Genomic DNA, 56815 nt, shown 5'->3' on the forward strand with positions numbered 1-56815 from the left:
TTCAAACCCAACTCGACCATTGCCGCGCTGAACGATGGCAGCGTGCTTCAGGGCGACCTGCAGCCGGAGCAATCCAAGGCCTGGGAGCTGGGGACCAAGCTCGACATACCGGGGCGCATCACCGCCAGCGCGGCGCTGTTCGATATCACCAAGCGCAACGTGCTGGTGTCCGTCGGCTCCGGTGTCGACACGGTCTACAGCGTGGCCGGCGAAGTGCGCTCCCGTGGCCTGGAACTGGATGCCAGCGGCCAGCTCAGCGAGCGCTGGAGCCTGATCGGCAGCTATGCCTATACCGATGCCGAAGTCACCAAAGACCCGGCGCTGCAAGGCAAGCGCCTGCAGAACGTGGCCAAGCACACCGGTTCGTTGTCGGCGGTGTATGACGTCGGCAGCTTGATCGGCGGGGATGATCTGCGCGTCGGTGCTGGCGCGCGTTACGTCGGCCAGCGCGAAGGCGATGCGAATAACAGCTTCAATCTGCCGGGTTATACCGTGGCCGATGTGTTCGCCTCCTACAACACCAAAATCGACGGGCAGAAGGTCAAGTTCCAGCTCAACGTGAAGAACCTGTTCGATCGCACCTACTACACCTCGGCGGCCAGCCGGGTGTTTGTGTCGATGGGGGATGCGCGGCAGGTGTCGGTGTCCAGCACGCTGGAGTTTTGAGCCGGCGGCGAGGGCAGTGGTCGAGCCTGTCAGGGGCGCTTCGCCCCCCAGCGCGAGCACGCTCTCTCGCCACAAACGGCATGAGCTGTTAGCGTTGCCGCCACTGACGGCTTTGCGGAAAACGGTACTGATGCGGTTTGCACGAGGGTTACACACCAGCGCGATGCTGGTCGGCTTGAGCGTTTTATTGGGGGGCTGCGCCAGCGTTGCGCCGACCGCCGGCCCTTCAACCCTGGACCGCCTGTTGGCCGACCCGGCCCTCAATGGCGCCACGGTTTCACTCGTGGTGCGCGACGCCCGCAGCGGCAACACGCTCTATCAACACAACCCGCGCACGCGGCTGGTGCCGGCCTCCAACCTCAAGCTGCTGACCACCGCGGCGGCGATGGATGTACTGGGCCCGCAGTATCGGTTTTCCACCCAACTGCTGAGCGACGGCACGCAGCAAGGCGAGCGCCTGAACGGCAACCTGTACCTGCGCGGCCTGGGCGACCCGACCACGCAGTTCGCCGATTACCAGGCACTCGCCGCGCAACTGGCGAGCCAGGGCGTGCGTCAGGTGCAGGGCGATCTGGTGTTCGACGACAGCTGGTTCGATGCGCAGCGCCTCGGCGTGGATTGGGCTCAGGACGATGAAAGCACCTACTACGGCGCGCAGATTTCGGCGCTGACCGTGTCACCCAATTCTGATTTTGATGCGGGCACCTTGATGGTCACCGCCACCGCGCCCATGAGCCCCGGCCAGCCGGTCAGTGTGGCGATCAGCCCGGCCACCGATTACGTGCAACTGAGCAACCGTGCGGTGAGCGGCCCCGGCAACAGCTATGGGATCACGCGCCAGCACGGCACCAACCTGCTGCAACTCACGGGCGCGCTGGCGCCGGGCAAGCACAGCCGGCAATGGGTGAGTGTGTGGGAACCGACGCAACTGGTGGCCAATCTGTTTGAACAGGCATTGGCGCAGCAGGGCATCCAGGTGCTGGGCCGTCGAGTGATCGGGGGCGGCAGTCCGGCGACGGCGCGGCTGCTGGCGGAGCATCAATCGGCCCCGTTGCAGGAACTGATCACGCCGCTGCTCAAGCTCTCGAACAACAGCATGTCCGAAGCCTTGCTCAAGGCCATGGGCCGCCAGACCGCGAACGTCGGAACCGCGCAGGCGGGCGTGGCGGCGGTGGCGGCCTTCATGCGGCGCCAGGGGCTGGACCCGGCGAGCCTGAATCAGGTGGACGGTTCGGGGTTGTCGCGGCGCAATCTGGTGTCGGCGCAGACGCTCACCGACCTGCTGCTGGCGACGGCCAGGCAACCCTGGTTCGACGCGTGGTACAACGCCTTGCCGATTGCCGGCAACCCCGCGCGCATGAGCGGCGGCAGCCTGCGTTATCGCCTGCGCGGCACGCCGGCGCAAGACAACCTGCATGCCAAGACCGGCTCCATGGGCGGCGTGTCGTCATTGAGCGGTTACCTCACCGACGTCCACGGGCGGCGCCTGGTGTTTTCGATGATCAGCAACAACTACCTGAGCGACGCCGCACCGGTCCGCGCTCTGGAGAACCGCCTGGCGGTCGCCCTGACGCAATGGCACGATTGATTCAGGGCTGGTAGCCCATCCGCCAACTCACCGCCCGGGTCGCCGCCAGCAGGCGCTGCGCCGCCGGGCCGTCTTCATCGGCATGGAACAGCGAGGTGGGGCCGACCACGGTCATCACCGCCGCCACCTGGCCGACCGCGTTGAACACCGGCGCCGACAACGCATCCACACCCGGCATCAGCAGGCCATGCACAAAGTGCAAGCCACGCGCGCGGATCTGTTCGCAGGCGCTGGCGTAGGCCTGGTCGTCCGCCAGGGCGTGGGCGATGCCCGCCTGGATCTCGCGCTCGCGCAATTCGATGGTTTCCCGCGCTGGCAAAAAGGCGCTGAACACCAGCCCGGTGGATGAACTGAGCAGCGGCAACACCGAGCCCAGTTGCGTCACCACGGTGACCGCGCGCACCGCCGGTTCGATCTGCACCACGGTCGCGCCCTGGTTGCCCCACACCGCCAGGAAGCAGGTTTCATTCAACTCGTCGCGCAGCTCGGCCAGGGGCAGGGCGCCGACTTTGAGCACGTCCATGCTGCCCAGTGCGGCGAGGCCCACGCGCAATGCTTCGCGACCCAGGCCGTAATGGTTGGTGGCGCTGTTCTGCTCGGCGAAGCCCGACGCGATCAGGGCCTGGAGATAGCGGTGAACCTTGCTCGCCGGCATCTGCACATGCTCGGCCAGGCGCGACAGCGAGGTGGAGGGCGACAGTTCGGCCAGGGCCTTGAGGATGTCGGTGCCCACTTCGGCCGAGCGGACTTTCTGTTTACCGGTGTCGCGGGGCTTTTCCATGGGGCAACGGGAATCCGAGAGATGAGTGGGCGTCTTTATAGCTTGACGGTCGACAGTGATCAAATTACGTTATGCGTAACTGGATTACGATAAAAACAACTTCCGTCAGAGGATGATCCATGAACCTCGAATACCTCTCGGGCTTCGGCAATGAATTCGCCAGCGAAGCCCTGCCCGGCGCGCTGCCGGTCGGCCAGAACTCCCCGCAAAAAGCGCCTTACGGCCTGTACACCGAACTCTTCTCCGGCACGGCCTTCACCATGGTGCGCAGTGAAGCGCGCCGTACCTGGTTGTATCGCATCCAGCCGTCGGCCCATCATCCGGCGTTCGTCAAACTGGAGCGACAACTGGCCGGTGGGCCGCTGGGCGCGGTGACGCCGAATCGGCTGCGTTGGGACCCGTTGGCGATACCGAGCGAGCCGACCGACTTCATCGATGGCCTGGTCGGCATGGCGGCCAATGCCGGGGCGGAGCAACCGTCGGGCATCAGCATTTACCATTACGGCGCCAACCGTTCGATGCAGCGCGTGTTCTTCAACGCCGATGGCGAGCTGTTGATCGTGCCCGAGCAGGGCCGCTTGCGTATCGCCAGCGAACTCGGGGTGTTGGAGGTCGAGCCGTTGGAAATTGTCGTGCTGCCACGCGGCCTGAAATTCCGCGTCGAACTGCTGGATGCGCAGGCGCGCGGTTATGTCGCCGAAAACCACGGCGCCCCGCTGCGCCTGCCGGACCTCGGCCCGATCGGCAGCAACGGCCTGGCCAACCCGCGTGATTTTCTGACCCCGGTTGCCCACTACGAAGACCGCCAGCAGCCGACGACCCTGGTGCAGAAATTCCTCGGCGAACTGTGGGCCTGCGAACTCGACCATTCGCCCCTCGACGTCGTGGCCTGGCATGGCAACAACGTGCCGTACAAATACGACCTGCGTCGGTTCAATACGATCGGCACGGTGAGTTTCGATCATCCCGACCCGTCGATCTTCACCGTATTGACCTCGCCCACCAGCGTGCATGGCTTGGCCAACCTCGATTTCGTGATCTTCCCGCCGCGCTGGATGGTGGCCGAGAACACCTTCCGGCCGCCGTGGTTCCACCGCAACCTGATGAACGAATACATGGGCCTGATCCAGGGTGCCTACGACGCCAAGGCCGAAGGCTTCCTGCCCGGCGGCGCGTCGTTGCACAGCTGCATGAGCGCCCACGGCCCGGATGGCGAGACCTGCACCAAGGCGATCAATGTCGAGCTGGCCCCGCACAAGATCGATGACACCATGGCGTTCATGTTCGAGACCAGCCAAGTGCTGCGCCCGACGCGCTTCGCCCTGGACTGCCCGCAACTACAATCTGCTTATGATGCGTGCTGGGCCTCGCTGCCCGTCACCTTCGACCCGAACCGGAGATAACCCATGACGCAATCAACGCTCGCCCGCAGTTGGGTCACCAGCGCCAACGGTCATCGCGATTTTCCCCTGCAAAACCTGCCGCTGGGGGTGTTCAGCATCAACGGCGCGGCGCCGCGCAGTGGCGTGGCGATCGGCGACTGCATTCTCGACCTGCTGGCCGCCCGCGATGCGTTTGACGGTGAAGCGCTACGCGCCGTCGACGCCACTGCCGGCGGGCAGTTGAACGCCTTCTTCGAGCTCGGCCGTGGCCCGCGCGTGGCCCTGCGCGAGCGCCTGTTGGCATTGCTCGGGGAGGGCAGCCCGCTGCAAGCACGCGAGGCCGAAGTGCTGCACCGCGCCGCCGATTGCCAGATGCACCTGCCCGCCAAGATCAATGACTACACCGACTTCTACGTCGGCATCGAACACGCGCAGAACGTCGGCAAACTGTTCCGCCCCGACAACCCGCTGCTGCCCAACTACAAGTACGTGCCGATCGGTTATCACGGCCGTGCATCGACCATTCGCCCGTCCGGCACCGAGGTGCGCCGCCCCAAAGGCCAGACCCTGCCGGCCGGCCAGACCGAGCCGAGCTTCGGCCCCTGCGCGCGGCTGGACTACGAGTTGGAGCTGGGCATCTGGATCGGCCAGGGCAATGCCATGGGCGACTCGATTGCCATTGGCGAGGCGGCCGAGCACATTGCCGGTTTCTGCCTGCTCAACGACTGGTCGGCGCGGGATATCCAGGCCTGGGAGTACCAGCCGTTGGGGCCGTTCCTGTCGAAGAGTTTTATCACCAGCATCTCGCCGTGGGTGCTGACGGCCGAAGCGCTGGCGCCGTTCCGCCAGGCACAACCGGCACGTCCCGCAGGCGATCCGCAGCCGCTGCCGTACCTGCTGGATCAACGCGATCAGGCGGCGGGCGCGTTCAATATCGAGCTGGAGGTGCTGCTGACCACGGCGTCGATGCGTGAACAGAACCTGCCGGCCCAGCGCCTGACCCTGAGCAACACCCAGTACATGTACTGGACCGTGGCGCAAATGGTTGCGCACCACAGCGTCAATGGCTGCCAGTTGCAGGCCGGCGATCTGTTCGGTTCGGGCACCTTGTCCGGGCCGCAGCCGGGGCAGTTCGGCAGCCTGCTGGAGATCACCGAGGGTGGCAAGAAGCCGATTGAACTGGCGTCGGGCGAGGTGCGTAAATTTCTCGAAGACGGTGATGAAATCATCCTGCGCGGCCGTTGCAGCCGTGACGGTTTTGCCTCCATCGGCTTCGGCGAATGCCGTGGCACGGTGGTCGCGGCGCGCTGAGGGGCAGGGCGATGGAGCTTTACACTTACTATCGGTCCACTGCGTCGTACCGGGTACGGATCGCGCTGGCGCTCAAGGGCCTGGACTTCACCGCCGTGCCAGTCAACCTTGTGGCGCCGGCGGGCGGCGCCCATCGCCAGCCGGAGTACCTGGCGATCAACCCGCAAGGTCGCGTCCCGGCGCTGCGCACCGATGACGGCGAACTGTTGATCCAGTCGTCGGCGATCATCGAATACCTGGAGGAATGTTATCCACAGGTGCCGCTGCTGTCCCGGGACCTGGCAGCCCGCGCCCATGCGCGTGCGGTGGCGTCGATCATCGCCTGTGACATTCACCCGCTGCACAACTCCAGCACCCAGAGCCTGCTGCGCCAGTGGGGCCACGATGAAACCCAGGTGCTGGCCTGGATCGGTCATTGGATCAGCCAGGGCTTGGACGCGGTCGAGCAGTTGATTGGCGATCACGGGTTTTGCTTTGGCGAGCAGCCGGGGCTGGCGGATGCGTTTCTGATTCCGCAGCTGTATGCCGCCGAGCGCTTCAAGGTGGCGTTGGCGGGGTATCCGCGTATCGGGCGGGTGGCGGCTTTGGCGGCGCAGCATCCGGCGTTTATCCAGGCGCACCCTGCCAACCAGCGTGATACACCCTAGACGCGCTCGTTGTGTTCAGTGAATCACTGAGTTGGGCGGCAAGTGGCCCAGCCGCTGGGTCAGGCGCAGGCGCTGGATCGGGTCTTCGCTGAGCAGCAGCGCGTGCTCCAGGTCGAAACGCTCGGCGCTTGGGCAGTCCAGGCGTTGATACAGGCTGGCCCGCGCCAGGTAATCGGCGGCGCTGGCATGGCCCAGTTCCAGCACGCGCTCGGCGTCGACCAGGGCGGCCAGCGGGTCGTCATTGGAGAGGTACAACTGGCGCAGGTTGCGCGACAGCCGTTGCAGGATCGAGCGTGGGCTGGCGGTGCGCAGGTGGTCGGCCTGCAGCTTGAGGTCGGGGCCGTATTGGCGTTGCAACAGTTCGCGGCAATCGTTGGGGTACAGGCGTCGGCCGCCGCAAGGGTCGAGCAGGTGATCGGCACCGGGTACCCGCAGCAGGAAGTGGCCGGGGAAGTTGACGCCGACCATCGGGATATTCAGGCGTTGCGCCAGTTCCATCGCGATCAGCCCCATGGCCAGGGGTTGCCCGCGCTTGCGCTGCAACACCTTGTCCAGCAGCGCGGCGGCGGGGCGCAGCGGGGTGAAGTCATCCTGGGCGAACCCCAGGTCATTCAGGCGTCGCAGCAACGGCTGGCCGAGCTCATCCGCCGGCAACAGGGGCATGCCCAGGCTGACCTGCTGTTGCAGCACGTTGAGCTCCTGCAGGATCAACAGCGGTTGCACCGTTGGGTCATGCTCGGCCGCAATCCACAGCGCAGCTTCAAACAGCGCAGGGGGCGAACGTTCCAGGCAGGCGAAAAAGGCGTGACGGGGGTTCATTGCATTCTCCGGCGGATGCTCCCGTTTTAGCCTTGCTGAGAATTTTCGTCCAGTAGCTTGAGAGATATCCTACTTGCTTATGTCGCTGGCCCCGCAAAACCGGGTGGCTTATTCCCGCGCACTTCGGCAGTTTTCTGCCGCAGGCCTATACTTGGCGACACCAGAAGTGATTCGGGAGCTTGACGATGTTTGCTCTCATGCACAGCACCCGCCTTGAATCGCTGCACCTCAGCATCGACCCGACGACCGGGTTGAAGGCGATCATAGCCATCCACAACAGCCGCCTGGGGCCTGCCCTGGGTGGTTGCCGTTACCTCGCATATCCCGACGACGAAAGCGCGGTGGCCGACGCCGCACGCCTGGCCCAAGGCATGAGCTACAAGGCCGCCCTGGCGGGTTTGCCGGTGGGCGGTGGTTGCGCCGTGATCCTGCGCCCCGCCCATGTGGAAAGCCGCGCAGCCCTGTTTGAAGCCTTCGGGCGATGTGTCGAGCAACTTGATGGCCGCTATATCACCGCCATCGACAGCGGCACCTCGGTGGCCGACATGGATTGCATTGCCCAGCAAACCCGCTTCGTCACCAGCACCACCGCCGCCGGCGACCCTGCGCCCCATGCCGCCATGGGCGTATTCGCCGGTATCCGCACCACCGCGATGGCGCGCCTGGGCAGCGACAATCTCGAAGGCTTGCGCGTGGCGATCCAGGGCCTGGGCAACGTCGGTTACGCCCTCGCCGAACAACTGCATGCCGCCGGCGCCGAACTGCTGGTCAGCGACATCGACCAAGGCAAAGTGCAACTGGCCATGGAGCAACTCGGCGCACACCCGATCGCCAATGACGCCTTGCTCAGCACCCCCTGCGACATCCTCGCGCCCTGCGGTCTCGGCGCCGTGTTCAATCGCAACAGCGTCGGCCAACTGCGCTGCGCCGCCGTGGCCGGTTCCGCCAGTGCGCAACTGACCAACCTGCAAGTCGCCGACCAGTTGGAAGGGCGCGGCATCCTCTACGCCCCGGACTACGTGATCAACTCCGGTGGCCTGATCTACGTCGCCCTCAAGCACAGCGGCGCCGAACTGCCGACCATCACCGCGCACCTGTCGAATATCGGCACGCGCCTGACCGAAATCTTCGCCCACGCCCAGGCCGAAAAACGCTCCCCTGCACGGGTTGCCGATGAACTGGCCGAGCGCCTGCTTTACCGCTAGCCCACGCATTAAAAAGGCCCTGAATCATCGATTCAGGGCCTGTTCAATTCGGGCTTTATTCCGCTGGCGGGTTCAGCAACTCGGACAGCGCGTCCGGTTGGCTCCTGAACGCCTTGGCAAAGACATCGCGGTTTTTCGCCATGTAGATCCCGGCCTCTTCAACCTGCTGCTCGCTCAACGACGGCACAGCTTTTTGCAACACTTCTGCGAGCAACTCAGCGAGTTCAAGCATCTTGTCATGACGGTCAGCTTCGGCTTTATCCATGAACAAACGCTCCAGATCTCGGCTGCTGCGGTATACCACTTCGACGGCCATTCACCACCTCACATGCCTTCACGATAGTTGTCTTTTGCGACTACTGTATTTATATACAGCTAAAAGGGTAAGCCAAACCGTGGGGTTTGGGTAGCAGTTTTTTAATGTAGCCCGGAAATACAGGTTTGGAGTGTCCCATGTCACCCTGCCATCATCTTATCTCTGCCTCTGGCCTTTTTTCTGCATGCAGAACAACCGTCACGTCCAAGCCGCATTATCCGGTCGAGCCGACCTAAGGAAGCATCATCGTGAAAATCAACTGGGCCGAAAAGCTGCGTCAGAATGTCCACGGGCTGGCCGAGTCGCTGGGCAATCTATTTGTCGAGTCGTTCCATTACCTGGCGTTGTTCGCCATCGGTGCGGTGACCGCCTGGGCGGCGGTGATGGAATTTCTGGGGATGCTGGAGAACGGGCACATCAAGATCGATGACATCTTGCTGTTGTTCATCTACCTGGAATTGGGCGCCATGGTCGGGATTTACTTCAAAACGAACCTACCTGAATCTAACATTTTTTCTTATAGGCAAAAAAAGGGTGAAACCCCTATGATTTCTGGTCTTTGGCGCGCTTGAAGGCGGGCTAGGCTGTTTTTTTCTGTGATGGATGGTGTGAGCTATGAGTGAAATTCGTGGGATTGAGAAGCTGCGCAAAAGCTTGCACAGTGGCGCTGATTCGGTAGGAAATTTGGTGGTTGAGGCTTTCCACTACCTAGCTCTGTTCGGCATTGCGGCTATAACGGTATGGGCCGCTATCAGTGCCTTTATAGGTATGCTGGGGCAAGAGAAAATCAGCGTTGATGACATTCTATTGCTATTCATTTATTTAGAATTGTTAGCAATGAGCGGGATTTATTTTAAAACAAATCATATGCCCTTGCGATTTTTGCTGTACATCGGCGTGACTGCATTAATTCGGCTTTTGATTAGCGATGTTTCGCACCATAACGCGCCGAACCTTGGCATTATTTACGTGTGTGGCGGGGTGCTTCTTTTAGCCCTTTCGATTCTCGTTGTTAGGTTTTCGTCTTCTAAATTTCCATCAGTGAAAGAAAAAATAGAAAGCTGATGTGTGTTTGTTAGGGTTTGTAATTTTTTAGTAAGGACTTATGTCTTTCTTGTTGTTTGATTTGTTGATTTGTTAAGGTTTTTAAGGTGAGTTAAGTTTTAGTTTTTGTAAAAAAGGATTTTTAAGTGAAAAACAACAAGAGAAATTTCTCAAATAAATACTCTGATGTTCGTAATAGTATTTTGAAATACTCGCGTGATTCCGTTTTCACTCTCGCTATGAACTATTTGGCTATGGAGAATAGTTCTGGCGGAAAATCGTTTATGATTCAGGATGCCCAGTGGTTGATTTTTATGATGATTAAAATCTCATCATCAAGCACAGGTGTTTTAAAAATGAATGATACTGATTTTGTTAGGATCTGTAATAAGCTGTTTAGATTGCAAGACTATCTTATTGATGCTGACCCTGCAAATTTATTATTGAGATTCAGACCGTTGATTTATCAGCAGTCGCTGCTTCGCAAGGATGTACCGGAGTGTATGAGAAGTCTTGCAAGGCAATGCAAGATTCTAGGTGGTAACGAGTTTTACGAAAAAACTTTCCATGAGATTACTGGTGTCGGAGTCGCTAGCTATTTCACTATCTGGCTGAATATTTTAGTTCAGGCGACAGGCAAGAAAGGTAGTGGGTCTTTTGAACTAAATATCATAGACCTGTTATATCGTGTTCAAAAAGTCGTACCATTATATCAAGTGGTGAATTTTTTCGTTTTTTTCGGAGTTCGTTATAGTGATTTGCCAACTTTTTTCGCCAGATTTAGTGGTAGTGCTGGAACGGTTGACGATTATTATTATGATACGCCTTTAAAGAAAAAACCTTTTTTGGTGTCAGGTAAAAAAATCTATCTATTCTCGGAAAAGCTTTTGCTGTCATGCTTTCCATTACTTTTAATTCAGACAATCAAGGATGCAAGAGTTGAGGACGCAAAAGCCCAGCTAGGACTGGATGTCGAGGCATATATTGGCGGATTATTAAAAAAGACAGCTTTAAAGGTTTTTGATGAAAAGGCTTTGAAAACTATTTATCGAGAAAATAATATTCCCTCGCTGGGTTCTAAAGTCACTGATTTTGCAATAGATGGTGAGAGTGTTGTTTTGCTCGAAAGTAAGGCGATTGAGCAAACGGATTGGCTCAAAGTCAACACTGACCCGGTAGAGCTAAAAAAGAGGCTGGACCAAGACTTCATTAAGGCTGTTATACAAGCAGAAAAGTGCGCGATGTTTCTTTCTCAAACCGAAGAATTTCGGGGGCGAAACTTTAAGGCTGTTGTCGTGACTTATGATGATTTTGGGATTTCAACTGCTTCCAGTATCAAACAGCTAATAGGGGTGGATATAGAGGATGAAGTTAAGAAGCAGTGTAATGGTGAATGCCCTATATCTCTAGATGATATGGTTTTTATTGCTATCTCTGATTTCGAGGCGTTGACATTTGCTATAGAGAATGAAATGGTAAAACTAGACGAAATCATTGAGGAGTGTCTTGGTGAACAATCCTTTAATACTGGTATGTCTTTCCGGAAAGCCATAATGGATAGGTGTGAGTTTGATGTTTATAAACAGGCCGGTGATGTTCTTACGTCAGACGATAGTTTTATTCAGCAGCTTGTAAATTTTAGTAATAGTGGTCACGCATTAAATGTACAAAGGCCGCAGGAATTAATCGTTATGCACGACGAGGTGATGCGGTCTATAAATTTTAGTTTTTTATAGTTTGTTGTCGATGGTGCTTACGTGTTCGAGTATCGGCTTGCTTTGAATTAATGCAGGTATCCCCATTTTTGCATCGATGTGGCACAATGCTATGCGGTAGAGTCTAAAACTGTCATTTTCTGGAGTTGGTTATGAGTGATGGAATATCGAAGGAAGAGTTTGACGATCTGTTCAGTAAAGTTTACGAAGAGCGTAAGCCGAATTTTGATGAGCATGTCAATGTTGCTGTAGTTGGCAAGGTGAGCGCTGGTAAAAGCTCTTTGCTAAACGCTGTTCTTGGTTGCACTCGGAAAGACCCTCTCGCAAAAGTCGGTGCTAGCTCGGGCGTCACCACAAAAGTCACTGCTTATAAGCTTGATGAACAGGTTTTAATCATCGACTGTCCGGGACTCGATGATGTTCGTGAAGAGAATAGCGAAGAGACTGTAGAGTTCTTAAAAAATATTGATCTAGGTCTTTTTGTAGTCACGGGTTCGGCTGACGCCTCGCAGGCGGCGAATTTTGAGGATCTTAAGAAAAGCTCAAGTAAAGTATTCGTTGTTCTAAATAAAATTGATGAATGGGACGATCTGCAAGAGTCGGCTTATGAAGATGTTAAAGAACAGTGGTGTAAAATACTGGGCGTAGATAAGGTTTTCGGAACCTGCACCAAAGGGTTTGATCCGAAAATGCGTGAGTCAGCACCGATGGATATTCGAGGTGTTGATGAGTTAAGGACAGAAATTTTTGTCTTCTTGAACACCGAAGGCAAAGCTCTGCTCCTTGCGAGGCATCTTCGAAACAAGGAGAACTATGCAGTTGGAATTATTGGCGCTGCCATTGTTGCAGTTGCAGGCGAGGCGTTCATTCCTGGGAGTGCTGCATACATTACTGCTACGCAAGTGGTAGCTATTACCTCCCTCAATTATTTATACAAAGGCGAGGTTCTAAATAAATCTTCTGCGCTCGCCTTGTTGCCGACATTCGCTGGTGAAACGCTAGGTATGTCGGCATTCTTGATTGCTAAATCCTTCCTTCCTCCAACACTCATTCTTGATGCGGCGGCAGCCGCGATCGCAGTAGTTATTACGTTTGCTATGCTGGCTGCTGTCAAGTGGATGTTGGAGAATGATCACTCGTTGGATGAAAAGGATTTGCTGAAAAAAGTCTTTGGCGATTTCAAAGATATTGCCGGTGAGTTGAAAGCTACCAAGCCTAGTGATTTGAGAAACAAGGCTAATATTATTGCTTTGATAAGTAGATTGCTGAAAAAATCTATCTAATACTAGATTGGGGTTATTTTTATGGCCCCTTTTCTGATTGGTTATGCCTCCATCCGCTTAATAGTTTTTGAAAACTGATGTGAGCGAAAAATATTAAATCTTTTTTCAAAAATTTCCGGAAAATTCGTCAAGACCAACCACATGCCGGTGCGCTTCCTGATCTACGTGGCGATCACCGCGCTGACGCGTCTGCTGATCTCCAACGTGTCCCACCACAACCCGCCGGACATCGGCATCATCTACCTGTGCGGCGGGATTCTGTTGTTGGCGTTCTCGATTCTGGTGGTGCGCTACGCGTCGTCGGCGTTTCCCTCGGTGAAGGTGCAAGGCCCGCACCGCAAGGGCGAGAGCCCTGAAACAGAGAAAGGCGAGCTTTAAAGCCTGACGCTCAAGGGCAGGGCGCGGGTGGGCGGTCGCTGCAACAGCTTGTGACTGTCCCCGTCCGTCATCACCGCCAGGATCTCCATGGCGCTGTGGCCCTGCTCGATGGCAATGCCGAACTGAATGCTTTGCACCAGGCGCTTGAGCCGTTGCGGGTCGTTGCGTTGTGCGGCGCTGATCATGCGCTTGACCACTACGCCCTGCTCATTCGAGAGGGTCAGCATGATGCTGCCATCCAGGCGCTGGATGCTCAGGTTGACCCGGTATTGTGGGGTGAAGGTGTCGGTGATGATCTGAAAAGGATTGTCCATGGTGCGTTACCGCCTGATAAGAACATGCAGTCATTGACGACCGAGGTCTGGATTAGTTCGCGTTGCCTGACCACCGGCCACTCCGTCGCTGAGGGTTCACAACATCCGTTTGCCTCATCAGTTGTACAGCAAGGGCCGTGCCGTACAGCGACCTGTCTGACGCTGGAATCACCTGTAGGAGGGGGCTTGCCCGCGATTGCGGTGGATCAACTGATGAATCCTCGGCTGAGAGACGGCTATCGCGGGCGAGCCGGTTCCCACATGGGTTGGCGTCGTGCTTTGTTTCAGGGCAATAGCGAGAAAGCGGTGCATGATTGGTCGGCGGCGCAAGCAGGCACGCGCGGGGCAACGATGAAGATTGCGGGGCATAGGAAGATGTAACTAACTCCCCACCCTACCAGCGTTTTTGCTTGTAGTCAGGGTTAATTTGTAATGTGGGATTTATCTTTGCAAAGGGGTTGAATTGTTTCTCTGACTGCTCAATTGTGTAATCAAGAGGTCATGGTTTCACCACCCCGGTGTTGCAGTTTGTGACCTCTCGCGAGCTAGCTGAAATAAGGGAAGAACTATGCAAATCCAAGTCAATAGCGATAACCATATTGAAAGCAGCATCCGACTGGAGGAGTGGGTACGTAATACCATTGAAAGCACGCTCGAACGTTATGACGAAGACCTGACCCGCGTTGAGGTCTACCTGCGGGATGAGAACGGCGACAAGCCCGGTCCCCACGATTTAAGCTGCCGCCTGGAAGCACGGCCAAAGGGCCATCAACCGCTTTCGGTGCTGCATAAAGCCGATACGCTGGAACTGGCGATCGACGGTGCCGCGACCAAGCTGGACCATGCGTTGGAACACTTGTTCGGCAAACTGCAAGGCAAGCCACGCGCTGCCGCGAAAAATGTGCCGGCCAACAAAGTGAATGATGACGCGCTTGAAGAGGAATTCCTGGAAAACGAAAACGCTGCAATTAACAGCTGACAGTTTTTTCATTCCCCACTGAGAACGGGCCTGCAGATGCAGGCCCGTTTTTGTTTACCTGCTGCGTCGGAAAAAATACCCGCTCAACAACGCCAACCCACACGCCCCTACGCCCGCAAACAACATCGCCCAACCTGCGCCGTGGCGCAGCGCCGCTTGGGCATCCGCGCGCGCCAGCCCCATCGAGCTCAGCACTTCCAGCTTGCCCGCTGCAATGTGCTGACTGATCGCGGGCCAATCCAGTGCGCTGGTTTCGGGCAGCACTTCGGCCAGTTGATGGCTGATCCCCAGCAAGAGCACCAAACCCATCAGCGCAATATTCAGCGCCAGGGTGATCAGCCGCGCACTGAGGTCGATACCCGAGGCCATGCCGGCGCGATCCGCCGAGACCGAGCCGGTGGTGGTGTTGGTGGTCGGTGAGTTGGTCAGCGCCAAGCCCACGCCGGCCATCGCGCAACTGAACAGCACCAGCACGATGTTTGGATGCGCGGCGCCATTGGCGGCGGCCATGGCCAGAAAACCGCTGCCCATCACTCCCAGGCCCAGCGGGATGATGCGTGCGGCGCCGTAGCGCAGGGCCAGGCGTTCGGCCAGCGGCGGTACCAGCAAGGTGGGCAGGGTATAGGCGAGCAGGGCGCTGCCGGTGGTCAGGGTGTCGTAGCCCAGGCCCGCCTGGAAGTACAACGGCAGGTAGATCATGAACGGCCAGAAGCTGAAGTTCATGCCGATCGACCCCATCAACGCGCCGTTGAAGCGTTGGATGCGAAACACCGAAAAATCGAACATCGGATGGGCGCTGCGCCGCTCAATCAAGCTGAACAGCAGCAGCGCGGCCAGCGACAGGCCGGCCCAGCCCAGCATGGCCGGTGCGCCAAAGCCATTCTCGGTGCCTTGGGTGATGAAATAAACCAACGCAAACACCGACAGCGTCAAGGTGAGCATGCCGGCGATATCGAGGCGATGGCTGGCCGGGTCGCGCGACTCCTGCACGCTGACATGCAGCAGCACCAGAGTCAGCAAGGTCAGCGGCACATGTACGAGAAACACCCAGCGCCAGTCCGCCACCGCCAGGATCAACGCCCCGACCATCGGCCCGAAGCCCAGGCCCAGGCCCGCGATCACGCCCCACACCGCAAAAGCCCGCGCCCGCGCCGCCGGTTCACGGAACTGGTGCGACAAAATCGCGAACTGGCAGATCATCATCGCCCCGGCGCCCACGCCCTGGACGAAACGCGCCGTGATCAGCAGGGACGCGTCTTCAGCCAGCCCGCAGGCCAGCGAGGCCAAGCCAAACAGCCACAGGCACAGCACCAGCATGCGTCGCCGGCCAAAGCGGTCGGCCAGCGTGCCGGCAGCCATCAGTACGCTGGTGCAGGCCAGGGTGTAGGCGTTCATGATCCATTGGGCATCCTGGAAACCCGTGCCCAATTGTTGTTCCAGCGTGGGCAGGATCACCGGCACGCTGGAGATTTCCAGGCCGAACATCAGCGCCACCAGGCACACGGCGGTGAGGGCGAGCGCGTTTCTGGCGGAGCCTGATGGGCTGACAGCCGATACGGCGACGGCGGGAGGCATGGGGTCTTCCTTTCGAGAGGTGGAGCGTGTCATTCTCGCGGGAATTGGATTCTTTATTCGTGACAAGTTTTCCTTCAATCAGGGAATCAAGGGCGACAATTACAGCATGGCCACCCCACGTTTTGATGGCGTTGAACTCTTTCTGCAGATCGTCGAGAGCGGCAACCTGACCGAAGCCGCCGAACGGCTGAACCTCACCCGTTCGGCCGTGGGCAAAGGCTTGGCGCGCCTCGAGGCGCGCCTGGGCACGTGCCTGTTGCAGCGTTCCACCCGCCGCCAGCGGTTGACTGAGGACGGGCAGGCTTATTACGAGCATTGCCTGCGCGCGCTGGCCGAGCTGGAAGCGGCCGAATCCGTGCTCGAAAGCGGTCGGCAGCAGCCTCGCGGGCGCTTGAGGGCGAGCTTGCCGCTGGCTTTCGGGCATCACTACGCGGCGCCGGCGTTGTGGGGCTTGCTGGACCGTTTTGCGCAGTTGGAGATTGATATTTCGTTTTCTGACCGGCTGATCGACGTGGCCCAGGAAGGCTTCGACCTGGCGGTGCGAATCGGCGCGTTACCCGACACCGACCGCTTGAGCGCCCGGCGCCTGGGCGAACAGGCCATCGGCCTGGCGGCGGCGCCGGCGTATTTGCGCCGCGTCGGTCGAATCGAGTGTCTCGAAGATTTGGCCGGGCACCGCGGCATTGCCTACCGCTGCAATGCGCCGCGCCTGGAGTGGGAACTCAATGATGCCCAAGGCCGCCCGCACCGCGCGCGGGTCGCCTCGCCGCTGATGATGGACGACCTCCAGGCCGTGGCCGATGCCGCCATCGCTGGCGTGGGCCTGGCCTGGTTGCCGAGCTGGCTGATCGCGCACTATGTGCTGCGCGGGCAGTTGGAAGCGGTACTGCCGAGCTACCGTGAGCAACCCGCGCCGATTCATGTGATCTGGCCCACCGCGGCGCACATGCCGGCCAAGACGCGCTGCGCCATCGACGCCCTGGTCGCGGGCACCCCGAGTTGCCTGGCGGGCAGCTAGATCTACGCCTTCGAGCAGGTGATTCATTCGTTCTCTTTTGCTTATGAGAATATTTATCATTAATATTGCGCTCTGATGAACCTGGCGCTCCCCGCATGAAAAGCAAAACCTCGCTTCCCGCCGCTTACCGCCTCGCTGTCACGTCACGCGCATTGGCCGCTGTGGTCGGCGGCTATCTGATGGCGTCTCTGGCCGCCGTCTGCCTGGCGCTGTGGCTGCCCACGTCCCGCGCCGACGCAGTGATCACCGGGATGATGAGTTCGTTTGTGTTCTACCTGTTGGCGGTGCTGTGGTGCTTTGCCTGCCGCACGGCATGGCGTGCCTGGTGTGGCGTGATGCTGCCGAGCGCGTTGTTCGCGACCCTGGCAGGTGTGGGTGTATGGATGGCACGCACATGAAAGAAGGATTCCGCCAGGCCATGGCCTGGTTGCACACTTGGGCCGGACTGATCTTTGGCTGGCTGCTGTTTGCGATTTTCCTGACGGGCACCTTGTCGTATTTCAAGGATGAAATCAGCCATTGGACCCAGCCCGAAGTGCAGGCCAGGCCGTTGGACGATGGGCGCAGCCTCGCGGTGGCCCAAGCCTACCTGCAGCAGCAGGCGCCCACCGCCGCGCGCTGGATTATCACCTTGCCGAACAGCCGCGACCCTGGCCTGTCGGTGATGTGGCAAGACAAGGTCGACCCGGGCAAGCGCGGCAACTTCATCCAGAAAGTCCTCGACCCGGTCAGCGGCCAAGCCGTGCAAGCCCGCGAAAGCATGGGCGGCGAGTTCTTCTATCGCTTCCACTTCCAGCTGCAAATGCCGTACCCCTGGGGCCGCTGGTTATCCACCTTCGCCGCGATGGTGATGTTGGTCGCGTTGATCACCGGCATCATCACCCACAAAAAAATCTTCAAGGACTTCTTCACCTTCCGCCCCCGCAAGGGCCAGCGCTCCTGGCTCGATGGGCATAACGCCGTGGGCGTGCTGGTGCTGCCGTTTCATTTGATGATCACCTACAGCAGCCTGGTGATCTTCATGAGCATGGTCATGCCGGCCCCGATCGTGGCCTCTTACGGCAACGACAGCCGGGCCTTCTTCAACGAGGTGTTCCCCGCCACCGACAACGCCCCGGCGCTGGGCCAGCCCGGCACATTGTTGCCGTTGCTGCCGATGTACGAACAGGCGCGGGCGCAGTGGGCGGGTGGGCATGTCGGGCGCTTGGTGGTGAATAACCCGAGTGATGCGAATGCCTCGGTCAATGTGGTCCGCGCCAGCGCCGACCGCGTGGTGCATGATTTCGGCAGCACCGTGTCGTTCAACGGCAATACCGGCGAGCGGCTGCGGGTCAGCGCCGAGCAATCGCTGCCGGCGGCGATCGGTGGCAGTTTCTATGGCCTGCACATGGGCCGTTTCGCCGGCCCGGTGTTGCGCTGGCTGTACTTTATCTGTGGGCTGGCGGGCACCGCGATGATCGGCACCGGCCTGGTGATCTGGCTCGGCAAGCGCCAGCTCAAGCACGCCAAAACCGGTGGCATGCCGTTTGAGCTGCGCCTGGTCGAAGTGCTCAATATTGCCAGCATGTCCGGGTTGTTGATCGCCATCGCGGCGTTCTTCTGGGCCAACCGTTTGTTGCCGGTGAGCTTCGCCCAGCGCGCCGACTGGGAAGTGCAAATGTTCTTTATCGCGTGGGGCCTGAGCCTGTTGCACGCCATGCTGCGCCGAGGGCGCCAGGCCTGGGTCGAGCAACTGAGCGTTGGCGCGCTGTTGTTTGGCGTGATCCCTGCGCTCAACGCGCTGACCACCTCGCACCACTTGGGCGTGTCACTGGCGACGGGCGACTGGGCCATGGCCGGCTTCGACCTGACGTGCCTGGGCAGCGGGGTATTCCTCGCCTGGGCCGCCTGGAAGATGCACCACCGCACGGCGCCCCAGCCCAGGGCCGAACGGGCGCGCGCGCTCACTCTCAAACCGGAGGCGCATTGAATGCTGCTTGCATGGCTGATGTGCTACGTCGGGTTTACCGCACTGTGCCTGTCCACCGACCGTCACCATGGCGAACTGCTGCGCAGCAAGCCGTCGCCGCGCCGCCGCCTGGGGTTGCGCGCGGCCGGCGGGGGGTGCTTGACGCTATCGATCTGGCCAGCGGTGGCTGCCTCGGGGTGGGCCCAAGGCCTGGTGGAGTGGTGCGCGGTGTTGATGCTCAGCGCGCTGCTGCTGGTGCTGCTATTGCCGTATTGGCCGAGGTTGGCCTTGAGCCTGGCGGGCGTCGGCCTGCTGGCCGGTCCCGTCGCAGCCTTTGCCACCCTGTGAGCCGCGCATGATGATCAGTACGCCACCGGAACCCCAGGACAGCCCGCACGCGGACGCGGCGGGTGGGCGCGCGCATTTCCTGCAGGTGTTTTTGTCCCAGCGTTCGCAGATGGAAGCGCTGGTCAGCCGGCGCGTGGGCTGTCGTGCCACTGCAGCCGACCTAGTGCAGGACTTGTTCCTGCGCTTCTGGCGCCGGCCGCTGGTGCAGGTCGAAGAGCTCAGCACGTACCTGCTGCGCTGCGCCGGCAATATCGCCATCGACCACCTGCGCAGCGAAGGCGCGCGGGTGCGCAGCAACGAAGGCTGGTTGCCCGAGCAGCAGGACAATCAAGGCTCCGAACCCCAGGCTGCACTGGAGGCCGGCAACGACCTGCGCCACGTCGAGGCGGCCTTGCGCAGCTTGCCCGAGCGCACCCGCCAGATCTTCCTGCTCAACCGCATCCATGGCCGCAAATACGCGCAAATCGCCAAGGCCATGGGGCTGTCCCAAAGTGCCGTGGAAAAACATATGATGCGTGCCCTCGAAGCCTGCAAAGCCAGCCTTCGCGAGCCATCGCCTCCACGCACGCCAGGGAAAGCACCGTGAACGTCACTCCCACGCCCGACCAGCAACAGGCCGCACTGGCCTGGCTGAGCCTGTTGCACGACCAGCCCAGCAGCGGCGACCAGGCCACCTTCAGCCTTTGGCTGCGGGCCGATCCGGCACACGTCGAGGCCTATTCCCAGGCCCAGGTGCTATGGGAGTTGAGCGAAGTGCCGGCGCGTAAACTGGCGGACGAAGACGCGTTGGCCTTACAGGGCTACCTGAATGCGATGCACACCTCGCAGCGCTCACGGGCCATGCGCGGGGTGGGCGCCCTGGCCATGGCCGCGTGCCTGGTGTTGATGGTGTGCATGGGCGGCGGCTGGCAACCGTCGCGCTGGGTCGATGACCTGGGGGCGGACTACGTGACGGCGCCGGGCGAGGTGAAAACCGTGACCCTGGCCGATCAATCCCGCGTCACCCTGGATGCCGACAGCGCCATCGCCGTGGATTTCAGCCAGGGTGAGCGGCATGTCCAACTGCGGCGCGGCGCGGGCTTTTTCAGCGTGACTCACACCGGCGCGGCATTTGTGGTGGGCGCGGGCAGTGGTGAAACACGGGTGCTGGGCACGCAGTTCGAAGTGCGTCTGCAACCGGCGGGCGCGCAGGTGACAGTGTTGTCGGGGCGGGTTGGCGTCACGCCGGCCAAGCAGGGTGCGCAGCAAATTCTTACGGCGGGCCAGCAAATGAGCTACGCCGAGGGCGTGGCCGAGCCCCGGCACGCGGTCGACAGCGAATCACGCCTGGCCTGGCGCGACGGCTGGCTCAACTACTACAAGGCACCGCTGGCCGAGGTGATCGAGGATCTGCAGCGTTACTACCCTGGGCGCATCCTGCTGCTCAACGACGAAGTGGGCTCCCGGCGTGTCAGCGGCAGCTTCCCGAGCAACGATCCGCTAGCCGTGCTGAATGGCTTGCAAGCGGTGCTGGGGTTCGAGCAGCACACGCTGCTGGGGCGGCTGATCGTGGTGCGTTAGGTACACGTCGGACCGCGCTTTTCCGGTATTCCCCCACCCCTTTCCAGCCAGACATCTGCAAACCAGTGCCTGGCGGCCTTTCACTGAACCTTCATTCCAATCGCCAAAACCTGTCACCAAACGGTTACACGCGGTGTGGATCATCCCCTGGTTCCTGAGCAAGTGGTCAGGAAGATAAGCGTCGCCTGTCATCCCGGTTCCGACGCAACTGCCCTCATATAACAGAACAATGCAGGTAAAGGATCTACACGTGAACTACAACAATCTTTATGCCCTGCTTTTAGCATCGGGCTTGGGCGGCTTTGCGCCGCTGATTCTGGCGGACGACGCCCAGGATGTCGGTTTGGTGAATATCACCGGCAAACAAAACCTCGGCAATGGCCACATGATTCGAGAGGAAAGCGCCAAGGCGCGGTCGACGGTAACCAAGGAGGCCATGGACGAAATGTCGCCGACGGCCAACGCCATCGACAAGCTCAAGTACACGCCGGGGATCAACGTTTCCAGCGATGACGCGAGCGGTACCAGCGGCACCAATTTCACCATGCGCGGTATGAACTCCGATCAAGTCGGGGTTTCCGTCGACGGCGTGCCGATCAACGACTCGGGTAGCTATGGCGTCTATTCCAACCAGATGGGGGACTCGGAAAACCTCGCCGAAGTGTTTGCGACTCAGGGCTCTTCGGAAGCCGACGGCCCGCACATTGGTTCCAGTGGCGGCAACATCGGCATGATCACCCTGCGGCCGACCAAAGAGTCGGGGGCCTTCATCAAACAGACCATCGGCGCCAATGACTTGCGTAAGACCTTTGCGCGGGTCAATACCGGCGAGCTGGGCGGTTTCAAGAGTTGGGTGTCGGCCTCCCACCTGGAGGGCGACAAGTGGCGTGGCAAAGGCACCTTACGCAGTGACAAAGTCGAGTGGAGCGGCTTGTTCGAAGATGACAGCGGCAACTCGACCCTTGCCACGCTGAAGTACAACAATCAGGAAAACTACAACTACAACAGCTTGAGCAAGGCGCAGTTCGAGCAAGAGGGGCGGCGTAAAGATTACCCCGAGACGCCAATTTACAAGTCGGGGCTGTTGTCAGCATCCTACAAACTCAACCGCAACCCATTCGAAAGCGTCAATGCGACGCTCACCCAGCGCTGGCGTCTGCGTGATGACCTATTGCTGACGGTCACACCTTATTACTACTGGTCCAACGGAGGCAGTTTCAGCGGCCAGACCGCTTCGAACCTGGGACCCCGCTCGGATAAGGGCGGCAACTACGACCTGAGCAATCTCAAATCGGCTAACTACTACCGCCCCTCATGGACCGAGACCTGGCGCCCCGGCGTTACCGCGAAATTGAAATGGGACATCAACGAACAACATAGCCTGGACTACGGTTACTGGTATGAACGTGCTCGCCAGCGCCAGACTCAGCCATTTATCGGGATCAATAGCGAGGGCGCACCCGATGATGTGTGGGGTGACTACAACGACGGTGGCCAAGTCGTCGACAAGAACGGTAAAACCGTCCAAGGCCGTCACTACTACACCGTCACCCCAGCGCAGAAACTATGGGTTCAGGACAACTGGCAAGCCACACCGGACTTGAGTTTTGTCGGTGGTCTGGCCTATCAGTACGTCGAGCGTGACGGCAACAACCTGGGCAGCCTGTACGACAAACCGGAGAAAAGGAACGCGCGCTACCATCAGTTCTTGCCCAACTTCAGCGCCAAATACCAGGTCGATGACAGCAACCAGGCGTTCTACAACGTCACACGTAATATGCGTACACCGCCTAACTATGTGCTGTACAACAAAGGTGACTCCCTGAGTCTCAAGCCTGAATTGAGCTGGAACCAGGAACTGGGCTGGCGCTACACCGAAGATGCCATGGCGTTGAGCGCAACGCTGTTCTACATCACCTTCAAAGACCGCCAGCTGTCGACCACCGACCTGAACGGTGACTTCGTGATGGCCAACGTCGGCAGCGTCAATAACAAGGGGCTGGAGTTGGAGTGGAGTGGTTTGTTGCCGCACAATTTCAACTACTACGCCTCCTACACCTACACCCAGTCTGAACAGCAAGACGACTTTGTCAGCAAGAACGCATTGCTGCCGACTTCGGGCAAGCAACTGGCGAACGTGCCGAAAAACATGTTCAACCTGGTGTTCGGATATGACGACTCACGTTTCTACGGCAACATCGCCGGTAAATACGTGGGCAGTTTCTATGGCGATTTGACCAACAACGAAAAAATCGACGGGCGCACGGTATTTGACCTCAACGCAGGTATTTATTTGCCGGTGGACAAGAAGGTCATCAAGTCGGCGGCCCTGCGCTTTTCGATGCTCAACGTGTTCGACAAGGAGTACCTGAGTTCGGTACGCACAGTCTCGTTCAACTCGGCACCGGTCAACGGTCTGGGGGCGAGCACGGCGTACTACAACGTCGGTGAGGAGCGTACGGCGATGGTGTCGTTGGAGGCGAATTTCTAAGCGGACTCTCGCGTCGATGCGGGCGGGCTTGCTCGCCTGCAGTTGATCGATAGGTTACTTCAGCGCCGCCATGATCTTCTCGGGGCTGTAATCGCGAATCAACGTGCCATTCACGTCCACGAACGGAATCCCGCCGCCGCCCAACGCTTCATAGGCCTTGCGCGCCTGGGCGTCTTTTTCGATATCGAGCGCCTGGTACGGAATGCCTTTCTGGTCGAGGAAGCGGCGGATCTGTTTGCAGTAGCCACACCACTCGGTGGAGTAGAGCACCACGCGCGCCGAAGCCCGCGTTTGCTCCGGGACCACCTGGGACGGGTTGAACAGCCGTTCGACCTTGCCCCAGTTCTGGATCGCCACCACCACCAGCAACACCAGCAGGACTTTTTTAAGGACCCCGCCGAGCATCAGTTGCGGCGCTTGAGCTGGTCGGTCAGTTGGGTCGGCAGGCCCTTGATGATCAAGGTGCCGGCGGCTTCGTCGTACTCGATCTTGTCGCCCAGCAGGTGCGCTTCAAAGCTGATCGACAGCCCTTCGGCGCGCCCGGTGAAGCGGCGGAACTGGTTGAGGGTGCGTTTGTCGGCCGGGATCTCCGGCGACAGCCCATAGTCCTTGTTGCGGATGTGGTCATAAAACGCCTTAGGCCGATCTTCATCGATCAGCCCCGACAATTCTTCCAGGCCCATCGGCTCGCCGAGCTTGGCCTGGCTGCTGGCGTAGTCCACCAGGGTCTTGGTCTTTTCGCGGGCGGTTTCGTCCGGCAGGTCCTCGCTTTCAACGAAGTCGCTGAACGCCTTGAGCAGGGTGCGCGTTTCGCCCGGGCCGTCGACGCCTTCCTGGCAGCCGATGAAGTCGCGGAAGTACTCCGAGACTTTCTTGCCGTTCTTGCCCTTGATGAACGAGATGTACTGCTTGGACTGCTTGTTGTTCTGCCACTCGGACACGTTGATCCGCGCCGCCAGGTGCAACTGGCCCAGGTCCAGGTGGCGCGATGGCGTTACGTCCAGTTCGTCGGTGACCGCCACGCCTTCGCTGTGGTGCAGCAGGGCGATGGCCAGGTAGTCGGTCATGCCTTGCTGGTAGTGGGCAAACAGCACGTGGCCGCCGGTGGACAGGTTGGACTCTTCCATCAGCTTCTGCAGGTGTTCGACGGCGGTGCGGCTGAACGTGGTGAAATCCTGGCCACCGTCGAAATACTCCTTCAACCAGCCGCTGAACGGGTGCGCGCCCGACTCGGCATGGAAGAAACCCCAGGCCTTGCCTTGTTTGGCGTTGTAGCTCTCGTTGAGGTCGGCAAGCATGTTCTCGATCGCGGTCGACTCGGCAAGTTCGGAGTCGCGGGCGTGGAGAACTGCGGGTGTGCCGTCGGGTTTTTTGTCGATCAGGTGGACGATGCAATGACGGATCGGCATAGGCTTCTCGGCTGGTTGATAGGGGAGCGGTTGGCCTCCCCGAAAAGTCGCCCAGTGTACCGCACCCATTGGCCAAGACGTGCTTTGAAGGTGTTTTGGAAGGCCTCTGACGGGCCATATGCCTTTTTTTCACGGTTTAGAGCGATAAAGCTGACCAAATGGGTAGGTAGAAGCGGATATTTCCCCGTCTCTGTGCTAGTTTTGCCCGGTCTTACGCCCAAGACTCGGCGTTAAGCGTGCATTCAGTATTTGTCAGGTCGAACCAATCCTCGTTTCAAGCATCTATAACCCCGATCTCCGAGGTTATAGCCGGGGATGCCAGGCCTTGACGGTCGGGCTCGACGGCTGACACTGCACTCTGCAATCCATATGAATTTGATAGGGAAGGAACACCACAATGGCTATTACTAAAGACCAACTGATCGCTGACCTGGCTGAAGCAGTAGACGCACCGAAAACCACCGTGCGCGCTCTGCTGGACCAACTGAGCCAAGTTGTTGCTGATCAGCTGGAAAACGGCGGCGAAATCACTCTGCCAGGCGTTGGCAAACTGAAAGTGACCGAGCGTCCTGCCCGTACTGGCCGTAACCCTTCGACTGGCGCTGCCATCGAAATCGCTGCCAAGAAAGTTATCAAGCTGGTTGTGGCCAAAGGCCTGACCGACGCTGTTAACAAGTAAGACGCAGCAAAAAAAACCGTGCGCCGGAGCGATCCGGGCACGGTTTTTTGTTGCCCGGGATTTAGGCTCAGTCTTTGCGCGCCCAGCGCTGGCGCCATACCTGCTGCTCGGACGGGGTCTGGAAGGTCCAGGCGACAAAGCGGCTCTGTTTCTGGCCCTGGGACATTTCCACCACCTGGCTTTGCAGCACGCCGGCTTTTCTCAGCGCGGTCTCGATCGCGGGCAGGTTCGAGGCTTTCGACACCAGGGTGCTGAACCACAACACCTTGTGGGCAAAGTGCGCGCTCTCGGCGATCAATTGCGTCACGAAGCGCGCTTCACCGCCTTCACACCACAGTTCGGCCGATTGGCCGCCGAAGTTCAGCACCGGCAACTTGCGTTTTGGGTCAGCCTTGCCCAGGGCGCGCCATTTGCGTTCGCTGCCTTTGGTGGCCTCGTCCATGGACGCGTGGAACGGCGGGTTGCACATGGTCAGGTCAAAGCGCTCGCCCGGTTCCAGCAGGCCCAGCAGGATCTGTTTGGGGTTGCTTTGCTGGCGTAGCTGGATCGCCTTGTTCAGGCCGTTGGACTGCACGATGGCCTTGGCGGCGGCGACGGCAGTAGGGTCGACTTCCGAACCGAGGAAGTGCCAGCGGTATTCGCTGTAGCCGATCAGCGGGTAGACGCAGTTGGCGCCCATGCCGATGTCCAGCACCTTGACCGGCGCGCCGCGGGGAATTTCGCCGTCATTGACACTGGCCAGCAGGTCGGCGAGGAAGTGGACGTAGTCGGCACGCCCCGGCACCGGCGGGCACAGGTAATCCGCCGGGATGTCCCAATGCTGCACGCCATAGAAGGACTTCAACAGCGCCCGGTTGAATACGCGCACGGCGTCCGGGCTGGCGAAGTCGATGCTTTCCTTGCCGTAGGGGTTGATGATCACGAATTGCGCCAGTTCCGGCGTGGTCTTGATCAGCGCCGGGAAGTCGTAACGGCCCTGGTGGCGGTTGCGCGGGTGCAGGCTGGCCTCTTTGCGCGGCACGACGGGTTTGGCCGTGGTGGCGGTCTTGGGCTTCTTGCGCGGAGGTTTCGGTGTGCTGGGGGCGGTCATGATGATTCTGGTGTTGGCTCAAAGTGGTGGGCATTGTCACACATCCTGAGGTCAACTCGATCAAATGTGGGAGGGAGCTTGCCCCCTCCCACATTGATCGGGTTTGCAAAGGAAAAAAAAGAGACCCGCAGGTCTCTTTTTTCACACGGCTAGCCCTTACAGGCTGGAAATCCGCGCATGTTGCTCCGCCAGCTTGCCCAGGGCCTGTTCGGCCTCGGCCAGTTTGGCGCGTTCTTTGTCGATTACTTCAGCCGGTGCCTTGTCGACGAATGCCGCGTTGGACAGCTTGCCGCCGACCCGCTGCACTTCGCCTTGCAGGCGTGCAATTTCCTTGTCGAGACGGGCCAGTTCCGCGCCTTTGTCGATCAGGCCGGCCATCGGCACCAGCACTTCCATGTCGCCGACCAGTGCGGTCGCCGACAGTGGCGCTTCGGCGTCATCCGCCAATACGGTGATCGATTCGAGCTTGGCCAGCTTCTTGAGCAGCGCATCGTTTTCGCTGAGACGACGCTGGTCTTCGGCGCTGGCGTTCTTCACGAACACCGCCAGTGGCTTGCCCGGGCCGATGTTCATCTCGGCGCGGATGTTGCGCGTGCCGAGCATCAGGGTCTTGAGCCATTCGATATCGCTTTCGGCAGCCTCATCGATGCGGGCTTCGTTGGCCACTGGCCAAGGTTGCAGCATGATGGTCTTGCCTTGGATACCGGCCAGCGGCGCGAGGCGCTGCCAGATTTCTTCGGTGATGAACGGCATGAATGGGTGCGCCAGGCGCAGTGCCACTTCGAGGACGCGCACCAGGGTGCGACGGGTGCCGCGCTGACGTTCGATCGGCGCGTTCTCGTCCCACAGCACCGGCTTGGACAGTTCCAGGTACCAGTCGCAATACTGGTTCCAGATGAACTCGTACAAGGCCTGTGCAGCCAGGTCGAAACGGAACTGGTCGAGTTGGCGGGTCACTTCGGCTTCGGTACGCTGCAGTTGCGAGATGATCCAGCGGTCGGCCAGGGTCAGTTCGACTTCTTCGCCGTTCTGCCCGCAGTCTTCGCCTTTATCCAGGACGTAGCGCGCCGCGTTCCAGATCTTGTTGCAGAAGTTGCGATAGCCTTCGACGCGGCCCATGTCGAACTTGATGTCGCGACCGGTGGACGCCAGCGAGCAGAAGGTGAAGCGCAGGGCGTCGGTGCCGTAGCTGGCGATGCCGTCGGCGAACTCGTCGCGGGTCTGCTTCTCGATCTTCTTCGCCAGTTTCGGCTGCATCAGGCCCGAGGTGCGTTTCTGCACCAGGGTTTCCAGGTCGATGCCGTCGATGATGTCCAGCGGGTCCAGAACGTTGCCCTTGGACTTGGACATCTTCTGGCCCTGGCCATCACGCACCAGGCCATGGACGTACACGGTCTTGAACGGTACTTGCGGCGTGCCGTCTTCGTTCTTCACCAGGTGCATGGTCAGCATGATCATCCGGGCAACCCAGAAGAAAATGATGTCGAAGCCGGTGACCAGCACGTCGGTGGAGTGGAATGTCTTCAGGAACTCGGTCTGCTGCGGCCAGCCCAGGGTAGAGAAGGTCCACAGGCCCGAGCTGAACCAGGTGTCCAGTACGTCATTGTCCTGCTGCAGCGCTACGTCCGGGCCGAGGTTGTGCTTGGCGCGCACTTCGGCTTCGTCGCGGCCGACATAGACCTTGCCCGACTCGTCGTACCAGGCCGGAATGCGGTGGCCCCACCACAGCTGACGGCTGATGCACCAGTCCTGGATGTCGCGCATCCACGAGAAGTACATGTTTTCATACTGTTTAGGCACGAACTGGATGCGGCCATCTTCCACGGCTGCAATCGCAGGCTCAGCCAGCGGCTTGGTAGACACGTACCACTGGTCGGTCAGCCACGGTTCGATGATGGTGCCGGAGCGGTCGCCCTTCGGCACTTTCAGGTTGTGGTCGTCGACGCTGACCAGCAGGCCGGCGGCGTCGAAGGCGGCAACGATCTGCTTGCGTGCTTCGAAACGGTCGAGGCCGACGTATTCGGCCGGGATCTTGCCGTCGATGCTCTCGTTCAGCGTGCCGTCCAGATTGAAGACCTGGCAGGCCGGCAGTACGGCGGCATTCTTGTCGAAGATGTTCAGCAGCGGCAGGTTGTGGCGCTTGCCGACTTCGTAGTCGTTGAAATCGTGGGCCGGGGTGATTTTCACGCAGCCGGTGCCGAATTCGGGGTCGCAGTAGTCGTCGGCGATGATCGGGATGCGGCGGCCGACCAGCGGCAGCTCGACGAACTTGCCGATCAGGGCCTGATAGCGCTCATCGTTCGGGTTCACGGCCACGGCGGCATCGCCGAGCATGGTTTCCGGACGGGTGGTGGCGACGATCAGGTAGTCGTGGCCTTCAGCGGTCTTGGCGCCGTCAGCCAGCGGGTACTTGAGGTTCCACAGGAAGCCTTTCTCGTCGTGGTTTTCCACTTCGAGGTCGGAAATCGCCGTGTGCAGCTTGGTGTCCCAATTGACCAGGCGCTTGCCGCGGTAGATCAGGCCGTCTTCATGCAGGCGCACGAAGGCTTCTTTCACGGCTTCCGACAGGCCGTCGTCCATGGTGAAGCGCTCGCGGCTCCAGTCGACGGACGAACCCAGGCGACGGATCTGACGGCTGATGTTGCCGCCGGACTGATCCTTCCATTCCCAGACTTTCTCCAGGAATTTCTCGCGGCCCAGGTCGTGACGGCTCTGGCCGGTGGCTTCGAGTTGGCGCTCCACCAGCATCTGCGTGGCGATACCGGCGTGGTCGGTGCCCGGTTGCCACAGGGTGTTGCGGCCCTGCATGCGGCGGAAACGGATCAACGCATCCATGATCGCATTGTTGAAGCCATGGCCCATGTGCAGGCTGCCAGTGACGTTCGGTGGCGGAATCATGATGGTGTAGGAATCGCCCGCGCCTTGCGGGGCGAAATAATTCTCGGACTCCCAGGTCTGGTACCAGGAAGTTTCAATAGCGTGCGGCTGGTAGGTCTTATCCATGCGCGGCGGGACCCTAGTTGGCATTAATTCAGGAAAGCCGGCAAGTATAACGGGGGATAGGGGCGAGGGGTAGGAGCGAGCTTGCTCGCGAAAACCTGAAGGGCCGCGCGTTCATTCAGGATGTCCGCGCCATCATTGACGATTTTCGCGAGCAAGCTCGCTCCTACAGGGGCGCTAATTCTGGTACTGGCTGAGCAACCGTTCCATCCGCGCATCCATCCGGCGCTTGATCTCGGTTTCGATATGCGGGGCGAAGTCGTCGATCACGTCTTGCATGATCAGTTGCGCGGCGGCGCGCAGTTCGTTGTCCAGGTGCAGCAGGAAGGCATCCGGGGTTTTTTCGGCAGGCGCGGCAGCGGGTGCCGCTTCGACAACCGGTGGGGCCGGCGCAGGTTGCGGTTCGAGCGGTTCAACCGGCTTGGCGCCGACCATGTCGAACAACAAGGGGATCTGCACGTCGCCATTGACGGTTTCTGTCAATAACGGCGGTTGAAGGTTGTCATCACCCAGCAACTGACGGATCGACTCCAGGTCGTCCAACAGGTGGCCGTCTTTTTTTATCGTGTTCGGGGTGTCCATCATGCACTCAAAGTCGTTGTAGCCGGTGATCCTGCAAAGGATAGCCCTGTTCGCGATAGAAACGGAAACTCTCCCGCGCGGCCTGACGAATAGCCGGATCTTCCACCACCACTTCCGCCACACGGGCGAACGCCTTGGCAAAGGCCGGGACTTTCAGGTCGAGGTTGACCAGCAGGTCATGGTGATCGCCGCAGCTGTCGCCCACGCCCAGGACCACCTGGCCGTCGGGTTCAGCTTCTGCGGGGCCGTGGGGCACGAAACTTTCGCCCTTGAAGCGCCACAGGCGTGCGTCGAGCTCGTCGCGTTGGGCGGCATCGCTGCAATGCAGGTAGATGCGGTGGCCCATGCGCCAGGCTTTTTCGGTGAGTTTGCAGGCAAAGTCCAGGCGCGCGAGCGGATCGGCGCTGGGCAGTATATAGAAGTCAACTTGGGTCATTGCGGTTCCTGGAGCCCGGGGCGGCGGTAACGCCGCCCCGGAGTCACGGTTTTCAGGCCTTGGCGCGATCCAGCAGGTACTGGGTCAGCAGAGGCACCGGACGGCCGGTAGCGCCCTTGTCCTTGCCGCCGCTGGTCCAGGCGGTGCCGGCGATGTCCAGGTGCGCCCAGTTGAAGTTCTTGGCGAACCGCGACAGGAAGCAGGCTGCAGTGATGGTGCCGGCTTTCGGGCCGCCGATGTTGGCGATGTCGGCGAATGGGCTGTCCAGCTGTTCCTGGTACTCATCGAACAGCGGCAGTTGCCAGGCGCGGTCGTCGGCGGCCTTGCCGGCGCTGAGCAGTTGCTCGATCAACTCGTCGTTGTTGCCCAGCAGGCCCGAAGTGTGGGAGCCGAGGGCGACGATGCAGGCACCGGTCAGGGTGGCGATGTCGATCACCGCCTGTGGCTTGAAGCGTTCGGCGTAGGTCAGCGCATCGCACAGCACCAGGCGGCCTTCGGCGTCGGTGTTGAGGATTTCGACGGTCTGGCCGCTCAGGGTGGTGACGATATCGCCCGGACGGGCCGCGCCGCCGCTCGGCATGTTCTCGGCGCAGGCCAGGATGCACACCAGGTTGATCGGCAGCTTGAGCTCCAGCACTGCGCGCAGGGTGCCGAACACGCTGGCGGCGCCGCCCATGTCGTACTTCATCTCATCCATGCCCAGGCCCGGCTTGAGGCTGATGCCGCCGGTGTCGAAGGTGATGCCTTTACCGACCAGGGCGTAAGGCTTCTCGGCCTTCTTGCCGCCGTTGTATTGCATCACGATCAGGCGTGGCGGCTGGTCGCTGCCCTGGCCGACCGCATAGAACGAGCCCATGCCCAGTTCCTTGATCTTCTTCTCATCCAGCACTTCGACTTTCAGGCTTTTGAATTCCTTGCCCAGCGCCTTGGCCTGCTCGCCCAGGTAGGTCGGGTGGCAGATGTTCGGCGGCAGGTTGCCGAGGTCGCGGGTGAACGACATGCCAGCGGCGATGGCCTGGGCGTGGCTCACGGCGCGTTCGACTTCGGCCTGGGCGGCCTTGATGGTCAGCAGGGTGACTTTCTTCAAGGCACGCGGTTCGGCTTTCTGGCTCTTGAACTGCTCGAAGATGTAGCCGCCGTCGAGCAGGCTTTCGGCCAGCAGGCGGGTCTTGCCATAGCTGTCACGGCCCTTGACCACGATTTCATCGAGTGCCAGCGTCGCGTCGCTGCCGCCCAGGCCCTTGAGGGTGGTGAGAATGCCGCTGATGATCTTGCGGAACGGGCGGTCGCCGAGTTCGGCGTCCTTGCCCACGCCCACCAGCAATACGCGCTCGGCCTTCAGGTTCGGCAGGCTTTGCAGCAGCAGGCTCTGGCCGACCTTGCCGGCCAGGTCGCCGCGCTTGAGGACCGCGCTGATGGCGCCGCCGCTCAGTTCGTCGAGTTGTTTGGCCGCAACGCCGAGCTTGCGGCCTTCGCCGACAGCGACCACGAGGGTGGCGGTTTTCAACGTTTCGGGGCTAACGCTTTTTACAACCAATTCCATGTTCGGGTCCCTTATAAAGGTCTGTGAGCCTGGAGTCTGTGTGCTCCGGCTTTTAAAGCCTGGCAGCCGTGTAAACCGCCAGCGACAAAGGCCGCAGTTTGAACCTCGGCGGCGGAGCCTGACAACCCTTGCCGCAGGCTTTGTGTACGCGCATGAGTAAGCTCCGTGACAGGCGCGGTCAATCACAGGATAATGCGCAATCTTTTTAGCCGGCCTGTTTAAACGGGCCGACTCGTTATGCTTGCTTGTTTGGCCGCCTTAGCCTGACAACCCTGGAGTGTCTGGTTTGATTGTCTTCCGTTATCTGTCCCGCGAAGTCCTGTTGACCCTGAGTGCCGTGAGCGCGGTATTGCTGGTCATCATCATGAGTGGTCGTTTCGTCAAATACCTGGCCCAGGCTGCTTCCGGTGCTCTGGACCCCGGCTCACTGTTCCTGATCATGGGCTTTCGTCTGCCGGGCTTTTTGCAACTGATCCTGCCGTTGGGCCTGTTCCTCGGGATTCTGCTGGCCTATGGCCGGCTGTACCTTGAAAGCGAAATGACCGTGCTCTCGGCCACCGGCATGAGCCAGCAACGCCTGCTGGGCATGACCATGATCCCGGCCGCCGGCGTGGCGCTGATCGTCGCCTGGCTGAGCCTGAGCCTGGCCCCCCAGGGCGCCATGCAGTTCGAACTGGTGCTGAACAAACAGGACGCCATGACCGAGTTCGACACCCTCGAACCGGGCCGCTTCCAGGCACTCAGTGACGGTACACGGGTGACCTACACCGAAACCCTCACTGACGACCGCGCCAACCTCGGCGGGGTGTTCATCTCCGAGAAACGCCTGGGGCAGGACAAGAAAGACCGTGGCATCTCCGTCCTGGTCGCCGATTCCGGGCGCCAGGAAGTGCGCCCCGACGGCAGCCGATACCTGATCCTGGAAAACGGCTATCGCTATGACGGCAGCCCCGGCCAGGCCGATTACCGCGCCATCAAGTACGACACCTATGGCGTGATGCTCGCCCGCCCGGACATCAGCAACGAGGTCACCGACCGCGATGCGATCCCGACCCAGGCGCTGTTGGGCAGCACGGAGTTGCGCTCCATCGCCGAGCTGCAATGGCGTATTTCCCTGCCGTTGCTGGTGTTCATCGTGACCCTGATGGCCGTGCCGTTGTCCCGCGTCAACCCGCGCCAGGGCCGCTTCCTCAAGCTGCTGCCGGCGATCCTGCTGTACATGGCCTACCTGACCATCCTGATCTCCGCTCGTGGCTCCCTGGAAAAGGGCAAGCTGTCACCGACGCTGGGCCTGTGGTGGGTACACGGGGTCTTCCTGATGATCGGCCTCGGGCTGCTCTACTGGGAACCTATCCGTCTGAAAATGAAGAGCCGTCTTGGCCAGAAGGAGTTGGCTCGTGGCTAAGCTCGATCGCTACATTGGTAGCAGCGTACTGATCGCCATCCTGGCGGTGTTGGGCATCATTCTCGGGTTGGCGTCGTTGTTCGCCTTTATCGATGAAGTGGGTAACGTCACCGACACGTATACCGTGTGGGACGTGATGAGCTACGTGGCATTGACCGCGCCGCGTCGTCTCTACGACATGATGCCGATGGCTGCGCTGATCGGCTGCCTGATCGGCCTCGGCAGCCTGGCCAGCAACAGCGAGCTGACGATCATGCGTGCGGCCGGGGTTTCCATCGGCCGTATCGTCTGGGCCGTCATGAAACCGATGCTGTTGCTGATGGCGTGCAGCGTGCTGATCGGCGAGTACGTGGCGCCACCGTCCGAAGCCACTGCCCAGGCCAATCGTGCCCTGGCCCAGGGTTCGGGCGATGCGCAAAGCGCCAGGCACGGCCTGTGGCACCGTCAGGGTGATGAATTCATCCACATCAACGCCGTGCAGCCCGACGGCCTGCTGATTGGTGTGACGCGCTACACGTTCGACAAAGAACGCCACATGTTGTCCTCCAGTTTCGCCAAGCGCGCCCAATACAGCGCCGAGCAATGGCAACTGACCGACGTCACCACCACCTACTTCCGCAATGTCGGCCAGGGCACCAAGGCCAGCACCGAAGTGATCAATGTGCCGACCGAGCAATGGGACATCGCCCTGAAGCCGGAACTGCTCAATACGGTAGTGATGATCCCGGAAAGCCTGCCGATCTCCGGGCTGTGGAGCTATATCCACTACCTCAAGGACCAGGGACTGAGCAACGGTCGCTACTGGCTGGCGTTCTGGGTCAAGGTGCTGCAGCCGGTGGTCACCGCCGCGCTGGTGCTGATGGCGATCTCATTCATCTTCGGCCCGTTGCGCTCCGTGACCCTCGGTCAGCGGGTCTTTACCGGCGTGCTGGTGGGCTTTGCCTTCCGTATTGCCCAGGATTTGCTTGGCCCGTCGAGCCTGGTGTTCGGCTTCTCGCCGCTGTTTGCGGTGCTGGTGCCGACCGCGATCTGCGCCCTGGCCGGGTTCTGGCTGCTGCGCCGCGCCGGGTGAGCCTGCGCTTATGAGCAAAAAATGCCCCGTTCGAGAGATCGGGGCATTTTTGTTCTGGTCAGCAAAGATGACGTCCTGCCCGAGCATCAGGTACAATTCCCGGCTATTTTTCAGCGGGCAGTCTGCCTGCAGCCTTTTTGAGTGTTGATCCGTGAGTGATTTGAGTCATATCCGCAATTTCTCCATCATCGCCCACATTGACCATGGCAAGTCGACGCTGGCCGATCGATTCATCCAGATGTGCGGCGGCCTTGCCGAGCGTGAAATGGAAGCCCAGGTACTGGACTCCATGGACCTCGAGCGCGAGCGCGGGATCACCATCAAGGCCCACAGCGTGACTCTGTACTACACCGCCAAAGACGGTATCAAGTACCAGCTGAACTTCATCGACACCCCCGGCCACGTCGACTTCACCTATGAAGTCAGCCGTTCCCTGGCGGCCTGCGAAGGCGCGCTGCTGGTGGTGGACGCGGGGCAGGGCGTCGAAGCCCAGTCCGTGGCCAACTGCTACACCGCCATCGAGCAAGGCCTGGAAGTCATGCCGGTGCTGAACAAGATCGACCTGCCGCAGGCCGATCCGGACCGCGTGAAGGAAGAAATCGAAAAAATCATCGGCATTGACGCCACCGATGCCGTCGAGTGCAGCGCCAAGACCGGCCTGGGCGTCGACGAAGTGCTCGAGCGCCTGGTCAAGACCATCCCCGCGCCTACCGGCAACATCGAAGATCCGCTGCAGGCGTTGATCATCGACTCCTGGTTCGACAACTACCTGGGGGTTGTCTCCCTGGTGCGCGTGCGCCATGGCCGTGTGAAGAAAGGCGACAAGATCCTGGTCAAGTCCACCGGCAAGATCCACCTGGTGGACAGCGTCGGTGTGTTCAACCCGAAGCATACTGCCACCGTTGATCTGAAAGCCGGTGAAGTCGGCTTCATCATCGCCGGCATCAAGGACATCCACGGCGCGCCGGTGGGTGACACCCTGACCTTGAGCAGCACCCCTGACGTCGACGTGCTGCCGGGCTTCAAACGCATCCAGCCGCAGGTCTACGCCGGCCTGTTCCCGGTCAGTTCCGACGACTTCGAAGACTTCCGCGAAGCCCTGCAGAAGCTGACCCTCAACGACTCGTCGTTGCAGTACACCCCGGAAAGCTCCGACGCCCTGGGCTTCGGCTTCCGTTGCGGCTTCCTCGGCATGCTGCACATGGAGATCATCCAGGAGCGCCTTGAGCGCGAATACGACCTGGACCTGATCACCACCGCGCCAACCGTTATTTTTGAGCTGTTGCTGAAAAACGGTGAAACGATTTACGTCGACAACCCGTCCAAGCTCCCGGACCTGTCTTCCATCGAAGACATGCGTGAGCCGATCGTGCGCGCCAATATTCTTGTGCCGCAGGAGCACCTGGGCAACGTCATTACCCTGTGTATCGAGAAGCGCGGCATCCAGCACGACATGCTGTTCCTCGGAACCCAGGTACAAGTGACCTACGATTTGCCGATGAACGAAGTGGTCCTGGACTTCTTCGACCGTCTCAAATCCACCAGTCGCGGCTATGCTTCGCTGGATTACCATTTCGATCGTTACCAATCGGCTAATCTGGTGAAACTGGATGTGTTGATCAACGGCGACAAGGTCGATGCCCTGGCACTGATCGTGCACAAGGACAACGCGCACTACAAAGGTCGACAGTTGACCGAGAAGATGAAAGAACTGATTCCGCGCCAGATGTTCGACGTCGCGATCCAGGCCGCCATCGGCGGGCAGATCATTGCGCGGACTTCCGTCAAGGCACTCAGAAAGAACGTACTGGCCAAATGCTACGGTGGCGACGTCAGCCGTAAGCGCAAGCTGCTTGAGAAGCAAAAGGCCGGTAAAAAACGCATGAAGCAAGTGGGCAACGTGGAAATTCCACAAGAAGCCTTCCTTGCGGTGCTCAGGTTGGATAGTTAGGTCCTATGTCGCTAAATTTCCCGCTGTTGCTGGTCATCGCCGTTGCCGTTTGCGGACTCCTGGCGTTGCTCGATCTGGTGTTCTTCGCCCCGCGTCGGCGGGCGGCTATCGCGTCCTATCAGGGCAGCGTCAGCCAGCCCGATGTCGTGGTGATCGAGAAGCTGAACAAAGAGCCTTTGCTGGTTGAATACGGCAAATCGTTCTTTCCGGTGCTGTTCATCGTGCTGGTACTGCGTTCGTTCCTGGTGGAGCCGTTCCAGATTCCGTCGGGGTCGATGAAACCGACCCTGGACGTGGGCGACTTCATCCTGGTGAACAAGTTTTCCTACGGGATCCGCTTGCCGGTGATCGACAAGAAAGTCATCGAGATCGGTGACCCGCAGCGCGGCGATGTGATGGTGTTCCGCTACCCGAGCGATCCGAACGTCAACTACATCAAGCGTGTGGTCGGCCTGCCGGGTGACGTGATTCGCTACACCAGCGACAAGCGCCTGTTCATCAACGGTGAGTCGGTGGCCGAGAAGCTGCTGGGCACCGAGCCGAACACCCTGGGCAGTGCCGAGCTGTATCAGGAAAAACTCGGTGCGGTGGAGCACGAAATCCGCAAGGAAATGAGCCGCTACCGCGCAATGCCCGATGGCGAATGGAAAGTGCCGGCCGGGCACTACTTCATGATGGGCGACAACCGCGACAACTCCAACGACAGCCGCTATTGGGATGACCCCACCATTCCCAAGGAACTGCTGGGCATGGTTCCCGACCAGAATATCGTCGGCAAGGCCTTCGCGGTCTGGATGAGCTGGCCGGAACCCAAGCTCAGCCACCTGCCGAACTTCTCGCGGGTCGGGCTGATCAAGTAATACAGACGGCGCTGTGATCACAGCGCCGAATGCTTTTCTGGGGCTGGGACAATTTCCGGCCTCATGCAGCACCAATCAGGATTTGAATTTGAACACTGCGTCAATCGTCGATGGCCGCCGGTGCCACCAAACAGATATGGGTAAACCGTGAGCGTTTCTCTAAGCCGTCTCGAGCACCTGCTCGGCTACACCTTCAAGGACCAGGAACTGATGGTCCTTGCCCTCACACACCGCAGTTTTGCTGGGCGTAACAACGAACGCCTGGAATTCCTCGGTGACGCCATCCTCAATTTCGTTGCCGGTGAAGCGCTCTTCGAACGCTTCCCGCAAGCCCGTGAAGGCCAGTTGTCGCGCTTGCGTGCGCGGCTGGTGAAGGGCGAGACCCTGGCCGTGCTGGCCCGTGGTTTTGGCCTGGGCGAGTACCTGCGCCTGGGCTCCGGTGAGTTGAAAAGCGGCGGTTTCCGTCGCGAGTCGATCCTGGCCGACGCCCTTGAAGCGCTGATCGGCGCCATCTATCTGGATGCGGGCATGGAAGCGGCCAAGGCGCGCGTCACCGCCTGGCTGACGTCCGAGATCGAAACCCTGACCCTGGTCGATACCAACAAAGATCCCAAGACCCGCCTGCAGGAATTCCTGCAGTCCCGCGGGTGCGAACTGCCACGCTACGAAGTGGTGGATATCCAGGGTGAGCCCCATTGCCGCGTCTTTTTCGTGGAATGTGAAATCACCTTATTGAATGAAAAAAGCCGAGGTCAGGGTGTGAGCCGTCGTATTGCCGAACAGGTAGCGGCCGCTGCAGCACTGATTGCCCTGGGCGTGGAGAATGGCCATGACTGATTCAACCGCAACACGCTGTGGCTATGTCGCCATCGTCGGCCGTCCCAACGTGGGCAAGTCCACGCTGCTCAACCACATCCTCGGCCAGAAGCTTGCGATCACCTCACGCAAGCCGCAGACCACCCGCCACAACATGCTGGGCATCAAGACCGAAGGCGCCGTACAAGCGGTCTACGTCGACACCCCGGGCATGCACAAAGGCGGCGAGAAAGCCCTGAACCGCTACATGAACAAGACCGCCTCGGCCGCGTTGAAAGACGTCGACGTGGTGATCTTCGTGGTCGACCGCACCAAGTGGACCGACGAAGACCAGATGGTTCTCGAACGTGTGCAATATGTCACCGGCCCGTTGATCGTCGCACTGAACAAGACCGACCGCATCGAAGACAAAGCCGAACTGATGCCGCACCTGAGCTGGCTGCAGGAACAACTGCCGAATGCCCAGATCATGCCGATCTCGGCCCAGCACGGGCACAACCTCGAAGCCCTGGAGCGCGTGATCGCCGGCTACCTGCCGGAGAACGAGCACTTCTTCCCGGAAGACCAGATCACCGACCGCAGCAGCCGTTTCCTCGCCGCCGAACTGGTACGCGAGAAAATCATGCGCCAGATGGGCGCCGAGCTGCCGTACCAGATCACCGTCGAAATCGAAGAGTTCAAGCAACAGGGCAAAACCCTGCATATCCATGCGCTGATCCTCGTCGAACGTGACGGCCAGAAGAAAATCATCATTGGCGACAAGGGCGAGCGCATCAAGCGCATCGGCACCGAAGCGCGCAAGGACATGGAATTGCTGTTCGATTCCAAGATCATGCTGAACCTGTGGGTGAAGGTGAAGGGTGGCTGGTCCGATGATGAGCGCGCATTGCGCTCCCTGGGTTACGGCGACCTGTAAGAACACCGCAGGGCAAAAAATGTGGGAGGGGCTTGCCCCCGATAGCAGAGTGTCAGTCACTAAATATTTTGACTGAGCCACCGCCATCGGGGGCAAGCCCCCTCCCACATTAGGTTTGTGTCGTTTTCACTAGTGCATTCCAGCAACGAGAACCCATGTCCTCAACCCCGCCTCCCAGCCAGCCCGCCTACGTGCTGCACAGCCGCGCCTACCGCGAGACCAGCGCCTTGGTGGACTTCCTCACGCCCCAAGGTCGCCTGCGCGCGGTGTTGCGCAGTGCGCGGGGCAAGGCGGGCACTTTGGCGCGGCCATTCGTGGCGCTGGACGTGGAGTTTCGTGGCAAGGGCGAGCTGAAAAACGTCGGCCGCCTGGAAAGCGTCGGCAACTCTGCCTGGCTCAATGGCGAAGCGCTGTTCAGTGGCCTCTATCTCAATGAATTGCTGATCCGCCTGCTGCCGGCCGAAGACCCGCACCCGGCGGTCTTCGATCACTATGCCGCGACGCTGCTGGCCCTGGCCGAAGGCCGCCCCCTGGAGCCGCTGTTGCGCGCGTTCGAATGGCGCCTGCTCGACGACCTCGGCTATGGCTTCGAACTGAGTAACGACCTGCATGGCGAACCCATTGCCGCCGACGGCATGTATCGTCTGCAGGTCGACGCCGGCCTGGAGCGTGTGTACCTGCTGCAACCCGGCCTGTTCCAGGGCACCGAGCTGCTGGCCATGAGCGAAGCCGACTGGAGCGCCCCCGGCGCCTTGTCCGCCGCCAAGCGCCTGATGCGCCAGGCCCTGGCCGTGCATCTGGGCGGGCGGCCGCTGGTCAGTCGCGAGTTGTTTCGAAAGCCCTGACAACCCCGTGTATGCTGTGCAGCGTTTCTTTCCCCTTTTCAGGAGCGCTTCCGTGACCACCAGCAATCGCATTCTTCTCGGCGTCAATATCGACCACGTCGCCACGCTGCGCCAGGCCCGGGGCACCCGTTACCCAGACCCGGTCAAAGCCGCGCTGGACGCCGAAGAAGCGGGCGCCGACGGCATCACCGTACACCTGCGCGAAGACCGCCGTCACATCCAGGAGCGCGACGTGCTGCTGCTCAAGGACGTGCTGCAAACTCGCATGAACTTCGAAATGGGCGTCACCGAAGAAATGATGGCCTTCGCCGAGCGCATCCGCCCGGCGCATATCTGCCTGGTGCCGGAGACCCGCCAGGAGCTGACCACCGAAGGCGGCCTCGACGTGGCCGGCCAGGAAGCGCGGATCAAGGCTGCGGTGGAGCGTCTGTCGCAGATCGGCAGCGAAGTCTCGCTGTTCATCGACGCCGACGAGCGCCAGATCGAAGCCGCGCACCGGGTCGGTGCGCCGGCCATCGAATTGCACACCGGGCGTTATGCCGATGCGACCACGCCGAGCGAAGTCGCCGCCGAGTTGCAGCGCATTATCGACGGCGTGGCCCAAGGTCTGCGTGAAGGCCTGATCGTCAACGCCGGCCATGGCCTGCATTACCACAACGTCGAAGCCGTGGCGGCGATCAAGGGCATCAACGAGCTGAACATCGGCCATGCGCTGGTGGCGCATGCGCTGTTCGTCGGTTTCAAAGGTGCGGTCGCCGAGATGAAGGCCCTGATCCTGGCCGCTGCCAAACACTAAAAGCAATGAAGATCCAATGTGGGAGGGGCTTGCCCCCGATAGCGATGTGTCAGTCAACTCATCTATAGCTGACCCACCGCAATCGGGGGCAAGTCGAATCGTCGCACCGCCCCTCCCACATTAGCCTTCGGTGTTTTTGGCATGCGGCAATGCGAAGTCTTACTGTTTAGCCGTCGCAGGTGTATCGTATCTGCCCTTTGCAGGCCCTCGGCCCGCAGCAGATACGTGAGGTTGTTGTGTCCCGATCCTTTTCCCGTCGACAAATCCTGGGTGGTCTTGCCGGCCTGGCCGTAGTGGGCGTCGGTGCCGGTGGCGGCTACCGCTACTGGCTGGGGAAAGTCGCCGAGGCCGAGGCGGGACATGACTACGAACTGATCGCCGCGCCCCTCGATGTGGAACTGGTGCCGGGGCACAAGACCCAAGCCTGGGCGTTCGGCCCGTCGGCCCCCGGCACCGAGCTGCGCGTGCGCCAGGGCGAATGGCTGCGGGTGCGTTTCATTAACCACCTGCCGGTCGCCACCACCATCCATTGGCATGGCATCCGCCTGCCGCTGGAAATGGACGGCGTGCCCTACGTCTCGCAGTTGCCGGTGTTGCCCGGCGAATACTTCGACTACAAGTTCCGCGTGCCCGACGCCGGCAGCTACTGGTATCACCCCCATGTGAACAGCAGCGAAGAACTCGGCCGTGGCCTGGTCGGCCCGCTGATCGTGGAAGAGCGCGAACCCACCGGTTTCAAGCACGAACGCACCCTCAGCCTAAAAAGCTGGCACGTCGACGAAGAGGGCGCCTTTGTCGCCTTCAGCGTGCCCCGTGAAGCGGCGCGTGGCGGTACGGCCGGGCGCCTGTCGACCATCAATGGCGTGGCCCAGGCGGTGATCGATTTGCCAGCCGGGCAGATCACCCGCGTGCGGTTGCTCAACCTCGACAACACGCTGACCTATCGCCTCAATATTCCCGACGCCGACGCGCAGATCTATGCGCTGGACGGCAACCCCATCGAGCCGCGCCCCTTGGGCAAGGAATACTGGCTCGGCCCGGGCATGCGCCTCTGCCTGGCGATCAAGGCCCCGCCGGCGGGCGAAGAATTGTCGATCCGCAACGGCCCGGTGCGCCTGGGCACGTTCCGTTCGGTGGCCAACGCCGACGCGCCAAGCGCATGGCCGCCGGCGCTGCCCGCCAATCCGATCAGCGAGCCGGACCTGGCCAACGCCGAGAAACTCAACTTCAATTTCGAATGGGTCGGTTCGGTGTCGGTCAACGTCGACAACGGCAAACCGCCGAGCCTGTGGCAGATCAACGGCCAGGCCTGGGACATCACCGACAAGGCCTGCGCCGACCGCCCGATTGCCAGGCTGGAGAAGGGCAAAAGCTACATCTTCGAACTGAAAAACATGACCCAATACCAGCACCCGATCCACCTGCACGGCATGAGCTTCAAGGTGATCGCTTCGAACCGCCACACGGTGATTCCGTACTTCACCGACACCTACCTGCTGGGCAAGAACGAACGTGCCCGCGTCGCGCTGGTGGCGGATAACCCGGGCGTGTGGATGTTCCACTGCCATGTGATCGACCACATGGAAACCGGCCTGATGGCCGCCATCGAGGTAGCGTGATGCGCCAGTTTCGCCCCACGGCGATCATTGACCGCAGCCGCGACCAGGACTTCATGCGCGAAGCCCTGGCCCTGGCGGCACAGGGCGCGGCGTTGGGCGAAGTGCCGGTGGGCGCGGTGCTGGTGCAGGACGGTGTGATCATCGGCCGTGGCTTCAATTGCCCGATCAGCGGCAACGACCCCAGCGCCCACGCCGAAATGGTCGCCATCCGCGCCGCCGCCCAGGCGCTGAGCAACTATCGCCTGCCCGGCAGCACGCTGTATGTGACGCTGGAACCGTGCAGCATGTGCGCGGGCCTGATCGTGCATTCGCGCATTGCGCGGGTGGTCTACGGCGCACTGGAGCCGAAGGCGGGGATTGTGCAAAGCCAGGGGCAGTTTTTTACCCAGGGCTTTCTCAACCATCGGGTGCTGTTTGAAGGCGGGGTACTGGCCGAGGAATGCGGGGCGGTGTTGAGCGAGTTCTTCAAGGCCCGCCGGGCTAAGCCGCCACTCTAAAGAACACTGATGAACAAATGTGGGAGGGGGCTTGCCCCCGATAGCAGTGTGTCAGTCAGCTTATCTATAGCTGACCCACCGCCATCGGGGGCAAGCCCCCTCCCACATTTTTGATCTCCATTTTTTCAGGGAGATTGGGGTCACTTCCTGGCGATGATCACCGCCCGCATCGGCGCCGGCAGCCCTTCAATCGTCTTGCTATGGTCTTCCGGGTCGAGGAAGTCACTCAGCGACTGATACTTCATCCACTCCGTCCCGCGCTGTTCTTCAACCGTGGTCACACTCACATCCACACAGCGCACCTCACTGAACCCGGCCCGGCGCAGCCACAGCATCAACGCCGGCACCGATGGCAGGAACCATACGTTGCGCATCTGCGCGTAGCGGTCTTCCGGCACCAGCACCTGTTGCTGATCGCCTTCGATCACCAGCGTTTCCAGCACCAGTTCACCGCCTTTGACCAGGCAGTCTTTCAGCGCCAGCAAATGCTCGATCGGTGAGCGACGGTGGTAGAACACGCCCATGGAAAACACAGTGTCGAAGCCTTCCAGGTTCGCCGGCAAGTCCTCGAACGGGAACGGCAGGTGCCACGCGTTCGGCGCCGACAGGTAACGTTGCACCGCCTGGAACTGGCAGAAGAACAGCCAGTTCGGGTCCACGCCGATCACACTGTCGGCACCGGCGCCGAGCATGCGCCACATGTAATACCCATTGCCGCAGCCTACATCGAGAATGCGCTTGCCCTTCAGGTCCAGGTGCGGCGCGACCCGCGACCACTTCCAGTCCGAACGCCATTCGGTGTCCACATGCACGCCGAACAAGTGGAACGGGCCCTTGCGCCACGGGCACAGGCCCATCAATGCGCTGTGCATCTGCGCGCGCGTGGCGTCGTCGCAATCGCTGTCGAGGGTCAGGCCATTGAGCAAATCGACTTCGCTGGGCTGGATCTTCGGCAATGCATCCAGCGCGCTCTGCCAGCGCTCCAGGTCGCCATGCCCCTTTTCCATCTTGCTATCGAGTTGCGCTTGCAGGCCCTGGGCCCACACGGCCAGGGGAGTGCCGACCAGATGGCGGGCGAGGGGGGACAGATCAATCATGGCAAGGCAATCAACGAGGCAAAGTTAAGACACTGGAACCACGGCACGACTTTCGAGAACCCGGCCGCCAGCAGGCGTTCGCGGTGTTCTTCGAGGCTGTCGGGCTTCATGACGTTTTCGATGGCGCTGCGCTTCTGGGCGATTTCCAGCTCGCTGTAGCCGTTGGCGCGTTTGAACGCGATGTGCAGGTCGGTGAGCAGCGCGTGTTCTTCAAGGTCATTGAAGCGCAGCTTTTCCGAGAGGATCAGCGCACCGCCGGGCAACAACGCCTGGCGGATGCGCCCGAGCAACGCCAGGCGCTGATCGGGGGCGATGAATTGCAGGGTGAAGTTCAGCGCCACCACCGAGGCCGGCTGGAACTGCAGCGCGAGGATATCGCCCTCGATCACCTGGACCGGCAGCAACTCCTGGAACATCGAGTCCTGGCCATTGAGGTACTCGCGGCAGCGCTCGACCATCGCCGTCGAATTATCCACCGCGATGACGTGGCAGCCGTCGGTACGCACGTGGCGGCGCAACGCCTGGGTGACCGCGCCGAGGGAGGACCCCAGGTCGTACAGCACACTGTTGGGCTGGGCGAACTGCGCGGCGAGCACGCCGAGGTTTTCGACGATGGTCGGATAACCGGGCACCGAGCGCTTGATCATGTCCGGGAACACCCGCACCACGTCTTCGTTAAAGGCGAAGTCCGGCACCTGGGGCAGGGGCTGGGCGAATAGGCGATCGGGTTCTTTGCTCACGGTTGTTCCGGCGACGAGGGGGGAAAGGCGGGCATTTTAGCCAAGTTGCTCCTTGGATGCGCGGGTTGTCTGATGGAACGCCGAGGCGGTGATGCCCCATTGGCCGAGCCAGTAAGTGGCGATCAGCAGATACGGCGCCGCGTCGAAGCTCAGCACAAAGCGATTGATACCGATCAGCGTGTCGGAAACCACAAACGATACGGCCCCCGCCGCCGCCAGTAGCGCCGAACGCTTGGGCACCGCGCTGCCCAGTCGCGCCAGCGCCCGCCAGAGCATCGCGCTGATCACCAAGGCGTAGACCACCACTGGAATCAGCAAGTCGCCGAGGCCATGGGCGATCAGGATGCTCAGCAGCATCGCGCCGACGCCCAGCGCCAGCACCAACGGCAGCCACGCCAAGCGTCGGCAGTCGCTGAAATAGGCTTTGAGGTACGCCAGGTGCGCGCACAGAAACGCGCCCAGGCCAAAGATAAACAAGTCGCCCGGCCACGCCAGCAACACATCGCCGACCAGGGAGAAAATCAGCCCCAGGCTGATCCAGCGTCGATAGTCGCTCGGCGGCGCGTCATGCAGCCAGCCCAGCAGCGCCAGCACCGGCAACGGTTTGACCAGCAGGCACAGTAACGCCGCGTGGACGGTCAGGCCGTAGATAAAGGTGCCGGCGCCCATCAACGCAAGAATCAGCCATGGCATATCAGTTCACCGTGATGGCGCAGTCGAACGTCTCGGCCGGTTCGGCTTCCGGTTCCCAGGGTTGCTGGGAGGTCAGGCGCAAACGGCCCTGGCCGGCCGCAAAGGCCTGGAAGCGCCAGGTGGACTGGCCGCCGCCGCCGATCACGCCGGATTCTGTGCTGCTGTAGACCTCGGGCCCCAGGGCGCGCAGCACGCCGCCGGCGGAATCCTGGATGGCCCAGCGGTAGCCGGTGGTGGGGTTGCTTGGCAGGGTCAGGATCAGGTTTTGTCCGTTTTTGAGCTGGAGCGGGCAGGCGCTCTGTTTTTCCACGCTGACGTTTTGCTGCGGGGCACTGGCGCACGCAGCCAGCAGGGCAAGGCTCAAGGGGAGAAGCAGGCGGGCAGCGGTCATGAAGACTCCGTTGATGTGCGACGAAGGGCGAGCATAACCGAAGATGCGACAGGGTGTGACAAGAGGGCGGCGACGGACGCCATCGCGCGCAAGCCCGCTCCCACATCTTGGCCGCCTTCCAAAGGATGTACTCGGTCAAGTGTGGGAGCGGGCTTGCGCGCGATGACGCCCGCCCAAGCGCTAAAGGACGATCAGAACAGCACCTTGGCCACGTCCGCAAAGCGCTTGGCGAAGTGGACGGTCATTCCTTCCTTCAGATACTCCGGCAATTCCTCAAAGCTGCCGCGATTCGGCTCCGGCAAGATCAGCTCGTGAATCTTCTGGCGCCGCGCCGCGATCACCTTCTCACGCACCCCGCCAATCGGCAGGACATGCCCGGTCAGCGTCAGCTCGCCGGTCATGGCCACGCCTTTCTTCGGTGGCTGGTTGCGTGCCAGCGACAACAGCGCACTGGCCATGGTCACGCCAGCGCTGGGGCCGTCCTTCGGCGTGGCGCCTTCGGGGACGTGCAGGTGGACGAAGGCTTCATCGAAGAACTTCGGATCACCGCCAAACGATTTCAGGTTGGAGCTGACGTAGCTGTAGGCGATTTCAGCGGATTCTTTCATCACCTCACCCAACTGCCCGGTGAGCTTGAAGCCGCGGTTGAGCGTGTGGATGCGGGTCGCCTCGATCGGCAGGGTCGCGCCGCCCATGCTGGTCCAGGCCAGGCCGGTGATCACGCCGACGCCAGACAGCACTTGTTCGTTGCGGAACACCGGGATGCCCAGGGAGCTTTCCAGGTCCTTGGTGCCGATCTTGATCACCGCGTCCGGCTCATCCAGCAGCTTGACCACCGCCTTGCGTACCAGCTTGCCCAGTTGTTTCTCCAACTGGCGCACCCCGGCTTCGCGGGCGTAGCCGTCGATCAATGCGCGCAGGGCGCCGTCGCTGATGGTCAGGCTGTTTTTCGACACGCCGGCTTTTTCCAGCTGCTTAGGCCACAGGTGGCGCTTGGCGATGGCGACTTTCTCTTCGGTGATATAGCCCGACAGGCGAATCACTTCCATGCGGTCCAGCAGGGGGCCGGGGATCGAGTCGAGGGTGTTGGCGGTACACACGAACAGCACTTTCGACAGGTCCAGGCGCAGGTCCAGGTAGTGATCGAGGAATTCGACGTTCTGTTCCGGGTCGAGGGTTTCCAGCAGCGCCGAAGCCGGGTCGCCCTGGAAGCTCTGGCCCATCTTGTCGATCTCGTCGAGCATGATCACCGGGTTCATCACTTCCACATCTTTGAGCGCCTGCACCAGCTTGCCGGGCAGGGCGCCGATGTAGGTGCGGCGATGGCCCTTGATCTCGGCCTCGTCGCGCATGCCGCCGACGCTGAAGCGATAGAACGGCCGCCCGAGGGATTCGGCAATCGATTTACCCACGCTGGTCTTGCCCACGCCCGGCGGGCCGACCAGCAGCACGATGGAACCGGCGACTTCGCCTTTATAAGCGCCCACCGCGAGGAATTCGAGGATACGACTCTTGATGTCGTCCAGCCCGGCATGGTGTTTGTCCAGGACCTTGCGCGCATGTTTCAGGTCGAGCTTGTCCTTGCCGTACACGCCCCACGGCACCGAGGTTGCCCAGTCCAGGTAGTTGCGCGTCACCGCGTATTCCGGCGAACCGGTTTCGAGGATCGACAGTTTGTTCAGTTCTTCATCGATGCGTTTCTGCGCCTGGGCTGGCAGCACTTTGCCTTCCAGGCGCTGTTCGAACTGTTCGACGTCGGCGCTGCGGTCGTCCTTGGTCAGGCCCAGCTCCTGCTGGATGACCTTGAGCTGTTCCTTGAGGAAGAATTCGCGCTGGTGCTCGCCGATCTTGCGGTTCACCTCGGCGGAGAGTTCTTTTTGCAGGCGCGCGACTTCAACTTCCTTGCGCAGCATCGGCAGGACTTTTTCCATGCGTTTGAGCATGGGCACGCAGTCCAGCACTTCCTGCAACTCATTGCCGGTGGCGGAGGTGAGGGCGGCGGCGAAGTCGGTCAGCGGCGACGGGTCGTTGGGGCTGAAGCGGTTGAGGTAGTTCTTCAACTCTTCGCTGTACAGCGGGTTGAGCGGCAGCAGTTCCTTGATCGCATTGATCAGCGCCATGCCGTAGGCCTTGACCTCATCGGTCGGCTCGGTCGGCTGGTGCGGGTATTCGACTTCCACCAGGTACGGTGGGCGATGGTGCTTGAGCCAGGTGCGAATCCGCACGCGGGTCAGGCCCTGGGCGACGAATTGCAGTTTGCCGTTTTCGCGGCTGGCGTGGTGGACCTTGACCAGGGTGCCGTACAGCGGCAGCGCGGAGGTGTCGAAATGCCGCGGGTCTTCGGGCGGCGTGTCCATGAAGAACAGGGCCAGGGAGTGATGGTCGGATTTGCTCACCAACTCCAGGGTTTCGGCCCACGGCTCTTCATTGACGATCACCGGCAACACTTGCGCCGGGAAGAACGGTCGATTGTGAATCGGGATGATGTAGACCTTGTCCGGCAGGTTCTGCCCAGGCAGGGCCAGGCCGGTATTGGACGAGTGAACCTCGGCGTTTTCAGGGTCGGCGTATTCGTTGGCGTCGTAATCGGGGGTATCTTGCTGGTCGCTCATGGGGCACCTGCATCAGGAAGTATGCAAGTTAGATGGGGCGGGCCAGCGGCGGTTTCAATGGCGGGGGCTAGATAGCAACATATTGCATGAAATTACTGCAGAGACCCGGTCAAGGTGGGAGGGGGCTTGCTCCCACAAGGTTAACCGCATGCCGTCAGCTGATTTTGTGCAGGTAGGCGGGCAGGGGCTGTTCCGGCAACACCGACAACACCTTCAACCGCTGCAACATCCGCTGCCGCGCCCGTTGCAGGTGCTCGCGCAGGTTCAACGCCGCCGCATCGAACGCGCCGTGCAGCAACAATTCAAGGATCAAGCGGTGTTCGGCGAGCATCGCCGGGTCGGCGCCGATCCCCAGCAAGCGATAGAAAATCCGACTGATGATCATCGGGCTCTGGCCCTGGCGGATCAGCGCGGCGATCTTGCGGTTCTGCAGGCCGGCCAGGCAGCGTTGGTGCAAGTCTTCTTCGATCTGCTCGATGGCTTCGAGGCTGCATTGCGGGCTGTCCTGGGCGTCGAGCACGCGTTGCAACATGGCTTCGAGCAGCGCGCGGTCAAGGTTCGGCGCGCTCTGGCGCAGCGCCTCGGGCTCCAGGCAGGCGCGCAGTTCGTAGTCTTCGGTGACTTCCCGCGCCGTCAACGGCCCGGCCAGCCATTGGGAATAGGGTTCTTTTTCCACCAGGCCACGGTCGCGCAGGCGCATCAGCGCTTCACGCACCACTGCGCGGCTGACGCCATAGTGGTCGGCGGCGGCTTGCTCATCCAAGCGGTAATGGCCAAAGGCTATGCAGGTGGACAGCGCCGCGCCGATTTCCTCGACGATCCGCTCGCCCAACGGCCGTGTATCCACCAACTCGTCCTCGTCGTTCAGGCCCAGGTGCGCAGCGCTCAGCGGCAGGCGCAGCGGTTCCATGGCCACGCCCTCGGGGTTGATCAGGTAACCGCGCCCGTTGAAACGGCAGATCAACCCTTCGGCATGCAGCAGGTCCAGCGCCTTGCGCACCGGCACGCGGCTGGTGCCGAACAATTCGGCCAGCGGCGCTTCGAGCAGGACCAAGCCGTGGCGGGCGGTGCCGTTGACGATCGCGTCACGCAAAAGCTGGTGAATCATCGCGTAACGGGAGGCCGAGGCGGACACTGCTTTCATCGTGTTCTCTGAGGTAAAGAGGTCTGGTGTATGTAGGACGAAGCCGGGGATTCTCTCATAGATGCGCCTGTCACTCCGCGCCACGTCGGTGGCACTTTTTTGGGGCCTTGAATCTAGGACTGTTACTTTTCTGCACTAAAATGTACTTATTAATAAAAGATACATTATTGACTTGGGCGTGCGTTGCAGAGTCCGCGCCAGGTTTTTTTGCTTCCTACAAAACCATCTAGCCCGGCGCTCTGGTCGATAAAGCGCAATCGCCGGAAAGACCATCGACACAGACTGGCACGAAAGCTGCCTTTATTAAATGTACATTTTATTAATATATACGTTTTATGAGGGTCAACCTGATGTCAGACGCCACTTCAATGGCCGAGGATTTCGCCAGCGGTCGCAGCGACCCGGTGCAAGCCCTCGAACAGGCGCTCGACCACGCGAGCCGCGCGGCCGCGGTGTTTATCACCCTGACCGCCGACCGCGCCCGCCGCGAAGCCGAAGCCGCCGCCGCCCGGTGGCGCGCCGGCCAGCCCTTGAGTGTGTTCGACGGCGTGCCCCTGGCCTGGAAAGACCTGTTCGACGTGGCCGGCAGCATCACCACCGCTGGCGCCGCCTACCGCCGCGACGCGCCCGCCGCCTTGCTCGATGCGCCGAGCGTGGGCCTGTTGTGCCGCGCCGGGATGGTCAGCGTGGGCAAGACCAACCTCAGCGAGCTGGCCTATTCCGGTCTTGGCCTGAACCCGCATTTCGGCACGCCGCACAACCCCCATGGGCGCGACCAGCCGCGGATTCCCGGCGGTTCGTCGTCCGGTTCGGCGGTGGCCGTCGCCGCCGGCATCGTGCCCATCGCCATGGGCACCGACACCGCTGGTTCGATCCGCATCCCCGCCGCCTTCAACGGCCTGGTCGGTTACCGCAGCAGCAGTCGGCGCTACAGCCGCGACGGTGTGTTCCCGCTGGCCCGCACCCTCGACAGCCTCGGCCCGCTGACCCGCAGCGTGCGCGATGTGCTGGCTATCGACGACCTGCTCAACGGCCGCCGGCAAACCCATCGCGCCCGCAGCCTCAAGGGCCTGCGCCTGGTGCTTGAGCAACGCCTGCTGGATGACGTGCAACCGGCGGTGCGCAACAACCTGCTGCGCGCCGTCGAGCAACTCAACGCCGCCGGCGCGCTGATCGACGTGCGCCCGTGCGCCACCTTCCAGGCCACCCTGGAACTGATCCAGCAGCAAGGCTGGCTCGGCGCGTTCGAAGCCTTCGCCCTGCACGAAGCGCTGCTCGACAGCCCCGACGCCACTCGGCTCGACCCGCGTGTCCGGCGCCGCCTCGAAGCGGCGCGGTCGCTGCCGGCCAGCCGCCTGATCCAACTGATCGACGCGCGTCGCCGCCTGCAACAGCAACTGGTCGACGAGCTCGACGGCGCCCTGTTGATCACCCCGACCGTCGCCCATGTCGCCCCGGCGCTGGCAGCGCTGGAAGTCGACGACGAACGCTTTGCAAGCACCAACCTCGCCACCCTGCGCCTGACCATGCCCGGCAGTTTGCTCGACATGCCCGGCGTCACCTTGCCCAGCGGCTGCGACGCCCTGGGCTTGCCCACCGGGCTGCTGCTCAGCGCCCCGACGGGGGAAGACGCACGCCTGTTGCGGGCGGCGCTGTCCGTCGAATCCCAACTGACTATCTAAGGAGACACCCCCATGGCTAAAGACATCCTCTGTGCATTCGGCGTCGACGTTGACGCCGTCGCCGGCTGGCTCGGTTCCTACGGCGGCGAAGACTCGCCCGACGACATTTCCCGCGGCCTGTTCGCCGGTGAAATCGGCACGCCGCGCCTGCTCAAACTGTTCGAGCGCTACGGCCTGCGCACCACCTGGTTCATCCCCGGCCACTCGATGGAAACTTTTCCCGCGCAGATGAAGGCGGTGGCCGACGCCGGTCACGAAATCGGTGTACACGGCTACAGCCACGAAAACCCGATCGCGATGACCGCCGAGCAGGAAGAAATCGTGCTCGACAAGTCCATCGAACTGATCACCCAAGTGACGGGCAAACGTCCGACTGGCTACGTCGCACCGTGGTGGGAATTCAGCAAGGTCACCAACGAGCTGCTGCTGAAAAAAGGCATCAAGTACGACCACAGCCTGATGCACAACGACTTCCACCCCTACTACGTGCGCAAGGGCGACAGCTGGACCAAGATCGACTACAGCCAGCACCCCGACACCTGGATGAAACCCCTGGTGCGCGGCGAAGAAACCGACCTGGTGGAGATCCCGGCCAACTGGTACCTCGACGACCTGCCGCCGATGATGTTCATCAAAAAGGCGCCCAACAGCCACGGCTTCGTCAACCCGCGTCACCTCGAAGAAATGTGGCGCGACCAGTTCGACTGGGTCTACCGCGAACACGAACACGCGGTGTTCACCATGACCATCCACCCCGACGTGTCCGGCCGCCCGCAAGTGCTGCTGATGCTCGAACGCTTGATCGAACACATCCAGAGCCATGCCGGCGTGCGCTTCGTCACCTTCGACGAAATCGCCGATGACTTTATCCGTCGGCAACCGCGTACCTGATCCCCAGCCCTTGTAGGAGCGAGCTTGCTCGCGAAAAACCGGAGAACGCCGCGTGCATCCAGGATGCCCGCGTCATCGTTGATGATTTTCGCGAGCAAGCTCGCTCCTACAAGATGGGTTCAAACCGCGTAGCTGACCCCCACCTTTGAGGCGCGATTCATGTCCATCTACAACAAGCTTGACCTGACTGGCTGGAAACCCCGGCAACTGACGTCCCAGGAAGTGCGCTTCGCCACCTGGATCGCGTTTTTCGCCTGGGTGTTTGCGGTGTACGACTTCATCCTGTTCGGCACGTTGCTGCCGGAGATCGGCCGGCACTTCGGCTGGGGCGAGGTGGAGCAAGCTGAAATCGCAACCTGGGTGGCGGTGGGCACAGCGGTGGTGGCATTTGCCATTGGCCCCGTCGTCGACAAGTTGGGGCGACGCAAAGGGATCATCTTCACCGTGGCCGGTTCCGCAGTGTGCTCGGCGCTGACCGCGATCGGTGGGGCGTGGGGCAAGTCGCCGCTGATTCTGATCCGTTCGTTGGGCGGTCTGGGCTATGCCGAGGAAACCGTCAACGCCACGTATTTGAGCGAGCTGTATGGCGCCTCGGAAGACCCCCGACTGACCAAGCGTCGCGGGTTTATCTACAGCCTGGTGCAGGGCGGCTGGCCGGTCGGTGCATTGATTGCCGCCGGTTTGACCGCGCTGTTGCTGCCGATCATCGGCTGGCAGGGGTGCTTCATTTTTGCTGCGATCCCGGCCATCGTGATTGCGATCATGGCGCGCAAGCTCAAGGAGAGCCCGCAGTTCCAAATCCACCAGCGCATCAGCGAGCTGCGTAAAAGCGGCGCGGTGAGTGAAGCGCAAAACGTTGCCGTGACCTATGGCGTGGACTACGACGAGCACAGCAAAGCCGGCCTCAAAGCCGCCTTCCGAGGCCCGGCCCGCCGCGCCACCCTGGTGATCGGCGCCGCGCTGTTGCTCAACTGGGCGGCGATCCAGGTGTTCAGCGTGCTTGGCACGTCGGTGATCGTCAGCGTTCACCACATCTCGTTCGAGAACTCACTGATCATCCTCGTGCTGTCGAACCTGGTGGGTTACTGCGGTTACCTCAGCCACGGCTGGATGGGCGACAAGATCGGCCGTCGCAATGTCATCGGCCTGGGCTGGATGCTCGGCGGGCTGTCGTTCGCCGGGATGCTGTTCGGCCCGAGCAACATGGCGATGGTGGTCGGGCTGTACAGCCTGGGCCTGTTCTTCCTGATCGGGCCGTATTCGGCGGCGTTGTTTTTTATCAGCGAAAGTTTCCCCACCAGCATCCGCGCCACCGGCGGCGCGATCATCCATGCCATGGGCCCGATCGGTGCGGTGGTCGCGGGGTTCGGCGCGACGCAAGTGTTGTCCGCCGGCAGCGACTGGCAGACCGCCGCCCTGTGGTTCGGCGCCGTGCCGTGCTTTTTGTCCGGCGTGCTGATGTTCGCCGCACGCCATGTGCGCCCGGAAACCGTGCAGTAAGGAGTGTTCGATGAACCGTAAAGTTGCCTTGATTACCGGTGCCGCCAGCGGCATTGGCCAAGCCCTCGCCGTGGCCTATGCGCGTTGCGGCGTGGCCGTGGTGGGCGGGTATTACCCGGCCGATCCCCATGACCCGCGCACCACCGTGTCCTTGGTGGAGCAAGCGGGCGGCGAGTGCCTGATGCTGCCGCTGGACGTCGGCGACAGCGCCTCGGTGGACGCCTTGGCGGCCCAGGCCGTGCAGCATTTTGGCCGCCTCGATTACGCGGTGGCCAATGCCGGTCTGCTGCGTCGGGCGCCGCTGCTGGAAATGACCGATCAGGTGTGGGACGAAATGCTCAATGTCGACCTGACCGGGGTGATGCGTACCTTCCGCGCAGCGACCCGGCATATGCCCGCAGGCGGTGCGCTGGTGGCGATTTCGTCGATTGCCGGCGGCGTATATGGCTGGCAGGAACACAGCCATTACGCGGCGGCCAAGGCCGGTGTGCCGGGGTTGTGCCGCTCGCTGGCGGTGGAGCTGGCGCCGTTGGGGATTCGCTGCAATGCGGTGATCCCGGGCTTGATCGAGACGCCGCAATCGCTGGATGCGCAGAACTCCCTCGGGCCGCAAGGCCTGGCCAAGGCGGCGCGGGCGATTCCGCTGGGCCGGGTGGGCAGGGCGGATGAAGTGGCGTCGCTGGTGCAGTTTTTGACCAGTGACGCGTCGAGCTATCTGACCGGGCAAAGCATCGTCATCGACGGTGGCCTGACCGTGCGCTGGCCCGACTGACCCCACCTGGGTACTGTGTTTTTTCAGGAGTTTGTGTATGCCCCAACTGACTAACCGCCGCGCCGTGATCACCGGCGCCGGCAGCGGCATCGGTGCCGCCATCGCCCGTGCCTATGCCGCTGAAGGCGCGCGCCTGCTGCTGGCCGACCGCAATGCCGTCAGCCTCGCCGAAACCGCCGTCACCTGCCGCAACCTCGGCGCGCAAGTGTTCGAGTGCCTGGCCGATGTCGGCACCGTCGAAGGCGCCCAGGCCAGTGTCGACCGTTGCGTCGAACATTTCGGCGGCATCGATATCCTGGTCAACAACGCTGGCATGCTCACCCAGGCGCGTTGCGTCGACCTTACGATCGAAATGTGGAACGACATGCTGCGCGTCGACCTCACCAGCGTCTTCGTCGCCAGCCAGCGCGCCTTGCCGCACATGCTGGCGCAGGGCTGGGGACGGATCATCAACGTCGCCTCGCAACTGGGGATCAAGGGCGGCGCCGAGCTGACCCACTACGCCGCGGCCAAGGCCGGGGTGATTGGCTTTACCAAATCCCTGGCGCTGGAAGTCGCCAAGGACAACGTGCTGGTCAACGCCATCGCGCCGGGGCCCATCGAAACGCCGCTGGTGGGCGGCATCAGCGACACCTGGAAGCGCGCCAAGGCCGCCGAACTGCCCCTGGGCCGCTTCGGCCTGGCCGACGAAGTGGCGCCGACCGCTGTGCTGCTGGCCAGCGAGCCGGGCGGCAACCTGTTCGTCGGCCAGACCCTGGGCCCGAACTCCGGCGATGTCATGCCATGAACGGGGTATAGCCATGTGCGGACTCTGCGGGCTGCTCGGCGAAGACCTGCACTGGAGCGACCCCCTGGGCGACGAGTTGCCCCGGCGCCGCGAACGCCTGCGCCGGATCGCCGCGATCAACCAGGTGCTGGCGGTGTTCCGGCTCAAGGTCGAAGACTTCCAGGGCGCGTCGTACCTGCTGCTCGGCGCGACCGGAAAGCAGGCGTTGGCCAGTGGCCTGGATCAACTCTGGCAAGCGGCCGAAACCATGCTCGGGCGCCAGCTGGATCCCCTCGACCCGCAACTACTCGATCACTTGGAATGCCCCTTGTAGGAGCGAGCTTGCTCGCGAAAAGCCCGAGAGCGCCGCGTGCATCCAGGATGCCCGCGTCATCGTTGATGATTTTCGCGAGCAAGCTCGCTCCTACAGGGGGCGGAGGTAACATATGAGTCTTGCCCTCAACGTCATCACCGGCTTCCTCGGCAGCGGCAAGACCAGCTTGCTCACGCGCCTGCTGCAGGGCGAAAGCCTCGGCGACACGGCGCTGCTGATCAATGAGTTCGGCGACGTCGGCATCGACCACCTGCTGGTGCAAGAGGTGGCGCCGGACACGGTGCTGCTGCCCGGCGGCTGCGTGTGCTGCTCGATTCGCGGCGAACTCAAAGACGCATTGCTCAGCCTGTTGCAACGCCGCGAGCGCGGCGAGATCCCGGCCTTCAAGCGGGTGATCCTGGAAACCACCGGCCTGGCCGACCCGGCGCCGATCCTCGCGACCCTCAACAACGACGTGCAACTGCGCGGGCGTGTTCATATCGGCCTGGTCATCACCCTGGTCGACGCCAGCCACGCGGCCCTGCAGGAACGCCTGCACCCGGAATGGCTGGCCCAGGTGGCGGCGGCGGATCGCTTGCTGCTGAGCAAGACCGACCTTGTGGACGACTGCGCGCCGCTGCGCCTGCACCTGCAGGCGCTGAACGCGGGCACGCCGATCCTTGATAGCCGCGACATCCACAGCGGCGATCAACTGCTGCTCGGCGCAGGTCTGCGCAGCGCCGAACCGGCCGCCGAAGTCAGGCGCTGGCAACTGCACCGGACCACCACCGCCCGCCACGGCGCCGCGCAAGTCTGCTGCCTGAGCTTCGACCGGCCGCTGGATTGGGTCGGTTTCGGAGTGTGGTTGTCGATGCTGTTAAGATGCCATGGCGAACGAATCCTTCGCGTCAAAGGACTGCTCAACGTGAACGCAAGCTCGGCCCCCATCGTCATTCATGGTGTGCAGCACTGCCTGCATGCGCCGGTCCACCTGCCAGCGTGGCCGGGCAGCGACCGCCAATCGCGCCTGGTGTTTATCCTGCGCGGCCTCGACCCGGTGCTGCTGCGCCGCTCGTTTGAGGCGTTTTCACGGCGGTTCGCGGCATGATCACCTTAAGAGTCCTCGGTACGTCGGTGACCTTGCTCGAATGCTTGCGCGTGCGGGCCGAACAGGAACTGGGCATTCGCCTGGTGTACCAGGTGCATGACGTCGAACAGGCCCAGCGCATCGCCGTGATGCAGCCCGACAGCTACGACCTGTACGACCAGTGGTTCCACAACGTCGACTTCGTGTGGCCCGCCCGCGCGATCCAACCCATCGACACGCGGC

Annotated in this window: 55 protein-coding genes and 1 pseudogene (2 of these 56 only partly in view); 38 read left to right on the forward strand and 18 right to left on the reverse strand. The window is 61.2% G+C overall.

What is annotated here, in order from left to right:
- On the forward strand, positions 1-666 hold the 3' end of the coding sequence (locus tag RGV59_RS11095) for a TonB-dependent siderophore receptor (protein ID WP_126586191.1). The gene continues 1749 nt to the left of window position 1, outside the view; the window shows 666 of its 2415 coding nt (coding positions 1750-2415); its start codon lies beyond the left edge, outside the window; its stop codon occupies positions 664-666.
- 130 nt (positions 667-796) lie between these two features.
- A complete protein-coding gene (gene dacB, locus RGV59_RS11100; protein ID WP_126586193.1) occupies positions 797-2254 on the forward strand; it encodes a D-alanyl-D-alanine carboxypeptidase/D-alanyl-D-alanine-endopeptidase in 1458 nt (485 codons plus the stop codon).
- A gap of 1 nt (position 2255) precedes the next feature.
- Here the strand turns inward: dacB and RGV59_RS11105 are convergent, their stop codons facing one another.
- Entirely contained in the window at positions 2256-3035 is a 780-nt protein-coding gene (locus tag RGV59_RS11105) for an IclR family transcriptional regulator (protein WP_046384607.1), read from the reverse strand.
- 119 nt (positions 3036-3154) lie between these two features.
- Here RGV59_RS11105 and hmgA point away from each other — a divergent pair, with 119 nt between their 5' ends.
- The 3 genes from hmgA to maiA are packed head-to-tail and all read left to right on the forward strand — an operon-like array spanning position 3155 to position 6375.
- Complete coding sequence (gene hmgA / locus RGV59_RS11110) at positions 3155-4438, forward strand: homogentisate 1,2-dioxygenase (RefSeq protein WP_017848674.1); 1284 nt, start codon at positions 3155-3157, stop codon at positions 4436-4438.
- A gap of 3 nt (positions 4439-4441) precedes the next feature.
- Positions 4442-5728: a fumarylacetoacetase gene (gene fahA, locus RGV59_RS11115; protein ID WP_079442904.1), complete on the forward strand. Its 1287-nt coding sequence runs from the start codon at positions 4442-4444 to the stop codon at positions 5726-5728.
- Between the two features lie 11 nt (positions 5729-5739).
- Positions 5740-6375 (forward strand): maleylacetoacetate isomerase, encoded by a 636-nt coding sequence (gene maiA / locus RGV59_RS11120; RefSeq protein ID WP_126586195.1) that lies wholly within the window; start codon positions 5740-5742, stop codon positions 6373-6375.
- Between the two features lie 15 nt (positions 6376-6390).
- On the opposite strand, the gene RGV59_RS11125 is transcribed toward maiA, so the two are convergent.
- Complete coding sequence (locus RGV59_RS11125) at positions 6391-7194, reverse strand: SirB1 family protein (RefSeq protein ID WP_046488617.1); 804 nt, start codon at positions 7192-7194, stop codon at positions 6391-6393.
- 185 nt (positions 7195-7379) lie between these two features.
- Between RGV59_RS11125 and RGV59_RS11130 the strand changes: the two genes are divergently transcribed.
- A complete protein-coding gene (locus RGV59_RS11130; RefSeq protein WP_017848678.1) occupies positions 7380-8399 on the forward strand; it encodes a Leu/Phe/Val dehydrogenase in 1020 nt (339 codons plus the stop codon).
- Between the two features lie 55 nt (positions 8400-8454).
- On the opposite strand, the gene RGV59_RS11135 is transcribed toward RGV59_RS11130, so the two are convergent.
- A complete protein-coding gene (locus tag RGV59_RS11135) occupies positions 8455-8715 on the reverse strand; it encodes a YebG family protein (protein ID WP_017848679.1) in 261 nt (86 codons plus the stop codon).
- 248 nt (positions 8716-8963) lie between these two features.
- On the opposite strand from RGV59_RS11135, the pseudogene RGV59_RS11140 reads away from it, so the two are divergent.
- The 5 genes and pseudogenes from RGV59_RS11140 to RGV59_RS11160 all read left to right on the forward strand — a co-directional run.
- Positions 8964-9209, forward strand: a pseudogene (locus RGV59_RS11140) (phosphate-starvation-inducible PsiE family protein); the annotation flags it as partial.
- Positions 9210-9330: 121 nt separating this feature from the next.
- Positions 9331-9780, forward strand: coding sequence for a phosphate-starvation-inducible protein PsiE (locus RGV59_RS11145; RefSeq protein ID WP_126586197.1), 450 nt, complete (start codon positions 9331-9333; stop codon positions 9778-9780).
- Positions 9781-9905: 125 nt separating this feature from the next.
- Positions 9906-11495 (forward strand): hypothetical protein, encoded by a 1590-nt coding sequence (locus tag RGV59_RS11150; RefSeq protein WP_126586198.1) that lies wholly within the window; start codon positions 9906-9908, stop codon positions 11493-11495.
- A 131-nt stretch (positions 11496-11626) separates the two neighbouring features.
- Entirely contained in the window at positions 11627-12757 is a 1131-nt protein-coding gene (locus tag RGV59_RS11155; protein ID WP_102617540.1) for a GTPase, read from the forward strand.
- A 90-nt stretch (positions 12758-12847) separates the two neighbouring features.
- Positions 12848-13135 carry a phosphate-starvation-inducible PsiE family protein gene (locus tag RGV59_RS11160; RefSeq protein WP_256580868.1) on the forward strand — a complete coding sequence of 96 codons (288 nt, stop codon included), beginning with the start codon at positions 12848-12850 and terminating at the stop codon, positions 13133-13135.
- On the opposite strand, the gene RGV59_RS11165 is transcribed toward RGV59_RS11160, so the two are convergent.
- Positions 13132-13449 (reverse strand): DUF3509 domain-containing protein, encoded by a 318-nt coding sequence (locus RGV59_RS11165; protein WP_017844523.1) that lies wholly within the window; start codon positions 13447-13449, stop codon positions 13132-13134. The genes RGV59_RS11160 and RGV59_RS11165 overlap by 4 nt on opposite strands.
- A 568-nt stretch (positions 13450-14017) precedes the next feature.
- On the opposite strand from RGV59_RS11165, the gene RGV59_RS11170 reads away from it, so the two are divergent.
- On the forward strand, positions 14018-14428 hold the full coding sequence (locus tag RGV59_RS11170; protein WP_017844524.1) for an HPF/RaiA family ribosome-associated protein: 411 nt from the start codon (positions 14018-14020) through the stop codon (positions 14426-14428).
- A 54-nt stretch (positions 14429-14482) separates the two neighbouring features.
- Here RGV59_RS11170 and RGV59_RS11175 read toward each other — a convergent pair whose 3' ends face one another.
- Positions 14483-16003, reverse strand: coding sequence for an MFS transporter (locus RGV59_RS11175; protein ID WP_102617539.1), 1521 nt, complete (start codon positions 16001-16003; stop codon positions 14483-14485).
- A 106-nt stretch (positions 16004-16109) separates the two neighbouring features.
- Here RGV59_RS11175 and RGV59_RS11180 point away from each other — a divergent pair, with 106 nt between their 5' ends.
- The 7 genes from RGV59_RS11180 (at position 16110) to RGV59_RS11210 (ending at position 23368) form a co-directional block, all read left to right on the forward strand.
- Positions 16110-17021 (forward strand): LysR family transcriptional regulator, encoded by a 912-nt coding sequence (locus RGV59_RS11180; RefSeq protein ID WP_026139741.1) that lies wholly within the window; start codon positions 16110-16112, stop codon positions 17019-17021.
- 95 nt (positions 17022-17116) lie between these two features.
- On the forward strand, positions 17117-17419 hold the full coding sequence (locus RGV59_RS11185) for a DUF3649 domain-containing protein (protein ID WP_046384598.1): 303 nt from the start codon (positions 17117-17119) through the stop codon (positions 17417-17419).
- Positions 17416-18990, forward strand: a complete 1575-nt coding sequence (locus RGV59_RS11190) for a PepSY domain-containing protein (protein ID WP_102617538.1) — start codon at positions 17416-17418, stop codon at positions 18988-18990. The genes RGV59_RS11185 and RGV59_RS11190 overlap by 4 nt, the downstream gene beginning before the upstream one ends.
- Positions 18991-19317, forward strand: a complete 327-nt coding sequence (locus RGV59_RS11195) for a DUF3325 domain-containing protein (RefSeq protein ID WP_017844529.1) — start codon at positions 18991-18993, stop codon at positions 19315-19317.
- Between the two features lie 7 nt (positions 19318-19324).
- Entirely contained in the window at positions 19325-19903 is a 579-nt protein-coding gene (locus RGV59_RS11200) for an RNA polymerase sigma factor (RefSeq protein ID WP_017844530.1), read from the forward strand.
- The gene (locus RGV59_RS11205; RefSeq protein WP_102617537.1) at positions 19900-20877 is read left to right on the forward strand and encodes a FecR family protein; all 978 of its coding nucleotides are present in this window, start codon (positions 19900-19902) and stop codon (positions 20875-20877) included. Before RGV59_RS11200 ends, RGV59_RS11205 begins: the two co-directional genes overlap by 4 nt.
- A 250-nt stretch (positions 20878-21127) precedes the next feature.
- Positions 21128-23368: a TonB-dependent receptor gene (locus RGV59_RS11210; RefSeq protein WP_102617536.1), complete on the forward strand. Its 2241-nt coding sequence runs from the start codon at positions 21128-21130 to the stop codon at positions 23366-23368.
- A 54-nt stretch (positions 23369-23422) separates the two neighbouring features.
- On the opposite strand, the gene RGV59_RS11215 is transcribed toward RGV59_RS11210, so the two are convergent.
- Together RGV59_RS11215 and yejK are read right to left on the reverse strand one after the other, a co-directional pair.
- Positions 23423-23773, reverse strand: a complete 351-nt coding sequence (locus RGV59_RS11215; protein WP_017844532.1) for a glutaredoxin family protein — start codon at positions 23771-23773, stop codon at positions 23423-23425.
- Positions 23773-24777 (reverse strand): nucleoid-associated protein YejK, encoded by a 1005-nt coding sequence (gene yejK, locus RGV59_RS11220; RefSeq protein ID WP_126586201.1) that lies wholly within the window; start codon positions 24775-24777, stop codon positions 23773-23775. The genes RGV59_RS11215 and yejK overlap by 1 nt, the downstream gene beginning before the upstream one ends.
- A gap of 397 nt (positions 24778-25174) precedes the next feature.
- Between yejK and RGV59_RS11225 the strand changes: the two genes are divergently transcribed.
- Entirely contained in the window at positions 25175-25456 is a 282-nt protein-coding gene (locus RGV59_RS11225; protein WP_003188840.1) for an HU family DNA-binding protein, read from the forward strand.
- A 67-nt stretch (positions 25457-25523) separates the two neighbouring features.
- Here RGV59_RS11225 and rlmF read toward each other — a convergent pair whose 3' ends face one another.
- The 5 genes from rlmF to RGV59_RS11250 form a co-directional block, all read right to left on the reverse strand.
- Positions 25524-26546, reverse strand: a complete 1023-nt coding sequence (gene rlmF / locus RGV59_RS11230) for a 23S rRNA (adenine(1618)-N(6))-methyltransferase RlmF (protein WP_079442914.1) — start codon at positions 26544-26546, stop codon at positions 25524-25526.
- A 156-nt stretch (positions 26547-26702) separates the two neighbouring features.
- A complete protein-coding gene (locus tag RGV59_RS11235) occupies positions 26703-29549 on the reverse strand; it encodes a valine--tRNA ligase (protein ID WP_017844535.1) in 2847 nt (948 codons plus the stop codon).
- 174 nt (positions 29550-29723) lie between these two features.
- Positions 29724-30128, reverse strand: a complete 405-nt coding sequence (locus RGV59_RS11240) for a DNA polymerase III subunit chi (protein WP_126586203.1) — start codon at positions 30126-30128, stop codon at positions 29724-29726.
- A gap of 7 nt (positions 30129-30135) precedes the next feature.
- Positions 30136-30564, reverse strand: a complete 429-nt coding sequence (locus RGV59_RS11245; RefSeq protein ID WP_017844538.1) for a DNA polymerase III subunit chi — start codon at positions 30562-30564, stop codon at positions 30136-30138.
- Positions 30565-30616: 52 nt separating this feature from the next.
- Positions 30617-32107: a leucyl aminopeptidase gene (locus RGV59_RS11250; protein WP_046488603.1), complete on the reverse strand. Its 1491-nt coding sequence runs from the start codon at positions 32105-32107 to the stop codon at positions 30617-30619.
- Between the two features lie 286 nt (positions 32108-32393).
- Here RGV59_RS11250 and lptF point away from each other — a divergent pair, with 286 nt between their 5' ends.
- From lptF to tadA, 10 genes are all read left to right on the forward strand, one after another.
- Entirely contained in the window at positions 32394-33512 is a 1119-nt protein-coding gene (gene lptF, locus RGV59_RS11255; RefSeq protein WP_126586205.1) for an LPS export ABC transporter permease LptF, read from the forward strand.
- The gene (gene lptG, locus RGV59_RS11260; RefSeq protein WP_102617533.1) at positions 33505-34584 is read left to right on the forward strand and encodes an LPS export ABC transporter permease LptG; all 1080 of its coding nucleotides are present in this window, start codon (positions 33505-33507) and stop codon (positions 34582-34584) included. Before lptF ends, lptG begins: the two co-directional genes overlap by 8 nt.
- A 151-nt stretch (positions 34585-34735) precedes the next feature.
- Positions 34736-36535, forward strand: coding sequence for a translation elongation factor 4 (gene lepA, locus RGV59_RS11265; protein ID WP_017844542.1), 1800 nt, complete (start codon positions 34736-34738; stop codon positions 36533-36535).
- 5 nt (positions 36536-36540) lie between these two features.
- The gene (gene lepB, locus RGV59_RS11270; protein ID WP_102617532.1) at positions 36541-37395 is read left to right on the forward strand and encodes a signal peptidase I; all 855 of its coding nucleotides are present in this window, start codon (positions 36541-36543) and stop codon (positions 37393-37395) included.
- A 147-nt stretch (positions 37396-37542) separates the two neighbouring features.
- Positions 37543-38232 carry a ribonuclease III gene (gene rnc, locus RGV59_RS11275; protein WP_026139742.1) on the forward strand — a complete coding sequence of 230 codons (690 nt, stop codon included), beginning with the start codon at positions 37543-37545 and terminating at the stop codon, positions 38230-38232.
- A complete protein-coding gene (gene era / locus RGV59_RS11280; protein ID WP_003210432.1) occupies positions 38225-39127 on the forward strand; it encodes a GTPase Era in 903 nt (300 codons plus the stop codon). The genes rnc and era overlap by 8 nt, the downstream gene beginning before the upstream one ends.
- Positions 39128-39282: 155 nt before the next feature.
- A complete protein-coding gene (gene recO / locus RGV59_RS11285; protein WP_017844545.1) occupies positions 39283-39972 on the forward strand; it encodes a DNA repair protein RecO in 690 nt (229 codons plus the stop codon).
- 52 nt (positions 39973-40024) lie between these two features.
- Positions 40025-40768: a pyridoxine 5'-phosphate synthase gene (gene pdxJ / locus RGV59_RS11290; RefSeq protein ID WP_017844546.1), complete on the forward strand. Its 744-nt coding sequence runs from the start codon at positions 40025-40027 to the stop codon at positions 40766-40768.
- Between the two features lie 236 nt (positions 40769-41004).
- Positions 41005-42387, forward strand: coding sequence for a multicopper oxidase family protein (locus RGV59_RS11295; protein ID WP_102617542.1), 1383 nt, complete (start codon positions 41005-41007; stop codon positions 42385-42387).
- Positions 42387-42884, forward strand: a complete 498-nt coding sequence (gene tadA, locus RGV59_RS11300; RefSeq protein WP_017844548.1) for a tRNA adenosine(34) deaminase TadA — start codon at positions 42387-42389, stop codon at positions 42882-42884. Before RGV59_RS11295 ends, tadA begins: the two co-directional genes overlap by 1 nt.
- 140 nt (positions 42885-43024) lie before the next feature.
- Here the strand turns inward: tadA and cmoB are convergent, their stop codons facing one another.
- The 6 genes from cmoB to RGV59_RS11330 form a co-directional block, all read right to left on the reverse strand.
- Complete coding sequence (gene cmoB, locus RGV59_RS11305) at positions 43025-43981, reverse strand: tRNA 5-methoxyuridine(34)/uridine 5-oxyacetic acid(34) synthase CmoB (RefSeq protein WP_102617531.1); 957 nt, start codon at positions 43979-43981, stop codon at positions 43025-43027.
- On the reverse strand, positions 43978-44721 hold the full coding sequence (gene cmoA / locus RGV59_RS11310) for a carboxy-S-adenosyl-L-methionine synthase CmoA (RefSeq protein ID WP_017844550.1): 744 nt from the start codon (positions 44719-44721) through the stop codon (positions 43978-43980). The genes cmoB and cmoA overlap by 4 nt, the downstream gene beginning before the upstream one ends.
- Before the next feature lie 36 nt (positions 44722-44757).
- Positions 44758-45414: a lysoplasmalogenase gene (locus tag RGV59_RS11315; RefSeq protein ID WP_046384582.1), complete on the reverse strand. Its 657-nt coding sequence runs from the start codon at positions 45412-45414 to the stop codon at positions 44758-44760.
- Between the two features lies 1 nt (position 45415).
- Positions 45416-45805 (reverse strand): protease inhibitor I42 family protein, encoded by a 390-nt coding sequence (locus RGV59_RS11320; protein WP_017844552.1) that lies wholly within the window; start codon positions 45803-45805, stop codon positions 45416-45418.
- Between the two features lie 191 nt (positions 45806-45996).
- Positions 45997-48417 carry an endopeptidase La gene (gene lon / locus RGV59_RS11325; RefSeq protein WP_017844553.1) on the reverse strand — a complete coding sequence of 807 codons (2421 nt, stop codon included), beginning with the start codon at positions 48415-48417 and terminating at the stop codon, positions 45997-45999.
- Between the two features lie 154 nt (positions 48418-48571).
- Positions 48572-49561, reverse strand: coding sequence for a GntR family transcriptional regulator (locus RGV59_RS11330; protein WP_046384581.1), 990 nt, complete (start codon positions 49559-49561; stop codon positions 48572-48574).
- Between the two features lie 350 nt (positions 49562-49911).
- On the opposite strand from RGV59_RS11330, the gene RGV59_RS11335 reads away from it, so the two are divergent.
- The 8 genes from RGV59_RS11335 to RGV59_RS11375 all read left to right on the forward strand — a co-directional run.
- A complete protein-coding gene (locus RGV59_RS11335) occupies positions 49912-51243 on the forward strand; it encodes an amidase (protein WP_102617530.1) in 1332 nt (443 codons plus the stop codon).
- Positions 51244-51255: 12 nt separating this feature from the next.
- On the forward strand, positions 51256-52134 hold the full coding sequence (locus tag RGV59_RS11340) for a polysaccharide deacetylase family protein (protein WP_046488589.1): 879 nt from the start codon (positions 51256-51258) through the stop codon (positions 52132-52134).
- 159 nt (positions 52135-52293) lie between these two features.
- Positions 52294-53634, forward strand: coding sequence for an MFS transporter (locus tag RGV59_RS11350; RefSeq protein WP_017844557.1), 1341 nt, complete (start codon positions 52294-52296; stop codon positions 53632-53634).
- A 10-nt stretch (positions 53635-53644) separates the two neighbouring features.
- Positions 53645-54406 (forward strand): SDR family NAD(P)-dependent oxidoreductase, encoded by a 762-nt coding sequence (locus tag RGV59_RS11355; protein ID WP_017844558.1) that lies wholly within the window; start codon positions 53645-53647, stop codon positions 54404-54406.
- Positions 54407-54443: 37 nt separating this feature from the next.
- Positions 54444-55193, forward strand: a complete 750-nt coding sequence (locus RGV59_RS11360; protein ID WP_017844559.1) for an SDR family NAD(P)-dependent oxidoreductase — start codon at positions 54444-54446, stop codon at positions 55191-55193.
- 13 nt (positions 55194-55206) lie between these two features.
- Positions 55207-55506, forward strand: a complete 300-nt coding sequence (locus RGV59_RS11365) for a hypothetical protein (protein ID WP_017844560.1) — start codon at positions 55207-55209, stop codon at positions 55504-55506.
- A 112-nt stretch (positions 55507-55618) separates the two neighbouring features.
- Positions 55619-56593 carry a CobW family GTP-binding protein gene (locus RGV59_RS11370; protein ID WP_126586207.1) on the forward strand — a complete coding sequence of 325 codons (975 nt, stop codon included), beginning with the start codon at positions 55619-55621 and terminating at the stop codon, positions 56591-56593.
- Positions 56590-56815: the 5' end (the start) of an ABC transporter substrate-binding protein gene (locus RGV59_RS11375; protein WP_026139746.1), read on the forward strand. 947 nt of this gene lie beyond the right edge of the window; the window shows 226 of its 1173 coding nt (coding positions 1-226); its start codon is at positions 56590-56592; its stop codon lies beyond the right edge, outside the window. Before RGV59_RS11370 ends, RGV59_RS11375 begins: the two co-directional genes overlap by 4 nt.

This window comes from Pseudomonas sp. FG1 (assembly GCF_034313875.1).
GTDB classification, from domain to species: domain Bacteria; phylum Pseudomonadota; class Gammaproteobacteria; order Pseudomonadales; family Pseudomonadaceae; genus Aquipseudomonas; species Aquipseudomonas veronii.

Coding starts and splice junctions, on each gene's coding strand:
- recO (WP_017844545.1), top strand. CDS start 39,283: ATGTCCTCAACCCCGCCTCCCAGCCAGCCCGCCTACGTGCTGCACAGC.
- RGV59_RS11235 (WP_017844535.1), bottom strand. CDS start 29,549: ATGGATAAGACCTACCAGCCGCACGCTATTGAAACTTCCTGGTACCAG.
- RGV59_RS11200 (WP_017844530.1), top strand. CDS start 19,325: ATGATGATCAGTACGCCACCGGAACCCCAGGACAGCCCGCACGCGGAC.
- RGV59_RS11370 (WP_126586207.1), top strand. CDS start 55,619: ATGAGTCTTGCCCTCAACGTCATCACCGGCTTCCTCGGCAGCGGCAAG.
- RGV59_RS11145 (WP_126586197.1), top strand. CDS start 9,331: ATGAGTGAAATTCGTGGGATTGAGAAGCTGCGCAAAAGCTTGCACAGT.
- RGV59_RS11225 (WP_003188840.1), top strand. CDS start 25,175: ATGGCTATTACTAAAGACCAACTGATCGCTGACCTGGCTGAAGCAGTA.
- RGV59_RS11215 (WP_017844532.1), bottom strand. CDS start 23,773: ATGCTCGGCGGGGTCCTTAAAAAAGTCCTGCTGGTGTTGCTGGTGGTG.
- lepB (WP_102617532.1), top strand. CDS start 36,541: ATGTCGCTAAATTTCCCGCTGTTGCTGGTCATCGCCGTTGCCGTTTGC.
- RGV59_RS11335 (WP_102617530.1), top strand. CDS start 49,912: ATGTCAGACGCCACTTCAATGGCCGAGGATTTCGCCAGCGGTCGCAGC.
- RGV59_RS11190 (WP_102617538.1), top strand. CDS start 17,416: ATGAAAGAAGGATTCCGCCAGGCCATGGCCTGGTTGCACACTTGGGCC.
- RGV59_RS11155 (WP_102617540.1), top strand. CDS start 11,627: ATGAGTGATGGAATATCGAAGGAAGAGTTTGACGATCTGTTCAGTAAA.
- RGV59_RS11195 (WP_017844529.1), top strand. CDS start 18,991: ATGCTGCTTGCATGGCTGATGTGCTACGTCGGGTTTACCGCACTGTGC.
- RGV59_RS11165 (WP_017844523.1), bottom strand. CDS start 13,449: ATGGACAATCCTTTTCAGATCATCACCGACACCTTCACCCCACAATAC.
- RGV59_RS11170 (WP_017844524.1), top strand. CDS start 14,018: ATGCAAATCCAAGTCAATAGCGATAACCATATTGAAAGCAGCATCCGA.
- RGV59_RS11240 (WP_126586203.1), bottom strand. CDS start 30,128: ATGGACACCCCGAACACGATAAAAAAAGACGGCCACCTGTTGGACGAC.
- RGV59_RS11105 (WP_046384607.1), bottom strand. CDS start 3,035: ATGGAAAAGCCCCGCGACACCGGTAAACAGAAAGTCCGCTCGGCCGAA.
- era (WP_003210432.1), top strand. CDS start 38,225: ATGACTGATTCAACCGCAACACGCTGTGGCTATGTCGCCATCGTCGGC.
- RGV59_RS11315 (WP_046384582.1), bottom strand. CDS start 45,414: ATGCCATGGCTGATTCTTGCGTTGATGGGCGCCGGCACCTTTATCTAC.
- hmgA (WP_017848674.1), top strand. CDS start 3,155: ATGAACCTCGAATACCTCTCGGGCTTCGGCAATGAATTCGCCAGCGAA.
- RGV59_RS11360 (WP_017844559.1), top strand. CDS start 54,444: ATGCCCCAACTGACTAACCGCCGCGCCGTGATCACCGGCGCCGGCAGC.
- dacB (WP_126586193.1), top strand. CDS start 797: ATGCGGTTTGCACGAGGGTTACACACCAGCGCGATGCTGGTCGGCTTG.
- cmoB (WP_102617531.1), bottom strand. CDS start 43,981: ATGATTGATCTGTCCCCCCTCGCCCGCCATCTGGTCGGCACTCCCCTG.
- yejK (WP_126586201.1), bottom strand. CDS start 24,777: ATGCCGATCCGTCATTGCATCGTCCACCTGATCGACAAAAAACCCGAC.
- RGV59_RS11355 (WP_017844558.1), top strand. CDS start 53,645: ATGAACCGTAAAGTTGCCTTGATTACCGGTGCCGCCAGCGGCATTGGC.
- RGV59_RS11130 (WP_017848678.1), top strand. CDS start 7,380: ATGTTTGCTCTCATGCACAGCACCCGCCTTGAATCGCTGCACCTCAGC.
- fahA (WP_079442904.1), top strand. CDS start 4,442: ATGACGCAATCAACGCTCGCCCGCAGTTGGGTCACCAGCGCCAACGGT.
- RGV59_RS11185 (WP_046384598.1), top strand. CDS start 17,117: ATGAAAAGCAAAACCTCGCTTCCCGCCGCTTACCGCCTCGCTGTCACG.
- RGV59_RS11320 (WP_017844552.1), bottom strand. CDS start 45,805: ATGACCGCTGCCCGCCTGCTTCTCCCCTTGAGCCTTGCCCTGCTGGCT.
- RGV59_RS11245 (WP_017844538.1), bottom strand. CDS start 30,564: ATGACCCAAGTTGACTTCTATATACTGCCCAGCGCCGATCCGCTCGCG.
- RGV59_RS11125 (WP_046488617.1), bottom strand. CDS start 7,194: ATGAACCCCCGTCACGCCTTTTTCGCCTGCCTGGAACGTTCGCCCCCT.
- RGV59_RS11340 (WP_046488589.1), top strand. CDS start 51,256: ATGGCTAAAGACATCCTCTGTGCATTCGGCGTCGACGTTGACGCCGTC.
- RGV59_RS11365 (WP_017844560.1), top strand. CDS start 55,207: ATGTGCGGACTCTGCGGGCTGCTCGGCGAAGACCTGCACTGGAGCGAC.
- RGV59_RS11350 (WP_017844557.1), top strand. CDS start 52,294: ATGTCCATCTACAACAAGCTTGACCTGACTGGCTGGAAACCCCGGCAA.
- RGV59_RS11135 (WP_017848679.1), bottom strand. CDS start 8,715: ATGGCCGTCGAAGTGGTATACCGCAGCAGCCGAGATCTGGAGCGTTTG.
- rlmF (WP_079442914.1), bottom strand. CDS start 26,546: ATGACCGCCCCCAGCACACCGAAACCTCCGCGCAAGAAGCCCAAGACC.
- RGV59_RS11250 (WP_046488603.1), bottom strand. CDS start 32,107: ATGGAATTGGTTGTAAAAAGCGTTAGCCCCGAAACGTTGAAAACCGCC.
- maiA (WP_126586195.1), top strand. CDS start 5,740: ATGGAGCTTTACACTTACTATCGGTCCACTGCGTCGTACCGGGTACGG.
- RGV59_RS11330 (WP_046384581.1), bottom strand. CDS start 49,561: ATGAAAGCAGTGTCCGCCTCGGCCTCCCGTTACGCGATGATTCACCAG.
- lon (WP_017844553.1), bottom strand. CDS start 48,417: ATGAGCGACCAGCAAGATACCCCCGATTACGACGCCAACGAATACGCC.
- tadA (WP_017844548.1), top strand. CDS start 42,387: ATGCGCCAGTTTCGCCCCACGGCGATCATTGACCGCAGCCGCGACCAG.
- RGV59_RS11180 (WP_026139741.1), top strand. CDS start 16,110: ATGGCCACCCCACGTTTTGATGGCGTTGAACTCTTTCTGCAGATCGTC.
- RGV59_RS11175 (WP_102617539.1), bottom strand. CDS start 16,003: ATGCCTCCCGCCGTCGCCGTATCGGCTGTCAGCCCATCAGGCTCCGCC.